We start from the raw sequence: 55,776 nt of genomic DNA, 5'->3' as shown, positions 1-55,776 counted from the left end.
GACACGCTCGACCTGGTCGGGCCGCTCGGCCGGCCGTTCCCGCTGCCGCGCGACCCCGTCCACTGCGTGCTCGTCGGCGACGAGTACGGCGCGGCGGTGCTGTTCCCGGTGGCCGACGCCCTCATGGAGCGCGGCTGCCGGGTCGACTTCCTGCTCGGCGGCGCGAGCGCCGACCGGGTCTTCGGCGCCATGCGGGCCCGCCGCATGGCCGCCACCACCACGCTCACCACCGAGGACGGCTCGCTCGGGCTGCGCGGCAAGGTCACCGACGCGCTGCCGTCGGTGATCGCCGACACCCGCGCCGACGCCGTCTACGCCTGCGGCCCGATGGACACGCTGCGCGCGGTCACGGCCGTGGCGATGGAGTTCGACATCCCGGTGCAGGTGGCGGTGGAGGAGTCGATGGCCTGCGGGATCGGCGTGTGCATGACGTGCGTGCTGCCGGTCATCGGCGACGACGGGGTGACCCGGATGGTCCGCGCCTGCGCCGACGGGCCGGTCTTCCGGGGGGAGCGGGTGCGGTTCGAGGACGTCGGGACGATCCCGTTCGACGCCTTGGGCGCGCCCGGGGGCGGTGCCCGCCATGCCGGCTGACGCCTGTCCCGCGCGGGCGCGGGTGCTGAAACCTGTCCCCGCGCGGGCGCGGGTGAGGTGACATGCCCGTCGACATGCGCACGTTCCTCGCGCACGTGGAGCTCGCCAACCCCGTCACCACCGCCGCCGGCTGCGCCGCCTCGGGCCGCGAGCTGGCCCAGTTCTTCGACCTGCACCGGCTCGGGGCGCTGACCACCCGGTCCGTCACCATGGCGCCGCGCGCGGGCCGTCCCACGCCGCGCATGGCCGAGACCGCCTCCGGCATGCTCAACGCCGTCGGCCTCCAGGGGCCCGGCATCGACGCCTTCCTCGAACGCGAGCTGCCCTGGCTGGCCCAGCGCGGCATCAGGACCATCGTCTCGGTCGGCGGCGGCACCGTCGCGGAGTACTCCGAGCTGGCCCGCAGGCTGGCCGACGCGCCCGGCGTCACCGCGCTGGAGGTCAACCTGTCGTGCCCCAACATCGAGGACCGCGGCCGGGTCTTCGCCCGCGAGGGGGCCGCGGCGGCCGAGGTGATCGCCTCCGTGCGCTCCATCATGCGCTACGACGTCCCGGTGGTGGCCAAGCTGGCCCCGGACGTGGCCGACATCGTGGCCGTCGCCCGCGCCTGCGTGGACGCCGGGGCCGACGCCCTGTCCATGATCAACAATCCGCTCGGCATGGCCATCGACACCGTGGCGCTGCGGCCGTCGCTGGCCGCCGTGACCGGCGGGCTGTCGGGTCCGGCCATCCTGCCGCTCGCCGTACGGTGCGTGTGGCAGGTGCACGCCGCGCTGCCCGGCGTGCCGCTGATCGGCGTCGGCGGCGTGATGACCGGCGACGACGCCTTCCAGCTCATCCTGGCGGGCGCCTGCGCGGTCGGGGTGGGCACGGCGCTGTTCCACGATCCGTACGCGTGCCTGCGCATCGAGCGCGAGCTGGAGGACCTGCTCCAGGCGCGCGGCTTCCAGCGGCTGGCCGACGCCGTCGGCCTGGCCCACCGCCCGCCGGGGAGCGCCCCCCGGCACCTGCTCGTCGACTCTGAGGAGAGCTCCCCGTGACGCCCGCACCCATCGCCGTCGCCCTCGACGCCCCTGACCTGGAGACCGCCGCCCGCTGGGCCGGGCTGGTGACCCCGCACGTCAGCACCGTCAAAATCGGCCTGGAGCTGTACCTGCGCTACGGGCCCGACGTCATCGCCTCCGTACGCGGAGCCAGCGGCGTCCGCGTCTTCCTCGACCTGAAGCTGCACGACATCCCCAACACGGTCGCCGGGGCCGCCAGGGCCGTCTCCCGGCTGCGCCCGGCCATCCTGACCGTCCACGCCGCGGGCGGCCCCAAGATGATCCGGGCGGCCGTGGAGGCCGCCCCGCACACCCAGATCGCCTCCGTGACGGTCCTCACCTCGCTCGGCGAGGCCGACCTGGCCGCCATCGGCCTGGCGGGACCGGCGGACGACGCGGTGCGGCGGCTGGCCGCCATGTCGGTCGAGGCGGGCGCCACGGCGCTGGTGTGCAGCCCCAACGAGGTGGCGGCGGTCCGGGCCGAGGTGGGGCCGGGCATCACCCTCATCACGCCGGGGGTGCGTCCCGCGGGGGCCGACGCGCAGGACCAGGCCCGGGTCGCGACGCCGGAGCAGGCGCTGGCGGACGGGGCGGACCTGCTGGTGATCGGGCGGCCCATCACGGGCGCCCCGGACCCGGGGGCCGCGGCCGCTACGATCGCCGCCGCCCTGCGCCGCACGACGCCCTCCTGAGCCCTCAGGGGCTCCCTCGCGGCTCCCCGGGCATCCAGGCCGGGTGCCGCTCTCCGGGCCCGCCCTCTGGGGACGCGCGCCGCTCTCCGGGCCGCGGCCCCGTGAACCTCATGCCCCGGGGGCCCGTGCCCTTGGGGCGGGGCCTGTGCCGCTCCTGGGGCTGAGCCTCCTGCGGCTTGTATCCGTTCCTGAGGACCTGTGCCTCCTGCGGGCCTGGCGTGTCCTGGGGACCTGGCCTGTCCTGCGGGCCTGTGCCTCTGATGGGCCTGGCCCTGGCAAGGGCCTGCGCCTCCACGGGCCTGTGCCTGTCCGCGGGGCCCAGGGACTCCATGCCGTGTGACTCGTCACACCCCCGCTGACAGCGCCGAGCCTGCCGCCCCCCCAGCCTCGTCCTGACGGCCGCGCCCGGTCCGCCGTCCCGGACTGCCGCCCTGACGGTCGCGCGGCGTCCTGTGGGCCCGTGCGCGCGCCCGTGGGGCCCGAGGCTGCGGTCGCCGGCCGGCGTCGCTCCGTGGGGCGTCCGGCGGACCCCTGGGCGCCCCACGGAGCGAGCCCCGCGCCCGTCGCCGCCCGGACGCCGGGCCGCTCCCGGGAAGCCGATGGCCGCCGCCCCGCCGGCGGCAGACCGCGCCGCGAAGCACGGCCTGCCGGACGCCGCCCGAACGCACGGCCACGAGATCCCGCGCGAAGGCGTGACGAGGCCGCGCGGAGCCGGCGTCCCCTGGGCCGGGGAGCGTCCCCACGAACAAGATCAAATCTTGCCACAAGCCTCGCCGGAACGCGACTCCGCCGGGTTTGGGACGCCGTCCGACGTGGGGTTTCGGACATCGAGATCGCCAATAATGCGATCATCGTCCCTTTTCGCGCCGGAGCTCCCGAGCGTCGGGAGAAGCCGGAAGTGCAAGCGATTTCATCAGCACACCGTAGTGTCACGGCCACACAAAGTGACGAAGTTGACTTTGTCAGGAGAGAAACTGGACTTGGCGTTGCTTAGGGGCTGATGACCAGCTAGTTTCCAGTGCCGTCCGAGTACGTCGACAAGAAATTCGAGGTGACCCGGCGTGGCTCTTCCTCCCCTGACCCCTGAGCAGCGCGCCGCAGCCCTGGAGAAGGCTGCCAAGGCCCGTAAAGAGCGTGCCGAGGTCAAGAACCGGCTCAAGCACGGCGCGGTATCTCTGGCTGAGGTGCTCAAGGATGGGCAGACCGACGACGTCATCGGCAAGATGAAGGTCTCGGCTCTGTTGGAATCGCTCCCCGGCGTGGGCAAGGTCCGCGCCAAGCAGCTCATGGAGCGGCTCGCCATCGCCGAGTCCCGCCGCGTGCGGGGTCTCGGCGCGAACCAGAGGGCTTCCCTCGAGCGCGAGTTCGGTGGCAACGAGAGCTAGTCTCTGTTCCACACGAAAGCGCAGGTTCGACGGGGGGTAGGAAGGTGACCGAGAGGTCCTGGTCCGGCGATGCAAGGGCCCGAGAGGCGGTCCGCGCCGGGACGAAGGTCGACTTCCTCCCCTCCGGTGAAAGGCGTCTGACGGTTCTCTCGGGACCGTCGGGCGTCGGCAAGTCCACGGTCGTCGCCGAGATCCGGCGGGCACACCCCGAGGTGTGGCTGTCGGTCTCGGTGACCACCCGCAGGCCCCGGCCCGGCGAGGTCAACGGGCTGCACTACTTCTTCGTCGACGGTGCCGAGTTCGACCGGCTCGTCGAGGCGGGGGAGCTGCTGGAGTGGGCCGAGTTCGCCGGCAACCGCTACGGCACGCCGCGCGCGGCCGTGCTCGACAAGCTCGCCGCGGGCGTCCCCACCCTGCTGGAGATCGACCTGGAGGGCGCCAGGCAGGTCCGCCGGACCATGCCCGACGCGCTGCTCGTCTTCCTCGCCCCGCCCAGCTGGGAGGAGCTCGAGAAGCGGCTGCGCGGCCGCGGCACCGAGCCCGAGGACGTCATCGCCCGCCGCCTGGAGGCCGGCCGGATCGAGATGGCGGCCGAGAAGGAATTCGACCTCACCCTGGTCAACACGGATGTCGAAGACGTGTGTCATCGGCTGATAGCCTTGATGACCGACCCTCTGGGGGTCACGACAACCACCAACCGAGAGGTCTGACCATCGTGGCAAGCACGGCCCCGGTCGCCGAGGGCATCACCAACCCTCCGATCGACGCGCTGCTCGACATCGTCGACAGCAAGTACTCCCTGGTCATCATGGGCGCCAAGCGCGCTCGCCAGATCAACGCCTACTACTCCCAGCTCGGCGAGGGCCTGCTCGAGTACGTCGGCCCGCTGGTCGAGACGCACGCCCAGGAGAAGCCGCTGTCCATCGCGCTGCGCGAGGTCTCCGAGGGCCTGCTCAACGCCGAGCCCATCGAAGGCGCGGTCTGACCCCTTCGATGAAGGTCGTCCTCGGCGTCAGCGGCGGCATCGCCGCCTACAAGGCGTGTGAGCTCCTGCGGCTCTTCACCGAGTCGGGGCACGAGGTGCGGGTCGTGCCGACCCGTGAGGCGCTGCGGTTCGTGGGCGAGCCCACCTGGGCCGCCCTGTCCGGCCATCCCGTGTCGTCCGAGGTGTGGGACGACGTCCACGAGGTGCCTCACGTCCGCATCGGCCAGGGGGCCGACCTCGTCGTCGTCGCGCCCGCGACCGCCGACGTGCTCGCCAGGGCCGCCCACGGGCTGGCCGGCGACCTGCTCACCAACACCCTGCTGACCGCCCGGTGTCCCGTGGTGTTCGCTCCCGCGATGCACACCGAGATGTGGCAGCACCCCGCGACCCGCGCCAACGTCGAGACGCTGCGCGAGCGGGGCTCGATCGTGATCGACCCGGCCGTGGGCCGGCTCACCGGCGCCGACACCGGGCCCGGCCGCCTGCCCGACCCGGCCGAGATCTTCCAGGTGTGCCTGCGCGTGCTGCGCGGCCGCCCCCGCGACCTGGCGGGACGCAAGGTGGTGATCTCCGCCGGCGGCACCCGCGAGCCCATCGACCCGGTCCGCTACATCGGCAACCGCTCCTCCGGCCTGCAGGGCTACGCCCTGGCCCGCACGGCCGCGGCCAGGGGCGCCGAGGTGACCGTGGTCGCCGCCAACGTCGCCCTGCCCGACCCGGCCGGCGCCACGGTCGTGCGCGTCGAGTCCACGGCCGAGCTGCGCGACGCCGTGCTCGCCGCGGCACCCGCCGCCGACGTGGTGGTCATGGCCGCGGCCGTCGCCGACTTCCGGCCCGCCGTCCGGCACGACTCCAAGATCAAGAAGACGGACGGGGAGCCGGAGGCCATCGCCCTGGTCAAGAACCCCGACGTCCTGGCGGAGCTGGGCGAGCTGCGCCGCACCGCCCTGGGTCCGGAGGTGATCGTCGGGTTCGCGGCCGAGACCGACGACGTGCTCGCCAACGGCCAGGCCAAGCTCGCCCGCAAGGGCTGCGACCTGCTCGTCGTCAACCAGGTCGGCCCGGGCCTCGCCTTCGGCACCCCCGACAACGCCGCCGTCGTGCTCGTCGCCGGGGGAGAGCCCGTCGAGGTGCCGCGCGGCCCCAAGGAGGACGTCGCCGACGCCGTCTGGGACGTCGTCGCCTCCCGTCTCGCCTGAGCCCCGCTGGAGCCCCGCTTCCGGACCGGTCGATTACCGGATCGGCTGTTGCAGCACCCCTTCTGGCTGCGGATACTTGGCAGGAAGGGGGACCCGATGCCGGTGAGTTCCGCTGTCAGGGATCGCTGCAGGACGCTGCTCGGCCAGCAGGAGCAGATCCTCTACGTCTTCCCCGCGCTGTCCATCGGCCCACCCGGAGCCGCCAACTTCCTCATCGTCGTCACGGACAAGGCCATCTCGGTGCTCGCCACCCGCATGCTCAGGACCGACCGTCCCGTCTCCGTCCACGCCGCCTTCCCGCGCCACACCCGGCTCGGGCCGATCATGCAGGCGCCACGCCCCGTGATCGAGCTCGGGTCCATGGCGTTCGAGGTGGACGAGGAGTACGCGGCGGTCGTGGCCGCGGCCGACGCCGAGATCTTCGCCCCTGAGACCCTTCCCCCCGATCCATTGCCCGATCTGTGAAGTCCCTGTTCGCGTGGCGGTTTCGCGACCGGAGTGCGGGTAGGGCTAGACTTTCGCGAGGCCCTGGCCCGTACAGCAGCCGGAGCCGCACATCCGTCAGCAGCCGCTGCATGAGGAGCCACTGAGTTGTCACGCCGCCTGTTCACCTCGGAGTCGGTCACCGAGGGCCACCCGGACAAGATCGCTGACCAGATCAGTGACGCGATTCTCGACACCATGCTCAAGGACGACCCCAAGAGCCGGGTCGCCGTCGAGACGTTGATCACCACCGGCCAGGTCCACGTCGCGGGCGAGGTGACGACCGAGACCTACGTCGACATCCCGGGCGTCATCCGCGAGAAGATCCTGGAGATCGGTTACGACGCCTCCCACAAGGGCTTCGACGGCGCCTCGTGCGGCGTTTCGGTGTCCATCGGCGCGCAGTCGCCCGACATCGCCCAGGGCGTCGACGACGCCTACGAGCACCGCGTCGGCGTCGGCGGCGACGAGCTCGACCGGCAGGGCGCGGGCGACCAGGGCCTCATGTTCGGCTACGCCTGCCGCGAGACCCCCGAGCTGATGCCGCTGCCGATCACGCTGGCCCACCGGCTCGCCAAGCGCCTGGCCGACGTGCGCAAGTCCGGCACCGTGCCCTACCTGCGTCCCGACGGCAAGACCCAGGTCACCATCGAGTACGACGGCGACCAGCCGGTCCGCCTCGACACCGTGGTGGTCTCCACGCAGCACGCGGCCGAGATCGACCTCAAGGAGATGCTGACGCCCGACATCAAGGAGCACGTGGTCGACCCCGTGCTCGCGGGCCTCGACATCGACACCGAGGGTTACCGCCTGCTGGTCAACCCGACCGGCCGTTTCGAGATCGGCGGCCCGATGGGCGACGCCGGCCTCACCGGCCGCAAGATCATCATCGACACCTACGGCGGCATGGCCCGCCACGGTGGCGGCGCCTTCTCCGGCAAGGACCCGTCCAAGGTCGACCGCTCCGCCGCCTACGCGATGCGCTGGGTCGCCAAGAACGTCGTGGCCGCCGGCCTGGCCGACCGCTGCGAGGTCCAGGTCGCCTACGCCATCGGCAAGGCCCAGCCGGTCGGCCTGTTCGTCGAGTGCTTCGGCACCGAGAAGCTCGCGGTGGAGAAGATCCAGGAGGCCGTCCTCCAGGTCTTCGACCTCCGCCCGGCCGCGATCATCCGCGACCTCGACCTGCTGCGCCCGATCTACTCGGAGACGGCCGCCTACGGTCACTTCGGCCGCGAGGGCTTCTCCTGGGAGTCCACGGACCGCGCCGAGGCTCTGCGCGCCGCCGCGGGTCTCTGAGCCGCCGGATCTTCCGCGACGGATGCCGCGTCCCGCTTCGGCGGGACGCGGCATCCGCGTGTCCGGGGCCTTCGGGGGACTGGGCCTTCGGGGGAGTGGCGCGGTCTCCGGGGGGAACGTGCCGGCCTCCACCACGGCTCTCCTGACCGGAGGAGCGCCCGAGGACGTCCGGCTCACGCCCCGAAGGCGGCACACGCGTGCCTCGACCCGCGCACGGTCCACGTGCCGCCGCCGTCGGCCGTGCTCGTCCCCCAGGCGGACAGGAACGCGTAGGCGGACAGGAACGCGGCTCGTGCACGGCGGCGCCGGCACGTGCGCCGTGGACGCGAGCCCGGGTGGGGACGCGGCGGGTCGGCCCACCGAGCCCCGGCGGGGGTGTCGCGGCGCGTCAGACCATGGGGTTGCCGCTCGCCGTCGCCTCGGGAAGCTCCTGGGCGACGTCCCAGTGCTCGGCGATGCGGCCGTCGCGGATCCGTACGACGTCGGCGATCGCCGTGCCCCGGTCGTCGGGCGTCAGCCGCATCAGGGCGTGGGTGACGACCAGGTCGCCCTCGGCGACGACCCGCCTGATGTCGAGGCTGAGGTCCGGGAAGCCGCCCACGAAGCCGGCGAGGAAGTCCGCCGACGCCTCGGCGCCGTCGGGGGCGTGCGGGTTGTGCTGGACGTAGTCGGGGTGGACATGGCGGGAGAACGCCTCGTGGGGCTGCCTGCCGTTGAAGGCGAGGTCGAGGAATGACAGCACGAGCTGCTTGTTCTGCTCAAGATCGGTCATGAGTCGGGTCGCTTCCGAAGGAGGGGATCTGACGGCGTTCACTTCAACAGCCCGACGTCCCGCCCGGAAGGATCAGTCCGGTCTCACGCCATACCCTGACGGTATGGATGGGATGGGCGGGACGGACGGCCTGGACGGCGCGCTGGACGTCAGGGATCTCCGGTACTTCCGGGCCGTCGCCGAGGAACGGAACTTCACCCGCGCCGCCGAGCGCCTCGGCATCGCCCAGCCGCCGCTGTCCCGCGCCGTCCGGCAGCTCGAACGGCGGCTGGGCGCGCGCCTGCTCGACCGGTCCACCCGCCAGGTGACGCCGACGGCCGCCGGGCTGGTGCTGCTGGAGGAGGCCGTACGGGTGCTCGACGCGGTGTCGGCGGCGGCCCACCGCACGCGCCGCGCCGCGCGGGCCACGCCCGCCGTGGTGGTGACGGCCAAGCCGGGCGTGGCCACGGACCTGCTGCGGCGCATGACGCGGGCGTACGCGGCGCAGCCGGACGCGGGCCGGGTCGAGATCCTGGTCAGCGGGTACGGCGAGCAGGGCGGGATGGTGCGCGACGGGCGCGCCGACGTGGCGCTCCTGGGGACGGGGGAGGACGATCACGGGCTGGACCTGGAGCCGCTGACGACCGAGCCCCGGGTGGCGGCGCTCCCGGCCGGTCACGCGCTGGCCGCCCGGTCCGTCCTGTCGTGCCGGGACCTGGCGGGCCTGCCGTTCCCGCACTGCCCCGTCCTGCCGCCGCACGCCGACGACTACTGGTGGGGCCGGGACGCGCGGGAGGAGGCGGCGGCCCAGCCGGGGCCGGTCGTCAGGGACAGCTCGCAGCTCCTGGAGGCGGTGGCGCTCGGTCAGGCCGTGGCGCTCGTCCCGGCGTCGCTCGCCGAGCGGAACCGCCGGGACGACATCGCGTACCGGCCGGTCCGCGACGCCGGCCCGTACACGCTCGCGATCGCCTGGCCGTCGGGGAGCCGCTCGCCGGTGATCGCCCGATTCGTCCGCACCGCGATCGAGGTCGCGAGCCACCACGAGCCGCCCTCACACGCGGCCGGGCCACCCCCGCGTGTGGTGGATCCGCCTCCGGGGGTGGCCGGGCCGCCCGTGCGCCTGGCCGAGGCGTCCGCGCGCCAGGGCTGAGAGCGCCCGCGGCCGGACGGGGAAGACCTGGCGTGGTCTTGCAGGTGGCGGGGTTCTGGTAGACGTAGTCCGTGACCGACTCAGACGACGCCCTGCTGCCGCTCGACGCCGTGCGGCCCGCGGTGGTGCCGTCCAAGGGGGCGCCGGTTCCCGCCCCCGCCCTGCCGGTGGCCAGGGTGGCGGTGGACAACCCGCTGCCCCACCTCGACCGGCCCTTCGACTACCTGGTGCCCGCCTCGATGCACGAGAGCGCGCAGCCCGGGGTGCGGGTGCGGGTGCGGTTCGCCGGCAAGCTGGTCGACGGGTTCCTTCTCGAACGGGCCGGTCAGAGCGAGCACGTCGGGGCGCTCACCGCCCTGGAGCGCGTGGTCTCCGCCGAACGGGTGCTGACGCCGGAGATCGCGGGCCTGGCCAGGGCGGTCGCCGACCGGTACGCGGGCACCCTGGCCGACGTCCTGCGCCTGGCCGTCCCGCCGCGCCACGCCAAGGCCGAGGCGGAGACCCCGGCCCCCGCCCCCGCCACGTCAGGCGCCTCCGAGGCCCCCGCTCCGGCTTCCTCAGGCACCTCCGGGACCCCCGCTCCGGCCCTCTCAGGCACCTCCGAGGCGCCGGCTGCCGTCTCACCGGCCGTCCCCGAGGCGCCTGCCGGCATCTCCTCGGGCGGCTCTGAGGCACCGGCCCCCGCCTCCTCAGGCGTTCCCGAGGCGGAGGCGGGCGAGGCGGGCCCCTGGGACTCGTACCCGGCAGGCGCGTCCTTCCTGGCCGCACTGCGGGACGGCAGGGCGCCCCGCGCCGTCTGGCAGGCCCTGCCCGGCGCCCGAGGGTGGGCGCCGGAGATCGCCCAGGCCGTGCGGGCCACCCTCGACGGCGGCCGGGGCGCCGTCGTCGTCGTCCCCGACGGCCGCGACGTGGCCCTGGCCGACGCCGCCCTGTCCGCGGCGCTGAACCCCGGCGACCACGTCGCGCTCACCGCCGACCTCGGTCCCGCCGAGCGCTACCGCCGCTGGCTGCGCCTCCTCCGCGGCCAGGCGCGGGCGGTGGTGGGCACGCGGGCCGCCATGTTCGCCCCCGTGGCCGACCTCGGGCTGGTGGCCGTCTGGGACGACGGCGACGACCTGCACGCCGAACGGCTCGCCCCGTACCCGCACGCCCGCGAGGTGCTGGCGCTGCGCGCCCACCGCTCGGGCGCGGCCATGCTCATCGGCGGCCACACCCGCACCGCCGAGGCCACCCAGCTCATCGCCGCCCGCTGGGCGCGGCCGATCGTGGCCGCCCGCCAGACCGTGCGGAGCCTCGCGCCCCGCGTACGCCCGGCAGGTGAGGACGCCGAGCTGGCGAAGGACCAGGCGGCACGGGCGGCGCGGCTGCCCAGCCTGGCGTGGCGGGCGCTGCGCCAGGGACTGGAGGAGGGGCCGGTGCTGGTGCAGGTGCCGCGGCGTGGCTACCTGCCCGCCGTGGCGTGCCAGCAGTGCCGCGCGCCGGCCCGCTGCGCCATGCCCCCCACCCGCCTCGCCGACCGTCCCGCCCAGCTCGGCGTCTCCGGCGAGGCGCAGCTCTGTCACGGCCCCCTCGCCCTGCGCGCCGGCCACGCGGCCCCGTTCTGCCGCTGGTGCGGGCGCGTGGACCCCGGCTGGAGGTGTCCTCACTGCGGCGGGGCGCGGCTGCGGGCCGTGGTCGTCGGGGCCCGGCGCACGGCCGAGGAGCTGGGCCGCGCCTTCCCCTCGACGCCGGTGCGCACGTCCGGCCGTGACGGCGTGCTGGCCTCCGTGCCCGCCGCGCGGGCGCTCGTCGTCGCCACCCCCGGCGCGGAGCCGGTCGCCGAGGGCGGGTACGCCGCCGCCGTGCTGCTCGACGCGTGGTCGCTGCTCGGCCGGGCCGACCTGCGGGCCTCGGAGGAGGCGCTGCGCCGCTGGATGAACGCCGCCGCCCTGCTCCGTCCCGCCGCCGAGCTGGTGGTGCTGGCCGACGCGGGGCTGCCGGCCGTCCAGGCGCTGCTGCGGTGGGATCCGATCACGCACGCCGAGCGCGAGCTGGCCGACCGCGCCGAGCTGGGGTTCCCGCCCGCGGTGCGGATGGCGACGCTCACGGGCGCCTCCGCCGCGGTGCGGCAGATGCTCGACGAGGTACGGCTGCCCGCGGAGGCGCAGGTGCTCGGCCCGGTGCCGATCGACGAGGCCGGTCAGGAGCGCGCCATGATCCGCGTGCCACGCCCGGGGGGAGCGGTGCTGGCAGCGGCGCTCAAAGGGGCCAGCGGAGTACGCGCGGCGCGTAAGGCACCGGATGTCGTGAGGGTGAGTGTCGACCCGCTCGACCTGATTTAGGCCGTTTCCCCGATTCGCTCATCCGTAAGTCAGCCGTTAGCGTGCCTTTGTGTCGATCGAATGGGTGAACCAGGCCATCGACGACCTGCGTGCTTGGGGACGGGCGCGGGGAGTCGAGGTGGACGCGGACGAGGTCCGCCTGCTCTGCGACTACGCCAGCGACTACCTCGACGTCAACGAGCCGGGCGATTTCACCGCCGCGACCTTGGACGAGCTGCTGCTGTCCATCTATCCCCGCAAGGTGATCACCCCGCCCGAGAGCGCGCCGCAGACCGTGGCCGCCGCCCGCACCCTGGTCGACTACCTCCAGGACAACGGCGAGGTGGACGCGGCCACCGCCGGAGCCATGCGCGAGCGCATCGACGACATCGCCCCCCGCATGTCCGAGGCGCTGGCCGACGAGTCCAACTTCGGCATGGCCAAGAGCCTGTTCAGCTCCATCGGGCCCGAGTCTCTGGAGCAGTCGATCGCGATCCCGTCCGGCGAGCTGCCCGATCTGGGGGAGGCGCCGTGCGACTGCCCGGGGTGCTCGCCGCTGCCCGGCGTCCGGCTCGCCGCGCCCGGCGAGCTGCTGGAGGCGCTGGCGCGCGTGCCGCTCTGGACGGCGCTGCGCGAGGACGCGCCGGAGGAGCCGTACCGGCACCTCGCGGCCGGCCTGCGACAGCACCTCGACACGTACTACGACGCGGGCCGCTCCGGGGCCGAGACCGGGGACGGGGCGATGCGGCTGTGGGCGGCCGCGGTGGCCTACCTCGTGGACCAGGACACGCGCGGCGCGGTCACCGGCAGCGCGGAGCTGGACGAGGAGCTCTACGACCTGTTCGACATGCTCTACCGGCTGCGCACCCGGGTGCCGGTCGCCGTCATCGGCGACTACCTCCAGGAGGTCGTGGACGACGGCGACGTGGACGTGCCGGCGACCCTCGACCGGCTGGCGTGGTGCGGGCTGATCGAGATGGTGCCCGGCCCGCCCGGGACGCTCCCGCCCCGAGGGCTGCGGGCGGGCGGCGCCGCCGCCACTCCGCCGTCCGGTACGGGCGCAGCTCCGGGAGGCCGTCCGATGGCGCCCGTCGCGGGCCGCATCGGCGTCGCCGTTCCCTCCGGGCCCGACGCCCCGCACGCGGCCGGAGGCCGGCGGGTCGTCGGCATCCAGCGTGGGACGTCCGCCCACCGCGGCCCCGGCCGCCCGGGCAGGACCGGCGGGCAACTGGCCGGACCGGCCGGGCAACCGGCCGAGGGCGGCGCACGGCCGGCCGAGTTCGGCGGGGAAACGCCAGGAGCCGGCGGGCAAGCGCCCGCGTTCGGGCGGAAAGCGCGCGGATTCGGCGGGGAAGCGGCCGGATCAAGCGGACCGGAAGCACCCGCATCGGGTGGACCGGAAGGACCCGCATCGGGCGGATCGGAAGCGCGCGGATCAAGGGGACGGGAAGCGTCCGGATCGGGCGGGCGGGAAGCGGCCGGCTCCGAAGCGGCCGGTTTCGAAGGAGAGGCCGCGGCCGGGAGGCGGCCCGCCGGCGGCCAGGGCCGTGCCGGTGGGCCAGGCGGCGCGACCCGGTGGAGCGGCGGCTCGGCCGGGCTGACGCCGCTCGCCGTGTGGGCGCTGCGCGAGCACTACCTGGCGCTCGGCATCGACGCCCCCCTGGCGCCCGACCTGGCCGAGTCCGACGCCACCGGCCTCGTCGAGGGCCTGCTCGACGGCGTGCCCACCGAGATGGCCGAGGACGACATCGCCCGCTGGCTCAGCCGCCGCACCCCCGGCGAGGCCGCGGCCCAGCTCCTCGCGGCCGCGTCCGGCGCGCCCGCCGTGGCCCGCGGCATCGCCGTCACCATCGTCGACCGCCTCGGCGCCGAGGCCGAGCCCGAGGTGCGCGCCTGCCTCGACGACGCCGAGCTGCGCCCGCACGCCATCCACTGGCTCGCCTCCCGCGGCCTGCCGACGCCCGCGCTCACCCAGGACGAACTGCTCTGGGTCAGCGTCGACATGCTGGCGCTGGCCATGCCTGCGGCCCAGGAGGACCCCGACGTCTTCGCCGAGAACATGGCCGCCTCCGGCCCGCCCGCCCACCTCATCGAGGAGATGTGGCGGGTCGACCACCCCGACGTGGTGGACGTGCTGGAACTTCTAGGCCGCTCCATCCCCGACGGAACGGTCGCCAAGGCGGCCCGCAAGGCCGCCTTCAAGGCCCGTTCCCGGGCCATCAGGTAGAACTCCGGCGAACCCGGCCGGGATCCGCGATGAGTACGTCCCTGTGACTCCTGTGCAGTAAGTTTCGTGGGTGGCCAACAATGTCTTCGACCTCGCCGAGCTGCGCAAGCTGATCGATGAGCAGCCCGCCGTGCCGCCGCGGCCGCCGCAGGAGGCGGCCGAGGAGCACGAGGCCCTGACGTTCCCGCCCGTGACGCTCGTGCCCGACGCCCAGCTCGCCCGTCTGGTGCCCGCCGTGCCGCTCGTGGCCGACGCCATCCGCCTCACCGCGTGGACCGGCACCCGTCCCGTCACCCCCGAAGGGCTGCTCCCCGCGGCCGACGCCGCCGCCGCTGCCGAGACCCTCGGCGTCGACGCGGCGCGGCTGCGCCTCCTCTGGATCGTCGCCGTCAACACCGGCCTGCTGCAGATCGTCCGCGGCCAGGCCCTGCGCGGCCCGCTGCCCGAGATGCTGACCGTCGAGGCGACGCTGGAGTTCTGGGACGGCGTGGTCATGGACGTCCTCGACCGCGCCGACGAGGGACTGACCGGCTCGGCCGTGGTCGACGAGCACCTCGCCGAGATGCTGGCCACCGTCTACTCCGTGCGCTCCGGCGTGGCCGTCGCCAACCTCGCCCGCGGCATCCTGCAGTCCCACGAGGTCGCCTGCGAGCCCGGCACGGTGCAGCTGCGCCGGCTGGCCGCCTCGCTGCCCGCCGAGCTGCTGGAGGCGCTGTCCCTGCTCGCGTACTGCGGCCTGGTCGAGCAGACCGACGCCGGCCGTACGGCGCTCACCCCCCTGGGGGTGTGGGCGATCCGCCGCGACCTGCTGCGCGAGGGCCACGACGCGCCGACGGCCGCCGAGGTGGAGGTGTTCGCCGACCTGTCCGCCGCGGAGCTGGTGGAGGCGCTGGTCAAGGGCACGGCCACGCAGAGCGCCGTGGCGGGCTGGCTGGAGCGGCGCCCGCCCGAGGAGGCCGCCCGCGAGCTCGTCGAGATCGCCGCCGAGGGCACGGCCGGGCAGCGCGGCGCCGTCGGCGCGATCCTGGAGGAGCTCGGGCCCGAGGCCGAGAAGCCCCTGCGCGAGGCCCTGGAGCTGCCGCTGGTGCGCCGCTACGCCGCGTCCTGGCTGCACATCCGCGACCTCGACGCCCCGGCGCTCAGCGCCGACGACCACACCTGGATCGCGGTCGACTCCCTCGCGGCCCTCATGCACCTGTCCGGCCACGCCGCCGGGCGGCTCGACCCGCCCGAGCCCGGCGAGGACCTGATCCGGCTGGTCGGCGAGATGCCCGCCGTCGGCCACCCCGACACGGTCGCCGTCCTCGACATGCTCGCCTCCGCCCACGACGACCCGGCGGTCGTCAAGGCGGCGCGCAAAGCGGCGATGAAGGCGCGATCCGTCGAGCACACTAAACTGGGTTCACCCCATCCAAGCGAAACGGAGTGACCCCTTGGCGATCCAGTCGATCCGGCTGTTCGGAGACCCGGTGCTGCGCACCCCGGCGGCCCCGGTCGTCGACTTCGACAAGGAGCTCCGCAAGCTGGTCAAGGACCTGACCGACACGATGATGGACGCGCCGGGCGCGGGCCTGGCCGCCCCGCAGATCGGCGTCGGGCTGCGCGTGTTCACGTACTACGTGGACGACCAGCTCGGCCACCTGATCAACCCCGACCTCGACCTGTCCTCCGAGCTGGACGAGGAGGGCGAGGAGGGCTGCCTGTCCTTCCCGGGGCTGAGCTACCCGACGCCGCGCGCCGTCCGCGCCGTGGCCAAGGGCTTCGACATGCACGGCGAGCCGGTCGTCCTCGAAGGCACCGACCTGATGGCGCGCTGCTTCCAGCACGAGACCGACCACCTCGACGGCATCCTGTTCATCGACCGCATGGACCCCAAGCAGCGCAAGCTCGCCATGAAGGCCATCCGCGAGGCCGAGTGGAGCGGCCTGTCCGCGCCGACGGTCAAGTTCTCCCCGCACGCCACCGGCGGAAAGGCGCTGTGAGCCGATGCGCCTGGTCTTCGCGGGCACGCCCGACACGGCGCTGCCGTCGCTCCGCGCGCTGATCGACTCGCCGCGGCACGACGTGGTGGCCGTCGTCACCCGCCCCGACGCCCAGTCGGGCCGGGGCCGCAAGGTTCATCCGTCGCCGGTCGCAGAGCTGGCAGAGGAGGCGGGCATCCCGGTGCTGCGCCCCGCCAAGGCCGGCGACCCCGAGTTCCTGAAGCGGCTGGCCGAGCTGGAGCCCGACTGCTGCCCCGTGGTCGCCTACGGCGCGCTGCTGCCCCAGTCCGCGCTCGACGTGCCCCGCCACGGCTGGATCAACCTGCACTTCTCGATCCTGCCCGCCTGGCGCGGAGCCGCCCCGGTGCAGCACGCCATCCTGCACGGCGACGAGATCACCGGCGCCTCGACGTTCCAGATCGTCAAGGAGCTGGACGCCGGACCCGTCTACGGCGTGGTCACCGAGGAGGTGCGGCCCGACGACACCAGCGGCGCCCTCCTCGACCGGCTCGCCCAGTCGGGGGCCGGGCTGCTCGCGGCCACGCTCGACGGCGTCGAGGACGGCACCCTGGAGGCGCGCCCGCAGCCGTCCGACGGGGTGAGCATCGCCCCCAAGATCAACGTCGTCGACGCCGAGATCGACTGGACGGCGCCCGCCATGCGGGTCGACCGGCTCGTCCGGGCCGGCACCCCCAACCCGGGGGCGTGGACCACGTTCCGTGGCCAGCGGCTCAAGGTCGGCCGTGTCACGCCGGCGCCGTCCGCCGAGAGCCTCGCCCCGGGCGCCATCGCCGCGGGCAAGCATTCCGTGCTCGTCGGCACCGCCACCCACCCGGTCGAGCTGGGCGAGGTGCAGCCGCAGGGCAAGCGGGTCATGAGCGCGGGCGAGTGGGCGCGGGGGGCACGTGTGGAGAGCGGCGACCGGTTCGCGTCCGCGTGACCGGGGCGGGCCGCTGAGATCGAAGCCGCCGCCCATCGGAGCGCTGGGCTCGCCGCGCGCGTCGGTCCCTCAGTGGTGACCGGTGCGCGGGGATGACGGTGGTGGGCGTAGCGTTGGCCGACATGTGTCCGGCGGGCGTATGGGCAGTGGGTAGGTGTCCTGCGGGCGTACGGGCGGCGGACAGGGGTCCGGACGGCGTACGGGCGGCGGACACGCGGTGGGCGTACGGGCGGCGGACAAGCCGGTGGGCGTACGTGCGATCGGCACAGATGAGGGAAAGCCGGAGGGGATGAGCACCAGCGGGGGCCGTGGGCCCGAGGATCGCGGCACCGGCCGCGAAGGCAGCGGTGGAGCGGGCCGGGACACGGGGCGCGAAGACAGCCGCGGTTCCGGTCGGGACGCGGGGCGCGGCTTCAACGCGGGCCGCGGCTCCGGCGCGGGGCGCGAGGCTGGTGCGGGGCGAGGAGCCGGCACGGACCGCGGGGCCGGTGCGGGCACGGGTCGCGAGGCTGGTGCGGGCCGAGGAGCTGGCATGGACCGAGGAGCCGGCACGGGCCGTGGGGCTGGTGGGGGCCGAGGAGCCGGTGCAGGTCGTGGGGCCGGTGCGGGTCGCGTGGGCGGTTCCGGGCGCGGTGCGGGCCCTGAGGCCGGTCGCGGGTCGGGTGCGGGTCGTGACGCGGGTCGGGGGCCTGGCATGAGAGCTGGATCGGGCACCGGGCGCGGTTCGGGGCGCGACTCCGGTCATGAGTCAGGTCGTGACGCTGGTCGGAGTTCGTGGCGTGACCAGGGTCGTGGAGCCGGTCGCGATGCGGGTCGCGCGGCGGAGGCGGATCGAGGACCGAGCCGTGAGGCGTCGGCCGGGAACCGGGGAGTCCGTCGCCGGAATGGCGGGCCGAGCGAGCGGGACGATGTGTCCGGCCGTCAGGGTGATCAGCCTGGCCAGCGGAGCGGCTCATCCGGGCAGTCCCGAGGTGCGTCCGGTCAGCAGGCTCGTCCGTCGGGTGGACCGGGTGGTCCGTCCGGTCAGCAGCGTGGTCAGGCGGGTGGACCGGGTGGTCCGTCCGGTCAGCAGCGTGGTCAGGCGGGTGGACCGGGTGGTCCGTCCGGTCAGCAGCGTGGTCAGGCCGGTGGACCGGGTCGTTCTTCCGGTCAGCAGGGGGGTCAGGTCGGGCAGCGGGGTGGCCGGGGCGATGCGGGAAGCGGGCCGGGTGGCGGCGGGCGTGGTCGTGGTGGCGCCGGGCGGGCGCAGCGTGACCCCGCGCGCAACGCCGCGTTCGACGTCATGCGCGCCGTCGACGAGCGCGACGCCTACGCCAACCTCCTCACCCCGCGCCTCCTGCGCGACCGCGGACTGAAGGGCCGCGACGCCGCCCTGGTCACCGAGCTGGCCTACGGCACCCTGCGCGGCCTCGGCACGTACGACGCGATCATCGCGATCTGCAGCGACCGCGCGCCCGACCCCGCCGTGCGCGACGCCCTGCGGCTCGGCGCGCACCAGCTCCTCCGCATGCGCGTCCCGCCGCACGCCGCCGTGGGCACCACGGTCGACCTGGTACGGCAGCGCATCGGACCGGGCGCGGCCAAGTTCGTCAACGCGGTGCTGCGCAAGATCGCCTCTCGCACGCTCGACGAGTGGCTGCCCATCGTGGCGCCCGACCTCGCCGACGACCCGTCCGGGCACCTCGCGGTGGTCCACAGCCACCCGCGCTGGGTGGTCAGCGCCTTCCGCGACGCGCTCGGCAGCGGCATCGAGGAGACCGCCGAACTCCTGGCCGCCGACAACGCCCGTCCCCTGGTCACCCTGGTGGCCCGGCCGGGACGCTCTTCCCGTCGGGAGCTGCTCGACGCGGGCGCCGAGCCCACCCGCTATTCGCCGTACGGGGCGTACCTGGCGGAGGGCGACCCCGGGCAGATCGCGGCGGTCGCCGAGACCCGCGCGGCCGTTCAGGACGAGGCCAGCCAGCTCGTGGCCCTCGCCCTGACCCGCGTCCCCCTCGGCCCGCCGTCTTCTCCCCGGCCAGGCTCTTCCGAGGGTGAACTGTGGCTGGACATGTGCGCCGGTCCGGGCGGCAAGGCGGGCCTGCTGGACGCCGTGGCGGTGTACGGCGACACCGGTCACGACGACACGGGTTACGACGACACGGGTTACGACGACACGGGTTACGACGGCACCGCGAACGACGGCACCGCGCCTGGCGGTCAGTCTGTGGCGGGCCCCGAGGAGGTCGAGGGCGGCGGATCCGGCTCCGAGGCGGCGGCTGAGGGCGGCCGGCCTGTGCCGTTCCGCGAAGGCGCCGAGGACGAGCGGCCCGTGGCGTTCCCCGGTGGGGCGCGGTTGCTCGCCGCCGACGTGCAGCAGCACCGGGCCCGGCTCGTGGCGCAGACCACCGCGCACGCCGGAGTGGTCACCGCCGACGGCACGCGGCCCGCCTGGCGGCCCGGCGCGTTCGACCGCGTCATGCTCGACGCCCCCTGCACCGGTCTCGGCGCGCTGCGGCGCAGGCCCGAGGCGCGGTGGCGGCGCGACCCCGCGAGTGTCGCCGAGCTGGGACGGCTCCAGCGCGCCCTGCTGAACACCGCCCTGGACGCCACCCGTCCCGGCGGCGTGGTCGCGTACGTCACCTGCTCCCCGCACCTCGCGGAGACCCGGGTCGTGGTCGGGGACGTGATCGCGCGCCGCGACGACGTGGAGCAGCTCGACGCCCGCGACTACCTGCCCGAGGTCGACGGCCTGGGCGACGGCCCGCACGCCCAGTTCTGGCCGCACCGGCACGGCACCGACGCGATGTTCCTGGCTCTGCTTCGCAAGCGCGCCTGACACCGCCGTCGCCGACCGGGTGGGGCCGGGGATGAAGGGGGCCGCGCCGCCACCGCGTGCGGCCCTCAGAGGTGACCCTCAGAGGTGAATGGCGGGAGGGCGCGCAAGGCGAAGACTCGGTCCGAGGCGTACGGGAGAGGCGCCGGGGAGGGGCCGCGAGAGGGGCGGGAGAGCGCGGCCCGGAGCGTGGGCGGCGAGGGATGCGGGGATGGAGCGCGTCCTGGGGCGTGGAGAGGGCTAGGGCGGGGGAGCGCGGTCCGCGGCTGTCGAGGAGGAAGGGGAGGAGGGCGCGCTCCGTCGGGGCTGAGAGGGCGGGGGCGCGCGCCGGGGCGGGGTTCAATAGACTCGGCACATCATGGCCGTACAGATCTCGCCCAGCATCCTGTCCGCCGACTTCGCTCGGCTCGCCGACGAGGCCGCGGCGGTGCCCAACGCCGACTGGCTGCACGTCGACGTCATGGACTACCACTTCGTGCCCAACCTCACGCTCGGCCTGCCCGTCGTGGAGTCGCTGCGCAAGGCCACGTCCCTGCCGCTCGACTGCCACCTCATGATCGAGGACCCCGACCGGTGGGCGCCCGCCTACGCCGAGGCGGGCGCGGGCAGCGTCACCATCCACGCCGAGGCCGCCAAGGCGCCCGTGCGCACGCTGCGCCAGATCCGCTCCCTCGGCGCGCGGGCGGCGCTCGCCCTCAACCCGGGCACCGCCGTCGAGCCGTACGAGGGGCTGTTCGGCGAGATCGACATGCTGCTGCTCATGACGGTCGAGCCGGGGTTCGGCGGCCAGGGGTTCCTCGACATGGTGCTGCCGAAGATCCGCACCGCCCGCTCCCTCGTCGAGCGGCACGGCGGCCGGATCTGGATCCAGGTGGACGGCGGGGTCACGACCGAGACCATCGAGCGGGTCGCCGAGGCGGGGGCGGACGTCTTCGTCGCGGGCAGCGCCGTGTACGGAGCCAGCGACCCCTCCGCGGCCGTGGACGCCCTGCGCGCCCAGGCCGAGACCGTCACCGGCTGAGCCGGGCAGCCGGGCTTCCGGGACCAGCACGAGCAGCGTGGGGCCGGCCGCCCCTTCCGTCGTGATCGTGGGGCGCTGACGTGCGGGTGCTCGCGGCGCGACGGCTTCGTGACCCGCCAATGTGACCTACGCCATTGCGTCCGAGGCCGTCCCCCCGGATCATCATGATCTCCGGGTGATCGGCGGCACAGTGGCAGCGGAGGTGCGCGAGTGGAGTACGTGCGGGTCGGGTGCGCCTGGCTGATCGCGGTGGTCTTCGCCATCACGGCGGTGTCCAAGGCGCGGGATCTGGATGGGTTCGCCCGTTCGTTACCGGACCTCGTCCCCGTGAGCCGCGCCCTGAGACGCCCTCTGGCGGTGCTGGTGGCGGCGCTGGAGGGGCTCGTGGCGCTCGTGGTGGCCGTTCCGCTGCTCGCCGGGGTGCCCGATGTCGCGGCGTTCGGTCTGGCGCTGGCCTTCGTGCTGCTGGCGGCGTTCACCGTGGCGATCGCCGTGGCGCTGCGGCGCGGACGGCGGGCCCCCTGTCGCTGCTTCGGCGCGTCCGCCGCCCCGCTCGGGCCTCGCCATCTCGTGCGGAACGGCCTGCTGATCACGGCCACGCTGCTCGGCCTCGCGCTGCCCATGGGGACGCCCGCGCTGGCCGGGGTCGTCGTGGCGGGCGTCGCCGGACTGATCGGGGCCATCCTGGTCGCCGCGTTCGACGATCTCGTCGACCTCTTCGCCGGAGCCTGACAGCGGCCGCCGTCCGCCCCGGAGCGCGGTCCGCCCCAGAGCGCTGTCCCCCCAGAGCAACGTCTGCCCCAGGGCGCCGTCTGACCCGCAGGGCGTCCCAGGGGCATGACGCGAACGCCGTTGTCACCGGATGAAGTGACATAAAGCCATCCAGACCTGGGTAACTGCCCACTTATGGCGGATCATGGCCTTTTCGGCCCCCGTTCGGTGACCTGGCGGGTGATGGGGGAGCCGATCCTGCTCGTCGGCGGCCTGCGCGCGCTCCTCATGCAGGGCCTGCACCCCCGCGCCATGCGCGGCGTCCTCCAGCACTCCTCCCTCATGGACCCGTCCGAGGCGTGGTCGCGGTTCGTGCGCACCACCGAGTTCGTCCGCATCCGTACGTACGGGAGCCACGCCGAGGTCGAACGGGCCGCCCGTCGCGTCCGAAAAATCCACTCCAGCCTGACCGCGCACGACCCGGACACCGGTGAGGAGTACCGCCTCGACGAGCCCGAGGCGCTGCGCTGGGTGCACGTCGGCGAGGTGGACTCCTACCTGTCGGTGGCGCGGCGCGGCGGGGTCCGGCTCACCGACGCCGAGGCCGACACGTTCGTCGCCGAGTGGCGGCGCGCGGCCGAGGTGGTCGGGCTGGCGCCGGACAGCGTTCCCGGCACGGTCGCGGAGATGCGCGACTACATCGAGGCCCAGCGCCCCGGCCTGCGCTTCGTGCCCGAGGCGGCGCATCCCCTGCGCCTGTCGCTGAACGCCCCGCTCCCGCTCATCCTCACACCCCTGCGCCCGGCCCTGCCGGCCCTCACCCTGCTCGCGTTCGCGACCATGCCGCGCTGGGCGCGCCGCCTGTACGGGCTGCCCGCCACCCCGGTCGGCGACCTGTGGGCGACGGCCACGCTGCGAGCCCTGCACACCGGGCTCGGACTCGTCCCGGCCCAGGTCCGGTACTCCCCGGCGGCCCGCGAGGCCCGGCGCATCATGGCCGCGTGAGCCTCCCTCACACATTTGACCAAGCGACCGCTTGGTTGCCATAGTGGGGGGTGGGCGCATGCCGCTTCGGCGGCATGGCAAACTGGTACAAGAACAGAGCTAGCGTGCTCCGGGGTCGGTGAAACTCCGAACCGGCGGTTATAGTCCGCGACCCGGCCGATGCCATCGGCCGGTTGACCCGGTGGAATTCCGGGACCGACGGTCAAAGTCCGGATGGGAGGAAGCGCGCGGGTGTCCGGCGATCGCCGGGCGCCTCTGTGATGCGTACGCGCATCGTCCGATCCCCCGGGGCCCGCCATGGCCGAGAGCCGATGGCGAGGAGGAGACCCGGGGTGGAGACCAGGGACACGGCGCGCACCACCGACCCCGCAAGCGACCCCCATGTCGCCGATCCCACGACACATGCCCATGTCGCCGGGTCCGCGACAGACCCCCACGTCGCCGGGTCCGCGACAGACCCCCACGTTGCCGAGCCCGCGACGCACGCCGACGTTGCCGGTCCCGCGACAGAGGCCGACGGTGCCGGGTCCGCGACGGATGCCCGCCACATGGCGCGCGCCGTCGAGCTCGCCGCGCGCGGCCAAGGCGCCACCAGCCCCAACCCCGTCGTCGGCTGCGTCATCCTCGACGCCGGCGGCCGGGTCGTGGGGGAGGGGTTCCACGCGTACGCCGGCGGCCCGCACGCCGAGGTCGTCGCGCTGCGGCAGGCCGGCGAGCGGGCGCGCGGCGGCACCGCCTACGTGACGCTGGAGCCGTGCGACCACACCGGACGCACCGGGCCGTGCAGTCGGGCGCTGCTCGCCGCCGGGATCGCCCGCGTGGTGGTCGCCGTGCCCGACCCCACCCCGAAGGCGGCCGGAGGGACGGCCCGGCTGCGGGAGCACGGCGTCGCCGTCGAGACGGGACTCCTCGCCGAGGAGGCCGAGCGGGTCAACGCCGAATGGCTGACGTACGCGCGGCTGGGCCGACCGCACGTCACGTGGAAGTTCGCCGCCACCCTCGACGGGCGCTCGGCCGCCGCCGACGGCACCAGCCAGTGGATCACCTCGCCCGAGGCGCGGGCCGACGTCCACCGGCTGCGGGCCCGGGCCGACGCGATCATGGCCGGCATCGGCACCGTCCTCGCCGACGACCCCCGCCTCACCGCCCGCCCGGAACCACCCCGAGACAGCCAGCCGGAACCACCCCGAGACAGCCGCCCGGAACCACCCCACGACAGCCCGGAGGACAGCCCGGGACCACCCCACGACAGCCCAAGACCACCCCACGACAGCCCGCAACCGCCCCGAGGAAGGCCGCCGCTGCGGGTGGTCGTCGACTCCGACGGCCGCACCCCGCCCGCCGCCCGCGTCCTGGACGGCGAGGCACCCACCCTGCTCGCCCTGGCCCCCGACGCCCCCGCCCCCGTGCCGGCCGGCTCCCGGGCCGCCGACCTCGTCCGCGTCCCCCGCCACCCCGGCGGCGGGCTCGACCTCGGCCTGCTGCTGCGCGAGCTGGCCCGGCGCGAGGTCGTCAGCGTGTTCCTCGAAGGCGGCCCCGCCCTGGCCGGCTCCTTCCTGCGCCAGGGCCTCATCGACCGGGTCGTCGCCTACCTCGCGCCCGCCCTGCTCGGCTCCGGCGCCGCCGCCCTCGGCGACGCCGGCGTCACCGGCATCGCCGGAATCCACCGACTCGTGCTGGACGACGTCACCCGCGTCGGCCCCGACCTCCGCCTGACGGCCCGCACCGGGCCCGGCCTCCCCCGCAAGGAGCAGTGATGTTCACCGGAATCATCGAAGAGAAGGGCGAGGTCGCCGCCCTCGTCCAGGCCGGCGGCTCCGCCCGGCTGTCCGTGCGCGGCCCCCTCGTCACCTCCGACGCCTCCCACGGCGACTCCATCGCCGTCAACGGCGTCTGCCTGACGGTGGTCGAGGTCGACGGCGACGTGTTCACCGTGGACGTGATGCGCGAGTCGCTCGACCGCACCTCCCTCGGCGGCCTGGAGGAGGGCGCGGCCGTCAACCTGGAGCGGGCCGTGCGCGCCGACCAGCGCCTCGGCGGCCACATCGTCCAGGGCCACGTGGACGGCACCGCCACCCTCCTGTCGCGCGACCCCGGCGAACGCTGGGACGACCTGCGCTTCTCCCTCCCGGAGCCGCTCGCCCGCTACGTGGCCGAGAAGGGCTCCATCGCGATCGACGGAATCAGCCTGACCGTCACGACGGTTGACGACGACAGCTTCGGCGTGAGCCTCATCCCGACCACGCTGAAGCTGACCACGATGGGCGAGCTCCGGGTCGGCGACCTGGTCAACCTCGAGGTCGACGTGATCGCGAAGTATGTCGAAAGGCTGGTGGGCAGGCAGTGAACTGGGCAGAGGCCGGATTCAACGTGTTCGGCACGCACGTGTTCTTGACGGACCTGGTGGGCAACATCGCCGCCCTGGCCACGGTCGTGCTGGCGATGCGCAAATCCCTGTGGACCTGGCCCGTGCAGCTCACCGGCGCGGTGCTGCTGTTCGTCGCCTCGATCAACGCCCACATCACCGGCAACGCCCTGAAGCAGGCGCTGTTCGGGGTGCTGGCGATCTACGGCTGGTGGGCGTGGCGGCGCGGCACCCAGAACGGCTCCGGCCTGCCGGTGCGGCCCGCGACGGCCCGGGAGCGCGCCGCCATGGTCGTGATCATGCTGGCCGGCACCGCCGTCGTCGGCGTCCTGTTCTACGTGTTCAAGCTGTCGTGGGGCGCGGCCGTGCCGCTGCCCAAGGGCGCCTTCCTGGTGGCCGCCGACGCCTACATCTTCGTCGGCAGCGCGGTCGCCACGTGGGCGCAGGGCAGGGCCCTGGTCGACTTCTGGATCGTGTGGGTGGCCGTCGACCTCGTGGGCGTGCCCCTGGCGTTCAGCTCCGGGCTCGTGGTGTCCGGCGCCGTGTACGGGGTGTTCTTCCTGCTGGTGCTGTGGGGCTTCGTCAAGTGGCTCAGGGAGTACCGGGCCCGCGCGGCGACCGGCGGCGCCGTGGCGGTGGCCTCGTGAGCGGCATCAGGCTCGACCCGATCGAGCGCGCCATCGCCGACATCCGCGACGGCCGTCCGGTCGTGGTGGTGGACGACGAGAACCGCGAGAACGAGGGCGACCTCATCTTCGCCGCCGGCCGGGCCACCCCGGAGCTGTGCACGTTCATGATCCGGCACACCAGCGGCATGATCTGCGTGGCCATGGAGGGCCGCGACCTCGACCGGCTGGGCCTGCCGCTCATGGTGGCGCAGAACAAGGAGCGCATGCGCACCGCGTACACGATCACCGTGGACGCCCGCGACGGCGTCACCACCGGCATCTCCGCCGCCGACCGGGCGCGGACCATCCGCACCCTGGCCGACTCCGCGACCGAGCCGAACGAGCTGGTCCGGCCCGGCCACATCTTCCCGCTGCGCTACCAGGAGGGCGGCGTGCTGGCCCGGCGCGGCCACACCGAGGCGGCCGTGGACCTGGCCCGGCTCGCCGGGCTGTCACCGGCCGGGGCGCTGGCCGAGATCGTCAACGACGACGGCACCATGGCCCGGCTGCCCCGGCTGCGCGCCTTCGCTGACGAGCACGGCCTGGCCCTCGTCAGCATCGAGCAGCTCGTCGACCACCGGCGCCGCGCCGAGAGCATGGTCACCCGGGTCGCCGAGACCAACGTGCCCACCGCGTACGGCATGTGGCGGGTCTACGGCTACGCTAGCGCCCTCGACGGCGGCGAGCACGTCGCCCTCGTCTACGGCGACCTGGACGGCGGCGACGACGTCCTCGTCCGCGCCCACTCCGAGTGCCTGACCGGCGACGTGTTCGGCTCGCTGCGCTGCGACTGCGGCCCGCAGCTCGACCACGCGATGGCCGCGATCGCCGAGGAGGGCCGCGGCGTGGTCGTCTACCTGCGCGGCCACGAGGGCCGCGGCATCGGCCTGCTGGCCAAGCTCAAGGCGTACAGCCTCCAGGACAACGGCAGCGACACCGTGGACGCCAACCTGGAGCTGGGGCTGCCGGTGGACGCCCGCGAGTTCTCCAACGCCGGCCAGATCCTCGCCGACCTCGGCGTCAAGTCGGTCCGGCTGCTCACCAACAACCCGGCCAAGCTCGCCGGCATGGACGGCTACGGCATCGAGGTGCTGGGCCGCGAGCCCATGCCCGTGGCCATGAACCCCTACAACGAGCGGTACCTCAGGGCCAAGCGCGAGCGCCTCGGCCACGACATCTCGGAGGCTTCATGAGCGGCGAGGGACGTCCCACCAGCGCGGCGGCGCCGGACGCGTCCGGACTGACGGTCGGCGTGGTGGCCGCGAGCTGGCACGCCAAGATCACCGACCAGCTCGTGGCGCGGGCCGTGCGGGCATGCGACGACAGCGGCGCCACCGCCACCGTCGTACGGGTGCCGGGGTCCCTGGAGATCCCGGTCGTGGCGCAGGCGCTGGCCCGCCGCTGCGACGCCGTCGTGGCGCTCGGCGCGGTCATCCGCGGCGAGACCGCCCACTTCGACTACGTCTGCGACTCGGTGACGTCCGGGCTGACCCGCGTCTCGCTCGACGAGAGCACCCCGGTCGGCAACGGCGTGCTCACCTGCGAGACGCTCGACCAGGCCCTCGACCGGGCCGGACTTCCCGCCAGCAAGGAGGACAAGGGGTACGAGTCGGTGGTGGCGGCGCTGGAGACGGCACTCCTCCTGCGGGACCTCGCCTGAGCTGTTGTAGGTTCGACGCGTGCCCGAGCCCGTGCCCGCCCCGAGTCTGCCCGTCACCTGGCGTCCGAGCCGGGGAAGGATCGTCCCGTACGCCTTCGCCGTGATCGTCGTCGTGGGGGCCGTGCTGATGGCGCTGTTCATCGCCGAGCCGTTCATGATCGCCGACCGGATCGCGTTCGTGGTGTTCGGGCTGGCGGTGGCGTGGGTGCTGCACCTGCTCGGGCGGGTGCGCGTGCAGGCCGACGACGAGGGCCTGACGATCGTCAACGTCCTGCGCACCCACCGCTACAGCTGGCCCGAGGTCATCGACGTCACACTGCTCGTCGGCGACCCCTGGCCCAAGCTCGACTTCTCCGACGGCCGCACGATCGGCGCGATGGGCATCCAGGGCTCGGAGAAGGCCCGCGCCCGCCGCGCCACGGCGGAGCTCGCCGCGCTCATCCGCGAGCGCGGCGAGGCCGGCGAGGAGTGATCCCTCCTCGCCGGGCTCAGCGCTCGTCGACGAGCCGGCCGTTCAGGGCGGTGGCGTCCTTGGTCAGGGCCATGGTCAGCGGCGCCTCCGGGAAGGCGGGCAGGGCGGCGAACGCCGCGCCCATCTGCTCGCCGCTCTCCCAGTGCCAGGTGTCGCTGTAGGTGCCGTTCTCCAACTGGATCAGCACGGTGTGGGTGAGGCCGGGGTGTCCCTCCCGTACGGTGGCGATCAGGGAGGTGCGGCGGGCCAGGAACTCCTCGAGGTCGGCGTCGGCGACGGAGTAGCGGTGCGAGCGGACGACGGACATGGCGGTTCTCCTTTTTCTCTACGTGGGTGACGGGGGCTTACCAGCTGCCGGCGACCTGCCGGATCGGGGCGTTCAGGCGGTTGAAGAGGTTGGTGACCGCGGTCATCAGCAGGATCGAGGCGAGCTGCTGCTCGTCGAAGTGGTCGGCGGCGTTGTTCCAGACCTCGTCGGAGACGGCGTCGGCGTTGTCGGCCAGCCGGGTCGAGGCCTCGGCCAGCTCCAGCGCGGCCCGCTCGGCGTCGGTGTAGTACGGGGCCTCGCGCCAGGCCGCGACCAGGCCGATGCGCTCGTCGCTCTCGCCGAGCTTGCGCAGGTTCTTCAGGCCGGCGTCGACGCAGAAGCTGCAGGCGTTGATCTGGCTGACCCGCAGGTGGATCATCTCCATGAGCTCCTGGGGGAGCCCCTGCGACTGCGCGGCCTTCATCAGCTCCATGATCGGCTTCATCGCCGTGGGGATGACCGTGGCGGGGTTCTTCATCCGGGCTTCCATGGTGTTCTCCCTGTCTGTCGTGTTCGTGTGGGTCCAGAGTGGCCGCCCGGATTGATACATTCGCGATGCGCGCACGATGCGAAGGTGATGGGGGGACGATGCTGCGCTTCACCCTTCTCGGCCCCGTCCAACTGGTCGCGGACGACGCGCCGCTGACGGGCGTCGCCCCACGTCACCGGGCGGTGCTGGCCTACCTCCTGCTCAACGCCGGCCGGGTGATCAGCATCGAGCGGCTGATCGAGGCGATGTGGGGCCACGACCAGCCCGACACGGCCCGATCGCAGATCCACGCCTCGATCACCGCGATCCGCAAGGTGCTGCGCGGCGCCGGGGCCGGAGAGCTCCTGGAGACGCGGGCCGGCGGCTACGTCGCGCAGCCGCGGCCCGGCCAGGTCGACGCGCACGCGTTCACCGACCTGGTGGCCGCCGGCGAGCTGCGCGAGGCCCTGGCCCTGTGGCGCGGCGAGGCGCTGGAGGACGTGCACGCGCACTACGTCGCCGGCGTCCGCGACCTCTGGAACGACCGGCGGCTCACGGCGTACGAGCGCCTGGTGGAGGGCGAGCTCGCCGCCGGGCGGCACGGCGACCTGCTCGACGAGCTCGCCGCCCAGGTGACCGCCGACCCGCTGCGCGAGAAGCTCAACGGCCACCTCGTGCTGGCCCTGCACCGGGCGGGCCGGCAGGCCGACGCCCTGGCGGCGGCGCGCTCCTACCGGACGGCCCTGGCGGAGGAGCAGGGGCTGGACCCCGGGCACGCCTTCACCGAGCTGGAGCGGGCCGTCCTGGCCGACGACCCGGCCCTGCGCCTGGCCGCCGCGACGGCGGCGCCGGCGCCGGCGGCCTCCGGCCCGCCGCGCCGCTCCACCTACCTGCCGTACGACATCTCCGACTTCTCCGGACGCGCCGCCGAGCTGGAGCGGCTCGTGACCGAGCGGTCGGCGGTCGTCACGATCGACGGCATGGCCGGGATCGGCAAGACCGCGCTCGCCGTCCACGTGGCCCACCGGCTGGCCGAGCGCTACCCGGACGGCCGGCTGTTCATCGACCTGCAGGCCCACACCGCGGGCCGGGAGCCGGTCGACGCCGCCGCCGCGCTGGAGACCCTGCTCCGCCAGCTCGGCGTCCCCGCCGACCGCATCCCGGTCACCCCGGCCGAGCGCGGCGCCCTCTGGCGCGCCGAGCTGGCCGGTCGCCGCGTGCTCGCCGTCCTGGACAACGCCCTCGACGCCGAGCACGTACGCCCCCTGCTGCCCGGGCACTCCGACACCCTCGTCCTGATCACCAGCAGGCGGCGGCTCGTCGACCTCGACGGCGCCCACGCGCTGTCGGTCGACGCGCTGGACGAGGAGGACGGCGTCGAGCTGTTCGAACGGATCGTGGGCGAGCGCGCCCGCCACGAGCCCGACGCCGTACGCGAGGTGCTGCGGCTGTGCGGGCACCTCCCGCTGGCCATCCGCCTGTCGGCTGCCCGCCTCCAGCACCGCCCCCGCTGGAGCGTGTCCTACCTGGCGGAGCGGCTGCACGACCACCGCCGGCTCCTCAACGGCGTCTCGGCGGCCTTCGCCCTGTCCTACGAGCAGCTCGACGAGGCCGAGCAGCGCATGTTCCGCCTGCTCGGGCTGGTGCCCGGGCGCGACATCGACGCGTACGGCGCGGCGGCGCTGGCCGGGCTCCCGGAGGAGGAGGCGGAGGAGCTGCTGGAGGGCCTCCTCGACGCCCACATGCTGCTGCAGCTCGAACCCGGCCGGTACACCTTCCACGACCTGCTCCGCGAGCACGCCCGCTCGATCGCCGAGGACGACGGCGCGGTCCTGCGACTGCTCACGTACTACCTGCACCGCGCCCGCGCGGCGATCGACCGGCTCTACCCGCACAGCGTCGCCCAGCGGGAGGGCATCCCGCAGCCGGCCACCCCGGTCGCGCCCCTCCGCGACGCCGCGCAGGCGCTCGCCTGGCTCGACGCCGAACGCTCCAACATCATCGCCACCGCCGTCCACGGCCCCGAGATCTGCCTGGGCATGCTCGCCCTGGCGATGCGCCCCTACCTCGACCGGCAGGCGCACCACGACGACGCGCTCACGCTGCACACCCTGACGCTGCGGCGCGGCCGCAAGCTCGGCCAGCGCGAGGTCGAGCAGCGGGCCCTGACCGACCTGGCGTGGACGTACTGGCGGCTCGGCGAGTACGAGCGGGCCGAGGAGCACGCGCACCAGGCCCTCGACGCGTGCGAGAGGGCCGACGACCGGGCCCGGGCCCTGCTCGCGCTGGGCAACGTGGCCCTGCGCCGGCGCCAGGACGAGCAGGCGGAGCGGTACCTCGCGCAGGCGCTCGACCTCACCCGGATCGGCTCCGACACCTGGGGCGAGGCCCACGTGCTCGGCATCCTCGCCCTCGCCCTCGACCGGGCCGGCCGTCCGGAGGAGGCCCGGCGCCACCTCGACCTGGCACTCGCGCTGCACCGCAAGGTCGGCAACCCGGCCGGCGAGGCGCTGATCCTCGACCACCTCGGCGTCGTCCTGCGGGGCCAGGGCGAGCTCGCGCGGGCACGCGCCCGGCACGAGCAGGCCGCGGCCCTCTACCGCGGGCTCGGCAGCGCCGGCGACGAGGCGTCCGCGCTCAACGGGATGGCCGAGGCGGCCGGCGACCCGGCCCGGGCGGCCGAGGAGCACACGGCCGCGCTCGCGCTCGCCGGCCTGACGCGCCACCGGCCGGAGCAGGCGCGCGCCCACGACGGGCTGGCCCGCGCCCACCTCGCGCTCGGCGACGAGGAACGGGCCCGCGAGCACGGCCGGGAGGCGCTGCGCCTGTACGAGGAGCTCGGCGTCCCGGAGGCCGGGGAGGTCCGCTCCTTCCTGGAGGACTCTTTGCGTGAGCGATGCCTGTCCGTGAGTAGCCGGGCTCTGTGACCAATATCGCCACGGCGGCTCGGCGCGTAGCCTGAAAGCGTGCTGGGGCGGACGGGTGAGGCGAAGGGCGCGATCGGCGCGGCGGCGGGCATCGAGTCGCCGGACAGGCTCGTCGAGCTGCTCGACCGGCAGGCGTACCTCGCCGACGAGGGGCTGGCCACGGCCGCGTTCCTGGCGCTGCGGATGCGCCGGCCGCTGTTCCTCGAAGGCGAGGCCGGCGTCGGCAAGACCGAACTGGCCAAGGCGCTCGCCGCGCTGCTGGAGGCGCCGCTGATCCGGCTGCAGTGCTACGAGGGCCTCGACGCCGCCCAGGCCCTGTACGACTGGGACTTCGCCCGCCAGCTCCTCCACCTCAAGGCCGCCGAGGCCGCCGGCGTCACCGACGTGGGCCGCCTGGAGGGCGAGATCTACGACCGGCGCTTCCTCATCGCCCGGCCGCTGCTCAAGGCCCTGGAGACGGGGCCGAGCGTGCTGCTGGTGGACGAGATCGACCGGGCCGACGACGAGTTCGAGGCGTTCCTGCTGGAGGTGCTGTCCGACTACACGATCTCCATCCCCGAGCTCGGCACCGTGCGCGCCACGACGCCGCCGGTCGTCGTGGTCACCTCCAACCGCACCCGCGAGGTCCACGACGCGCTCAAGCGCCGCTGCCTCTACCACTGGCTGGAGCACCCCGGCTTCGACCGGGAGGTGGCGATCCTGCTGCGCCGGCTGCCCGACTGCACCGAGACGCTGGCCGCGCAGGTCGCGCGGGCCGCCGCCCGGCTGCGCGGCGCCGGCCTGGTCAAGCCGCCCGGCGTGGCCGAGACGCTCGACTGGACCGAGGCGCTGCTGACCCTCGGCGCCAAGGAGCTGGACCCCGACCGGGCCGCCGCGACCCTGGGGGCCGCGCTGAAGTACCGCGAGGACGTCGAGAGCGTCCTGTCGCGTGGGCTGCTGCGCCATGAGTGAGGACGCCGGCGGGCCGGCCGCCACGGGTGAGGACGCCGGCGGGCTGGCCGCCACCATGACCGGGTTCGCGCGGACGCTGCGGGCGGCCGGGGTCGGCGCCGACCACGAGCGGACCCACGCCCTGCTGGGCGCCCTGCGCCACCTCGACGTGACCCGGCCGGCGGACGTCTACTGGGCCGGCCGCCTCACGCTCTGCGCCGGGCCCGACGACCTGCCCCGCTACGACCGCTGCTTCCAGGCGTACTTCGGCGGACGCGCCGCCTCCCGGCGGCCGGCCGGGGCGGTGACCGTCACCCGCCACACCCTCGCCCTCGGCGACGAGGCCGGCGACGACGCCGGGGAGGGCGAGCAGGAGAGCGCCCCGGGCAGCGCCAGCCGCACGGAGCTGCTGCGCCACCGCGACGTGGCCGCGCTCACCGAGGCCGAACGGGCCGAGGTGCACCGCATGCTGGCGATGCTCAGCGCCGGGCGCGCGGCGCGCCGCTCACGGCGCTTCGAGCCCGCCGCCCGGGGCCGGCTCGACCAGCGGCGCACCATCCGCGAGGCGCTGCGCAAGGGCGACGTGGCCCGCCTGCTGCGCCGCACCCACACGGTACGGCCACGCGGCGTCGTGCTGTTCGTCGACGTCAGCGGGTCGATGGCCCCGTACGCCGAGACGCTGCTGCGCTTCGCGCACGCCCTGGTCAGGAGCGAGCCGCGGGCCACCCGCGTCTACGCGGTCGGCACCCGGCTCACCCCGATCACCGCCGAGCTGCGCCACCGCGACCCCGGCACGGCCCTGGACGCCGCCTCCCGGGCCATCCCCGACTGGAGCGGCGGCACCCGGCTCGGCGAGGAGCTGCAGGAGTTCCTCGGCCGGCGCCACGCCCGCGGCGACATCGTGGTGATCGCCTCGGACGGCTGGGAGCGCGGCGACCCGAGCCTGCTCGGCACGCAGGTGGCCCGGCTGGCCCGCCAGGCGTACCGGGTGATCTGGGTCAACCCGCACAAGGGGTACGACGACTACGAGCCGCTGACCGGGGGCATGCGCGCCGCCCTGCCGTACCTCGACGACCTGGTGGCCGGGCACAGCCTGGCCGCCTACGAGGACCTCAGCGAAAGGCTCGCCCATGCGTGACGTGCTGCCCGAGATCATGCGGTGGTGGAGGTCGGGGCTCAGGTTCGGGCTGGCGACCGTGGTCAGCACGTTCGCCAGCGCGCCCCGGCCGCCCGGCGCCGCGATGGCGGTGCGGGGCGACGAGGTGGTCGGCAGCGTGTCGGGCGGGTGCGTCGAGGGCGCGGTGTTCGAGCTGGCCGCCGAGATCGACGAGCCGGTCCTGCAGCGGTACGGCGTGACCGACGACGACGCGTTCGCCGTGGGCCTGACCTGCGGCGGCATCATCGACATCCTGGTCGAGCCGGTGTCCATCGAGACGTACCCGGAGCTCGGCGACATCGCCCGCTCGGTGGCGGCGCACGAGCCGGTCGCCGTGGCCACCGTCGTGTCCGGGCCCGGCCGGATGGGCGCCCGCCGCGTCGTCTGGCCGGACCGCTCGTCCGGGACGCTCGGGCTCGACCGGCTCGACGAGGCCGTGGACGACGACGCGCGCGGCATGCTGGCCCAGGGCGTCACCGCAATCAGGAGGTACGGCCCGCGGGGCGAGCGGCGGCTGGACGACCTGGCCGTGTTCGTCCACTCGTTCGCGCCGCCGCCCCGCCTGCTGGTGTTCGGCGCGATCGACTTCGCCGCCGCGGTGGCCCGGCTCGGCAAGTTCCTCGGCTACCACGTGACCGTCTGCGACGCCCGGCCCGTCTTCGCCACGCCCAAACGCTTCCCGGAGGCCGACGCGGTGGTGGTCAAGTGGCCGCACGACTACCTCGCCTCGACCACCGTGGACGAGCGCACGGTCATCTGCGTGCTCACCCACGACCCGAAGTTCGACGTGCCGCTGCTGGAGGTGGCGCTGCGCACCCCCGCCGGGTACATCGGGGCGATGGGCTCGCGCCGCACCCACGAGGACCGGCTGGACCGGCTGCGGGAGGCGGGCCTGGCGGAGGAGGAGCTGGCCCGGCTGCGCTCGCCCATCGGCCTCGACCTGGGCGCCCGCACCCCGGAGGAGACGGCCGTGTCGATCGCGGCCGAGCTGATCCAGCTCCGGTGGGGCGGCTCCGGCCGGCCGCTCAGCGACACCGCGGGCCGCATCCACCACGAGGCATCATGAGCGTGCGGCGCTCGCGCGTGGCCGGCCTGCTGCTCGCGGCCGGCGAGGGCTCCCGGCTCGGCACCCCGAAGGCGCTGGTCGAGCACGAGGGGGAGCGGCTGGTCGACCGGGGGGTGCGGCTGCTGGAGGAGGGCGGCTGCCATCCCGTGGTCGTGGTGGTGGGCGCGGCGACCGTCCAGGTGCGTGGCGCGGTCGTGGTGCGCAACCCTGACTGGCGCTCCGGCATGGGCTCGTCGCTGCGGGTCGGGCTGGCGGCGCTGCCCGAGCAGGCCGAGGCGGTCGTGGTGGCGCTGGTGGACCAGCCGTTCATCCGCCCGGAGGCGGTGCGGGCCCTGGTCGCGAGCGGCGCGCGGCTGGCCGTCGCCACGTACGGCGGGCGGCGGCGCAACCCGGTGCTGCTGTCGCGGGGCGACTTCGCCGAGGTGGCCCGGCTGGCGGTGGGCGACGTCGGGGCCCGGCCCTTCATCAAGGCGCACCCGGAGCTGGTGACCGAGGTGCCGTGCGACGGCCTCGGCGACCCCGCCGACATCGACACCCCCGCCGACCTCGGCAGGTTGAGCCGCGAAGGCTAGAGGCGGAAGGACGCCGTCGCCGCGCGGTGGTCGCTGCCCGTCGCCGGGGCCACCCCGGCCTCGGTCGCCGTCATCCCCTTGTACAGGATGTGGTCGGGCCGGGTGATCGGGAACGACGACGGCCAGGTGAAGCCGAACCCCCGCCCGGCCTCCTGCTGCGCGTCCAGCAGCGGCGGCGTCAGCCCCCGCATGCCGCGGTCGGTGGTGGCGGTGTTGAGGTCGCCGAGCAGGAGGATGCGCTTGCTCGTGTCGGCGTCGATCAGCCGGCGCGCCGCGGCCAGCGACTCGTCGCGGGAGGCGGTCTGCCCGGGCCGGGCCGAGGCCAGGTGCATGACGTACACGGTCACGTCGCCCTTCGGGGTGTCGACCACCGCGCGCAGCGCCCGCACCCAGCCCATGCCGACGTCGAGCGGCTTGGACCGGCGGATCGGATAGCGGCTCCACAGCCCGACCGTGCTGACCGTGTAGTGGTCGCGGAACAGGGCGTTCAGCCGTTTGGCGGCCGGTCCGCCGGAGGTCAGCTCCTGGGCGGCCAGCAGGTCGAGGCCCTCGCCGATGGAGCCCACGGCGGTGCCGGAGGAGCCGTTGGCCACGCCGACGTTGACGGTGCCGACCGACAGGTCGGAGCGTCCGCCGGGCGGGGACCGTAAGACGGCCGGGCCGAACATCACCGCCCACACCAGGCCCGGCACCAGCGCCGCCACCGCCGCCAGGCGGGAGCGGGCCAGGGCCGCCGCGGCGAGCAGGAGGGGCACGGCCAGCCCGAGCCAGGGGAGGAGGCTCTCCAGGACGGGGGTGAAGCCGCCCATCGCGGGGACCAGCCGGTGCCCCGCCAGCACCAGAGCCACCACGGCCGCCACCACCACGACGATCCTGTTCAGCATCGGCCCCTCTCCGCGATCTGCCCCAGGCTAGCCGGTCGCCGCGCGACGCGCGGACGCGCTAATCTGTTGTCCTCGCAACGGAATAACATTCGGTATCGGGAGCCCGGCAATGCGCATCGGTATGGCACTCAACTACTCGGGCGGCTTCAAGGAGACGGTCGCCGAGCTGGCCGACTACGAGAAGGCCGGGCTCGACATCGTCTTCGTGGCCGAGGCCTACAGCTTCGACGCGGTCAGCCAGATGGGCTACATAGCGGCGCGGACGGAGCGGCTGGAGATCGCCTCGGGCATCCTGCCGATCTATTCGCGCACGCCCACCCTGCTCGCCATGACGGCCGCCGGCATGGACTTCGTCTCCGACGGGCGGTTCACGCTCGGCATCGGCGCCTCCGGTCCGCAGGTCGTCGAGGGCTTCCACGGCGTGCCGTACACCGCGCCGCTCGGCCGTACCCGGGAGGTCATCGAGATCTGCCGCCAGGTGTGGCGGCGCGAGCGCGTGCGGTACGAGGGCCGCCACTACACGCTGCCCCTCCCGCCGGACAAGGGCACGGGGCTCGGCAAGCCGCTCAAGCTCATCAACCACCCGGTGCGCCCGCGCATCCCGATCGTCGTGGCCGCCATCGGCCCCAAGAACGTCGAGCTGGCCGCCGAGCTCGCCGAGGGGTGGGAGCCGATCTTCTACCTGCCGGAGCGGGCCGGCGCGGTGTGGGGCGAGGCGCTGGCCGCGGGCAAGGCCAGGCGCGATCCCGAGCTGGGCGAGCTCGACGTCATCGCCCAGGCGTCGCTGGCCATCGGCGACGACGTGGCCGGGCTGCTGGAGTTCGGCCGGCCGATGGCGGCCCTCTACATCGGCGGCATGGGCGCCAAGGGCAAGAACTTCTACAACGACCTGGCCCGCCGCTACGGCTTCGAGAAGGAGGCCGAGCAGATCCAGGAGCTGTACCTCGACGGCAAGAAGGACGAGGCCGCCGCGCTCGTGCCGGACGAGCTGCTGCGCGACATCTCGCTGATCGGCGACGAGGGCTTCGTGCGCGACCGGGTCCAGGCGATGAGGGAGTCCGGCGTGACGACGCTCAACGTCGCGCCGCTCGGGCGCACGCACGAGGAGCGGGTCCGGCTCATCGAGCGCATCAAGGACATCGCCGGCTGAGCCGGCACCGGAGCAGCGCCGGCTGAGCCGGCACCGGAGCAGCGCCGGCTGAGCCGGCACCGGAGCAGCGCCGGCTGAGCCGGTATCGGGAGCACGGCCGGCTGACTCCCGTGGAATCGCCCGGCCCGGTGTGACGACGATCACTCCGGGCCGGGGAATGCGGCCGTGGAGGCGGCGTGTTGAACACGCTCGTGAGGTTTTCTGTGGTGATCGTGCGGCTCGTCGAACGCCTGCACATCGACCTGTGCCGGGTTCTGGGGTCTCTCTGTCGCTGATCGCGCTCTGACGCGCTTGATCGCCGATCCCCCTTCGTGGCGCTTCGCGCCACTTCGTGCCACGCCACCCCCGGGCACCACCTCCCTGACCGCCTGAGGCGCGCCCCGCCGTGCCCGCCCGTACCTCCGGAGTCTTCCGTCGTGAAGAGATTCAGCTTCTCCCTCCAGCTTCTGCTGGGCCTCGTGCTCGGCGTCGCGCTGGGCTTCGCCGCCAAGATCTGGGACGTCGCCTGGCTCGCCGAGACCCTGACCAAGGTCGGCCAGATCTTCGTCCAGCTCCTCAAGCTCGCCGTGCCGCCGCTGGTGTTCACCGCCGTGCTGGTCAGCGTGGCCAACCTGCGCAACGTCAACGGCGCCGCCCGGCTGGCCACCAAGACCCTGCTGTGGTTCCTCGCCACCGCCGCCGTGGCCGTCGGCTTCGCCATCGCGCTCGGCCTGGTGATCAACCCCGGCCAGGGCGTCACCCTCGACACCGGCGCCGCCAAGGCCGTCGACACCGAGGGCGCCGGCACCTGGCTCGACTTCGTCACCGGCATCCTGCCCACGAACGTCGTCACCGCCTTCAGCGAGATGAACGTCCTCCAGATCGTCTTCCTGGGGGCCGTCCTCGGCGCCGCCGCCCTCGCGGTCGGCGAGAAGGCCGAGCCGTTCCTCGCGCTCAGCCGCTCCGTCCTGGAGCTGGTGCAGAAGGCGCTGTGGTGGGTGATCCGCCTGGCCCCCATCGGCACCGCCGGCCTCATCGGCAAGGCCGTGTCCACCTACGGCTGGGAGCTGCTCGCGCCGCTCGCCAAGTTCAGCGTCGCCGTCTACGCCGGCTGCTTCATCGTGCTGCTGGCCATCTACCCGGTGCTGCTGTCGGTCTGGGGCAAGGTCAACCCGCTGACCTTCTACCGCAACGCCTGGCCCGCCATCGAGCTGGCCTTCGTCTCCCGTTCCTCGGTCGGCACGCTGCCGCTGACCCAGCGCGTCACCATCGAGCGCAACGGCGTGGACGCCGACTACGCCTCCTTCGCGGTGCCGTTCGGCGCCACCACCAAGATGGACGGCTGCGCCTCGGTCTACCCGGCCCTGGCCGCCATCTTCGTGGCCCAGGTGTTCAACGTGCCGCTGGGCGTGGGCGAGTACCTGCTGATCGCGTTCGTCTCGGTCGTCGGCTCGGCGGCCACGGCCGGCCTCACGGGCGCGACGGTGATGCTCACGCTGACGCTGAGCACGCTCGGCCTGCCGCTGGAGGGCGTCGGCCTGCTCCTGGCGATCGACCCGATCCTCGACATGATCCGCACCGCGACCAACGTCGCGGGGCAGATGGTCGTGCCGGTGCTGGTGGCCCGCTCGGAGGGCCGCCTGGACGAGGCGGTCTTCAACGCGGCGCCGCAGGAGCTGGACGCGCCCCGCTCGGAGCGCTCCGCCGGCGCCCCGGAGCCGGCCGCGGCCTGACGCGCCGCGCCGCATGAAGGGCGGGAAGCCGTGTGCTTCCCGCCCTTCGTGCGTTTCGTGGTGCTACTTGGCCCTTTTGCCCATCGCGTACCCTGCCGCGAAGCCGGCTGCGAAGACCGCTCCAACCACGACGGCGGCACCCACGCAGGCACCACCACCGCGTTCGGGGTTGACCTTCACCACGCCTTCCTGAAGTTCGAACGTCTCCTGCCGGAGCCTTTCGAGTCGCAGGCCGTTGTCGTCGCGGCTTCTCGACCATGCCGCGACCTCGTTGCTGAGTCGTTGCAGGCTCTCCACGCTGAAGGCGGTGGCGAGCAGGCTTTCCGCCGCAGCGAGAAGGTCCATGCCGGTCTCGTCCGGCACATACCCGCCGCGGAGAAGGCCGTCGATGGCCGTCGCGCTCGGCTGGGCTGGGGGCCATGACGGCCTAGGAGGCGGACATATCGGGAGATTGCGGGTCGAGGCCCAGAGGGTCGGGAGGATGAGATCGCTGAGATCCTTTTCCGCGAGCTCGCCGAAGCGCCCTCCCAGGAGGGAGGCTGCCTCTTCGACCTTCGGATTCAGCCTTCTGGAGCGCTCGAGCTCTTCGGCTGCGTCGATGAACAGGGGTACCGGATCGAGCGGGGCGAGGAAGAAGTTCTCGGTCAGCAAGTTGATCACGCGAATCTCCCGAATTTCCGTGAAGGGCGGTCTACTGCATAGACCTGTGAAGTTCGCTGAATAACCCGATAAACGGGTTTTTCAGTCCATCCCACACAATTCCCGGCCCGATGCGGGAGCTATCGTTATTGTCGCTGAAGTATGCATGGATTCTTTCGGGGAATTCTTTTCTGTTTGCTGCGCCGGTCATGTTTGAACGCCTGGCGTCCGGCCACGCAGGTCCTCGCGTCCGGTCCTCGATCTTTCGCCGGCGCCTTGGCGTCAGACATCATCGGACGGTGGACACGATCCAGACGGACACCGGGTTACTCGGGCTCGTGGCCCTGGTCGCGACGATCATCGGAGCGATCGCCGCCGTCATGCAGCTCTTGCAGGGACGCAGTCGTCGGCACGGGGAACAGAGCGCTTCACCCCAAGGCGAAGCGTCGGACGCGGCGTCCGGCGTTCCTGATGACGCGTTCCCGGCCGCCGCGGGATTCTGGTGTGCCTTCGTGCACGCCCTGGCTTGGATGTTCGTCGTGATAGCCGGCATCCGGTCCGCGACGTGGCCCGCGTACATCATCCTGGGCCTGGTCACTGTCGTGACGGTGTGGGCGATGGTGTTGCTGACGATCGACGCCGCCGACGAGGGGAGTCTGAAACGCGGTGATTCCCTGCGCATCGCATTGGCGTGGCTGATGGTGGTCGCCGCTGTGGCCTTCTCCGTGCGTACAGCCGTGGGTTAGCGCCCGCTCGTTCAGTCCCGGGTCAACGGGCCCAGTACGGCGTCGCGGGCCAAGACGATCCAGCCGCGTGCGCTGGAGGTCGCCGACGATCTCGGTGTCGCCGAGCGGGTGCCGGGCGCGGGCGCCGTGCACGTGCCGACGCGGCACTACGACCGCGACCGGGTGGTGTCCGAGGCGGTGGAGGCGGCCGTCGGGATGGCGGCCCCGGGTGTTCCGTACGCGCCGGTGTGGCTGTCGCAGCCGCGTCGAGCGGATCCTGCGCGATCGCCTGGCCGAACTCGGCGGCACGGTCGCGTGGGGGGCCGCGGTGACCGCGCTGGAGCAGGACGGCGACTTCGTCGAGGTGACCGCTCGGACGGCCGCCGGCGAGCAGCGGGTGCGCGCCCGCTACGTCTTGCTGCGCGGCCCGCACTGGACGCTGCTGACCTTCGACCGCGGCCGGACCGCACCGCACGACGCCGTCGGAGACCCCCTGGCCGTCCCCCTGCGCACGGTCCGGATCACCACCGACGCCGCGGCGTCACGGCTGCATCGCCGCCCGCACCCCGGACACGGCCCGGCTGTCGGGGCGGGCCGTGTCAGCGGGCGGAGATCACTCGTCGGAGACGTAGATCTGCAGGTCCCACTTCGGCGTGACCGGCACGCACCTGTAGCGGACTTCGAGGGCCTGTCCCGCGTTGATGCAGTTGCGCTGGGTCGAGAAATAGCCGAAGTGGTGCCAGCCCGCCGCGTGCGCGGGCGTGGCGACGAAACCGAAGGAGAGGGCGGCGCCGGCCGCCGCCGTGGCGATCACCGTACGAATTCTCATGCTGCTGGGCTCCTTTCGAGCGGTTGTCGAATTGCTCGGGTCAGTAGTAGAGATAGAAGTCGTAGCGGGAGCCCGAGGGCTTGCACGAGAAATCCTGCGCCGCGCCGTTGGAAATGGCCTTGACGCCGGCTTTCACGCAGTCGCCGTAATACGCGTAGCTGCCCATCAGGTGCCAGGTCTCGGTGACCTGGGCGGAAGCGGCCGACGCGGGAGCGGCCATGGCGCCGACCGCCAGCCCGCCGGCCACCAACGCGGCCGCGGCCAGACGACGAGGGCTCATCTTCTTCTTTCCTTTCGTGAAGAAGTCCGTGACGACCCTCAGCATGTTTCGGCGTTCTTGGAGATCACTTGGAGATCACTGGGAGCCCGGAGCGGAAAAGGCTCAGGGGGCGGCGGCGCGGAGAAATGCCTCGGCGAACGTGCGCGCGACCTCGTCCACCGGAGGCAGCACGTCGCCCAGCGCGTCCAGCAGCACGGGCCGGAACAGCATGTGCGCCGCCATCGGGCCGAGCATGAGCTGGATGAGCAGCGGCAGGGGGAGAGGCCGCAGCCGGCCGGCCTCGATCTGCGCGGTGAACAGCGTGCCGAGGCTGGCGAACATCCTGGGCAGGCCGGCCTTCAGCATCCCGGCGGCCGTGCCGTCGGGACGGCTGAACAGGTCGCCGAAGATGGCCGGCAGCACCCGGGGCTCGCGGGCGAACGCCTCGGCCAGCGCGCGGTAGACGGCGTGCACGGTGTCCTCGATCCGCTCCGGGGGATCGGCGGCCAGCGCCTCCAGGTCGAGGACGGGGACGTAGCGGTCGAACACGCCGGCGATCAGGCCGTCACGGCCGCCGAAGACGGCGTGCAGGCTGGTCGGCGAGCAGTGGGCGGCGGCCGCGACGGCGTCGAGGGTGACCGCGCCGAGCCCGTCGCGGGCGACCAGCGTCGCCGCCGCCTCGATGGCCCGCTCCCGGACCGGTGGGCGCCCGCCCGGGTCGACCCCGGCCTGCCGCACCGCCTCGTCCAGCGCGGCCCGGGATCCGCCGAGCCGCCGCAGCAGGGTGCTGCGCGAGATGCCGGCGGCCGCCGCGATCGCGCTCAACGGCACCTCGGCCACGTCCTTGCCCTGCCGCTCGGCTGCCGCCAGCGCGGCTTCGACCAGCGCCCTCTCCATGAACCGAGATGGTACCGCTTCCTATCTGAACCTCATATGTGTATCGTCTTCAGTAGGTACTCATCAGGTGATGAATTCTGGTGAGGGATCAGGCGCGACCCGCAGGAGAAGGGACTGTCATGACCGTCGAGAAGACCGGCGTCCTGGTGAGCGGTGGCGGCCCGGCCGGGATGATGCTGGGACTGCTGCTGGCCCGGGCGGGCGTCGAGGTCACCGTGCTGGAGAAGCACGGCGACTTCCTGCGCGACTTCCGGGGCGACACCGTCCACCCCGCCACCATCCGGCTCATGGACGAGCTCGGCCTCGGCGAGGCCTTCCGGGCCCTGCCGCAGAGCCGCCTGGGCAACGTCTCGCTCCCCACCCCCGACGGCGACCTGGTGACGGTGGGCGACTTCACGACGCTGCCGGCGCCCTACGACCACATCGCGATGGTGCCGCAGTGGGACCTGCTCAACCTGCTGGCCAAGGCCGCCGGTGAGGAGCCCGGGTTCACGCTGCGCATGGAGACGGAGGCCACCGGGCTGGTCAGGAACGGCGACAGGGTCGTCGGCGTGCGGTACCGCACCGCCGACGGCCACGAAGGGGAGATCCGCGCCGAGCTGACCGTGGGCTGCGACGGCAGGCACTCCACGCTGCGCCGGGAGGCGCGGCTGACGCCCCGGGAGTTCCGGGTGCCGTTCGACGTCTGGTGGTTCCGCCTGCCCAGGCCGCCCGCCGAACGGGGCGTCCCGGCCGGGGTGACGCCGGTCGCTCGGGGTCCCGAGCTGCTGCTGTGCCTGACCCGCCCGGACTACTACCAGGTGGCGTACCTCACCGCGAAGGGCTCCGACGCCCGGCTGCGCCGGGAGGGGATCGAGCGCTTCCGCGAGCGGATCGCCCGGCTCCGCCCCGACTTCGCCGACCGCGTGGACCAGCTCGCGAGCATGGACGACGTCCACGTGCTCGACGTCAAGCTCAACCGGCTGCGGCGCTGGTACCGCGACGGCCTGCTGCTCATCGGCGACGCCGCGCACGCCATGTCGCCCGCCGGGGGCGTGGGCATCAACCTCGCCATCCAGGACGCGGTGGCCACCGCCGCCCTGCTGGCCGGGCCCCTGCGGCGGCACGCCGTCACCACCGCCGACCTGGCCGCCGTCCAGCGGCGCAGGCAGCCGCCCACGGTGATCGTCCAGGGCGCCCAGCGGCTGCTCCAGCGCGCCATGTTCGACATGGGGGCCACGAACAGGAGGCCCGGCCCGCCCAGGTCCCTGCTCCTCCTCCTGCGCGCGTTCCCCCGGCTGCGCGCGATCCCGGCCCGGTTCCTCGGCTTCGGGCCCCGGCCGGAGCACGCCCCCGCCTTCGCCCGCAGGAGCCCCCGGCTCACTAGCCCTTGATCGCGCCCTGGGTGATGCCGTTGACGAAGCTGCGCTGGAAGACCAGGTGGACGGCCACGATGGGAGCGATGACGATCAGGCAGGCCGCCGCCAGCAGCGGGATGTCGGTCGTGTACTCGCCGACGAAGAGCCCCAGCCCGCTCGGCGCGGTCCGCCGGTCGGGGTCCAGCATCATGACCAGGACCAGCATGAACTGGTTCCACGACCACATGAAGTAGAGGACCGACAGCGTGGTGATCGCCGGCCACGAGATCGGCAGCAGCACCCGCGCCAGCACGACGAGGTCGCGGGCGCCGTCGATGCGGGCGGCCTCCACCAGCTCCTCGGGGACGTTCGAGAAGTGCGTCTGCATCCAGTACACCCCGAACGGCATGAACAGGGCCGCCTCGGCGAGGATGACGCCCACGTAGGAGTTGGTGAGGCCGACCTCGCGCAGGTTGAAGTAGAGCGCGACCACGATGAGCTCGATCGGCAGCGTGAGCCCCAGCACGAACGCGAACGACAGCGACCGGTGACCCCACACCCTGAGGATCGCCAGCCCGTACCCGGCGAGCGTGGCCAGCACCACCGACAGCGGCACCACGAAGACCGCGATCAGCAGGCTCGACCGCATGAGGGCGGTCATGTTGCCCCGCTCCCAGGCGAGCGCGAAGTTCTCCCACGACCACCGCTCGGGGATCGGCGCCGCCGACGCCGCCGCCCTCGACGAGACCTGCGTGGCGGTCGGGATCACGGCCTCCGGCTCCACCCCGTACGTGGCCGGCGCGCTCCGCGCGGCCCGCGCCGCCGGCGCCCTAACCGTGCTGGTCACCTGCAACCCCGAAGCCCCGCTGCGCGAGCTGGCCGACCTCGGCGTGGTCGCCGACACCGGGCCGGAGGCGCTGACCGGCTCCACCCGGCTCAAGGCGGGCACGGCGACCAAGGTGATCCTCAACGCGTTCTCGACGGCGCTCATGATCAAGGCGGGACGCACGTACGGCAACCTCATGGTCGGGCTCGTCGCCAGCAACGCCAAGCTGCGCGAGCGCGCGGTGAGCCTGCTCGCCGACGCGAGCGGCGAGGACGAGGCGCGCTGCCGCGCCGTCCTCGCCGAGGCGGACGGGGACCTGCCGCAGGCGCTCGTGCGGCTGCTCACCGGCTGCACGCCCGAGGAGGCCCGGGAGGCGCTGCGCGGCGCCCCGGGCGTCCGGGCGGCGGTCGCCGCGCTGGGCGGGCGCTAGATGGGTCTGGCGGGAGACGACACGGGGCCCGCGGGCGGCGGCAGGGGGCTCACCGGAGACGACGCGGGTCTCGCCGGAGACGACGCGGGTCTCGCCGGGGCCTGCACGGGGCTTGCGGGAGAGGACGCGGGTCTCGCGGGCGACATGGGCCTGGCCGGTGGCGGCACGGGGCTCGCGGGGGTGGACGTCGGCGGCGGCGGGATCAGGCTGCGGATCGAGGCCGGAGGGACGACCGCGGCGGGGGAGGACCCCGTCCCGGCGCCCCGCCGGGACGGCCGGATGGACCTCCACCGGCTCGCCTCCCGCGTCGCCCGGCTCGTCGAGGAGACCGCCCCCGATCTCGACCGGCTGGCCGGCATGGCGATCGGCACCACCGGCCTGCCTGGCCTGGTGCCGGACCCGGGCGTCCTCTGGCGCGCCCTGGGCGACAGGTTCGGCCTGCGTGCGCTGGTGGTGACCGGTGACATGGTCACCACGCACGTCGGCGCGCTCGGGTTCCGGCCCGGCGTGGTCGTCGCCGCGGGCACCGGCGTCATCGCCCTCGGCACCGACCTGGCCGGCGTCTGGAACCGGTCCGACGGATGGGGACACCTGCTCGGCGACCACGGCGGCGGCGCCTGGATCGGGGCGCGGGGCCTGCAGGCCGGGCTGCGCGCCCGCGACGGCCGGCTCGGCGGGTCGGCCGCCCTGCTCGACCGTCTCACGGCCCGTTTCGGGTCGCCGTCGGAGCTGGTGGCGCTGGCCTACGCGCCCGGCGCGGCCGCCCACCTGCTCGCGTCGTTCGCGCCGTCCGTCGCCGAGGCCGCCCGGGACGGGGACGCCGTGGCCCGGGCGATCTGGGACGAGGCCGGCCGGGAGCTCGGGCGCAGCGCGGCGGCCGCGGCGTCGGGGCTCGAACCGGTGGTCTCGTGGGGCGGCCGGCTCTTCGACGCCGGGGACCTCCTCGTGGAGCCGTTCCGGGACACCGTCACGGCCCTGCTCCCCGGCGTCCGCCTCACGCCGCCGCGCGGCGTCTCGGCCGACGGGGCGCTCGCCCTGGCCCGCGCCGCGGTCGCCGGGTCGGTGCGGTCCCGCCCTCCGTACGTCCACGTCTTCCCCGGGACCGGAGTCTCCGGAACCGGCGTTTCCGGGACCGGCTTCCACGGCGCCGGCTGACGATCTCCGGCGACCCGGCGGGGCGTCCACCTGTGCCGGGGCCGTCGCGAACGAGCACGCGGCACAGGCCCGCGAGGTGCCCGGGAAGCCGTCTCGCGGCGGCACGCCGCGCAATCGGGACTTCGGAAGACGGCTGGGGCCCTATGGTTGGTCGAAAATGCCGTTTCTGGAGTTATTGGCGGGGATATGTCGGACGAAGCGCCGTCCATGGTCGCTGGCCGGTACCGGCTCGACGAGCGCATCGGCCACGGGCCGATGGGAGAGGTGTGGCGGGGGTACGACACGCGTGCCGACTGGACCGTGGCGGTGAAACTGCTCCGGTCCGGAGCCGCCACCCGGGAGGTGCTCCAGCGGCACGCCGAGGCCGTGGCCAGGGTCATCCACCCCAACGTCGCCATGGTGCTCGACGTGGGCGACGAGGACGGCACGCCGTACCTCGTGACGGAGTTCCTCGGCGGGGAGAGCCTGGGCGAGGAGCTGGCCACGCGTGGGCCGCTGCCCGTGACGGAGGTGTGCGACCTCGTCGGGCAGGCCGCCGCCGGGCTGGACGCCGCCCACCGGGTCGGGGTGGTCCACGGGCAGGTGAACCCGGACAGCTTCCGCCGGGCCGGCAGCGGGGTGCTCAAGGTCGTCGGGTTCGGGGTGGCCGGGATCGCCGTCCCGCCGACCCGGTACACCGCTCCCGAGCAGGCCGCCGGACGCCCGGCCGAGACGGCGGCGGACCTGTACGCCCTGGGCTGCGTGTGCTACGAGCTGCTGTGCGGCCGCCCGCCGTTCGAGGACGCCCCGGAGGAGGGACGGACCGCCGAGCCCGTGCCGCCGAGCGGCCACCGCGCCGAGGTGCCCGCCGAGCTGGACCGGCTCGTGCTGTCGATGCTCGCCGCCGACCCCGCCGCGCGGCCCTCCGGCGGCGAGCCGGTGCGGCGGACACTGGCGGCCATCGCCCGGCCCCGCCCCCAGACGCCCCCGCCGCCCGCCGCCGCGCCGGGCGCGCAGCCGGCCGGCGCGGCCACGGCCCCGCACGGAGCGCCCACGCACGGAGCGCCCACGCACGGAGCGCCCCCGCACGCGGCGGGCCCGCTGCCCGCGCCGCCCGGCGGAGGGCCGCACCAGCCGCCGCGCGCCGGCGACACCGCCGTCTACGACGCGCTCCCGTCCGACGGCCGCGGGTCCGGCTCCAACCGGAAGCTCTTCGTGCAGCTCGGCGTCGCGCTCGCGGTGATCGCGGCCGTCACCGTGGCGTTCGTGGTGTGGGGCGGCTCCAAAGAGACGCCCACCGCCGCCCCCACCCCCACCCCGGAGCCCACCGTGGTGATCACCGAGATCCCCACCTTCGAGCCGACCACGTTGCCGTCGAGCACCCCCCAGGTCCCCACCCCGTCGGCCGAGCCCAGCTCCCTCCAGGAGACCGCGCAGCCCAAGGCCACGCTGAGCAGCGGCGCCGTCCCGCAGGGCGGATGGTCGGCGTGGCTGTGGGCCTTCGAGAACTCCGTGACGGCCCAGAAGTCCGTCGGCGACATGAACCCGCGCCTGGCCGACAAGGCCGTCAAGAAGATCAGGAAGGCGGCCAAGAGCTTCGAGCGGAACCACGAGGCCCAGGGCCGCGCGCAGATCAAGGAGGTCATGGCCGAGCTCAGGCAGGCTCAGAGCCGGGGCGAGGTGCCGTCCTCCGGCCCGTTGGACGGCTTCCTGGACGACTGGCGGCTCTGACGTACATTGACGCCATGACGATCCTCTCCGAGCGGCGGGCCAGGCTGGCCGCGGTCCTGCCCGCCCGCGGCGTCGAGACCCTCCTCGTCACCTCCCGCGTCAACGTGCGCTACCTCACCGGCCTCGACAGCTCCAACGCCGCCGTGCTGGTGGGGGCCGACGGCTCGGCGCGGCTGGCCACCGACAACCGGTACGTGGAGCGGGCGCAGGCCCTGGACGTGCCGGTCGTCGAGGCCGTCGACACGGCCGGGGCGCTGGCCGTGCCGGGCGCGGGCATCGAGGCCGCGAGCATGAGCGTCGCCACCTACCGGCGGCTGCTCGACCGCCTGGGCGGCGACGCGCTCGTCCCCCTGGAGCAGGTCGTCGAGGGGCTGCGCGCCGTCAAGGACGAGGACGAGCTGGAGCTGCTGCGCACCGCCTGCGCCATCAGCGACCAGGCGTTCGCCGACGTCTGCGGCGCCATCCGGCCCGGGATGACCGAGCGCGAGGTCGCGCGCGTCCTGGAGGCGCGCATGGTCGAGCTCGGCGCCGCGCGGCCCTCGTTCGAGACCATCGTCGCGGCCGGCGAGAACGGCTCCGTGCCGCACCACGTCCCCACCACCAGGCCGCTCATGGCGGGCGACCTGGTCACCCTCGACTTCGGCGCCGTCTACGAGGGCTACCACGCCGACATGACCCGTACCGTGTCCCTCGGCGAGCCCGCCGCCTGGCAGCGCGAGCTGTACGACCTCGTCGCCGCCGCCCAGCGCGCCGGCCGCGAGGCGCTCGCCCCCGGCGCCGACGTCCGCGAGGTGGACGCGGCGGCGCGCTCCGTCATCGAGCGGGCCGGGCACGGCGGCCACTTCCGGCACGGCCTGGGCCACGGCGTCGGCCTGGAGATCCACGAGGAGCCGTTCCTGGGCCCGTCGCGGACCGGTAGACTAGAGGATCGAGTTCCGATCACCGTCGAGCCGGGGGTCTACCTGCCCGGTCAGGGCGGCGTTCGCATCGAGGACACCCTCGTGACACGTGAGGGCGAGCCGGAACTCCTCACGAAGACGACCAAGGAGCTGCTCGTCCTTTAGAGCGGCCGCACGCGGGAGAAAACGAGTGGCGACGACCAACGACCTCAAGAACGGCATGGTGCTGAAGCTCGACGGCGGAGAGCTGTGGGCCGTTGTGGAGTTCCAGCACGTCAAGCCGGGCAAGGGCGGTGCGTTCGTGCGCACCAAGCTCAAGAACGTCCTGTCCGGCAAGGTCGTGGACAAGACCTTCAACGCCGGCGTGAAGGTCGACGTGGCCAACGTCGACAAGCGCGAGATGCAGTACTCCTACCGGGACGGCGACGACTTCGTGTTCATGGACACCGAGACCTACGACATGGTCAACGTGTCCGCCCGCACGGTCGGCGACGCTGCCAACTACATGCTGGAGAACACCCTGGCCACGGTCGCCTTCAACGAGGGCGCCGCGCTCTACGTCGACCTGCCCGCCGCGGCCGAGCTGACCATCGCCAGCACCGAGCCCGGCCTGCAGGGCGACCGCTCCACCGGCGGCACCAAGCCGGCCACGCTGGAGACCGGCGCCGAGATCAAGGTGCCGCTGTTCATCACCACCGGCGAGAAGGTCAAGGTCGACACCCGCAGCGGCGAATACCTCGGCCGGGCCTGAGGTGTCGGCACGGGGCAAGGCACGCAGGCGCGCGCTGGACATCCTCTTCGAGTCGGAGATCCGCGGCGAGGATCCGCTCAAGATCCTCGCCGAGCGGGTGGAGCGGCAGGAGCCGCCGGTCAACGAGTACACCTCGGCCCTCGTCGAGGGCGTCGCCCGCCACCAGGCGCGCATCGACGAGCTGATCACCACCTACGCCGAGGGCTGGACCCTCGAGCGCATGCCCGCGGTCGACCGCAACCTGCTGCGCGGCGGCACGTACGAGCTGCTCTGGATGCCCGACGTGCCCGAGGGCGTGGTCATCAGCGAGTGGGTCCACCTGGCCGGCGAGCTGTCCACGGACGAGTCGCCGCAGTTCGTCAACGGGCTGCTGGCCCGCTTCAAGCAGCTCAAGTCCAGCCTGACCCTGTAGGGCCCGGTCGCGTGGATTTGACCTTCACGCGACGTCAACGTGTCTCATAGAGGCATGAGGATCGGCGAGCTCGCCGCGCTGGTCGGGGTGTCCACCCGGACCGTGCGCCACTACCACCACATCGGCCTGCTTCCCGAGCCGGCGCGGCAGGCCAACGGCTACCGCGAGTACCGGCTCGCGGACGCGGTGACCCTGGCCCGCGTCCGGCAGCTCGCGCGGTTGGGGCTCTCCCTCGACGAGCTGCGCGACGCGCTGGCCGACGACGACGGCCGCGACCTGCGCGAGGTGCTCCAGGAGCTGGACGCCGACCTGGCCAGGGAGCAGGAGGCGATCGCGGCCAGACGGGCCCGCCTGGCCGTGTTGCTCGCCCGCGTCGAGGAGGGGGCCGGCGCGCTCATGTCGGCCGACATGAGCGACCTGCTGCGCGACCTGTCCCTCGACGGGTCGCGCTTCGCCGAGCTGGACCGCCAGATGCTGACGCTGGCGAGCGCCATGGGCGGCCCGGAGGGCGAGAGCGCGGTGGTCGAGCTGATGCGGCCCCTCACCGAGCCCGACATGCTGGCCCGCGGGCTCGAGCTCTACCGGCGGCTGGACGAGCTCGCCGGCGCCCACCCGGACGACCCCCGGGTGGCCGGGCTCGCCGCCGACCTGGCCGGGCACATCCCGGACGCGATGGCCTCGGCGATGATCGGGAACAGCGATGACGCGGCGGCGGGCGGCTCGCCCGCGACGGACGGCGACCGGTGGCTGGAGACGTTCGCGGGGGAGATGACGCCCGCGCAGGCCGAGGTGCTGCGGCTGTTCATGGAGCGGCTGCGCGGGCGGTCGTCATGCTGAGGCCCCGGGAGTGCGGGCGTCGTGGTGGGGGTCTCGTCGAGATGAGGGCCGGGTCATGCTGAAGTACGCGCGCGCCGCTCTCTACGCGGTCCTGCCCGTCGAGTTCCTGATGGCCGTGCTGCTCGGGGCGGGGATCCGGCTGCCGGTCCCCGTGCTCGTGGGCGCGGAGACGGCCGCCGCGCTGGTGCTCGCGCTGGAGGCGGTCGTCGCCGGCCGGCTGTACCTGGCCGGGCGCCGGGCGGGCGCGAGCCGGCGGGGCGCGCTGTCGGGCACCGTCGACGCCCTGGTGCCGCCGGTGGTGCGCCGGCTGGTGGAGCTGGAGGCGCGGGGCGTGGCCGCCCTCGTCCTGTTCGTGGCGCGGCGCGGCCGTCCCCGGGTGCCGCCGGGCGCCGTCGCCGCCCCGTACGCGGGGGAGCAGGCGGCGCTCCAGCTCGTCCTCACCTTCGCGCTGGCCGTGGAGACCGTCGTGGTGGACCTGCTGCTCGTCTCCTTCGGGGTGCCCGCCGCGATCCGGCTGCCGGTGCTGCTGATCGACGCGTACGGCGTGGTGTTCTGCCTGGCCCTGGCCGCCTCCTGCGCGTTGCGGCCGCACCTGGTGAGCCAGGACGAGCTGCGCGTCCGGTACGGCGAGTACCTCGATCTCCGGGTCCCGCGCGAGCTGATCGCCTCGGCCGTGGTGGCGCGCTCGTACAACGAGAAGGGCATGGTCGCGGTGGAGGACGGGCGGCTGCGGGTCGCGGTCGGGTCCCAGACCAACGTGGCCGTCGAGCTGAGCGCCCCCGTCACCGTCGTGCGCCCGCTCGGCGGCCGGGCCGAGGTCACGTCCGTGCGGTTCTTCGCCGCCGACCCCGCCGCCGTGGTCCGCGCCCTGCGCCCGGCCCGGGTGTCGTGACCCACGGCGTCCGCCCGCGCCGCGCACCCGCTGATCCTCTCCTCCACCCCTCCGCATCGTGACGGTCCGTGTCCGCGGCGCCCGTGGCCGCACGTGGGAGGCGCGGGACGGCGTAGGCTGGGGCGCGTCGGAGGAGCGAGAAGGAGGCGAGCCGAGGTTGCGAGCTGAAGGCGTCACGAGGCCCCCGGCGGTGCGGACCGCCGTCGTCTGGGACGCGCTGCTGGCCGAGCTGGCCCGGCTGGGCGAGACCACCGGGCGCGAGCGGCTCGACATCGTCGACGCCGGCGGCGGCACCGGAGGGTTCGCCGTGCCGCTGGCCGAGCTGGGCCACACCGTCACGGTCGTCGACCCGAGCCCCGACTCGCTGGCCGCGCTGGAGCGCCGGGCCAAGGAGAAGGGCGTCGGCGTGCGCGGCCTCCAGGGCGACCTCGCCGACCTGGCCGACCTGCTCGACCACGGCGGCGCCGACCTGGTGCTGTGTCACAGCGTGCTGGAGTACGTCGACGACCCGATCGGCGCGATGACCGCCGTCGCGGGGCTGCTGCGCCGGGGCGGTGCGGTGAGCGTGCTGGCGGCCAACCCGGTCGCGGCGGCTCTGCACCGCGCGCTGGCCGGTCACTTCGACGAGGCGCGGGCCGCGCTGGCCGACCCCGAGGGCCGCTGGGGCGACCGCGACCCGACCCCGCGCCGCTACACCGCCGAGGCGCTGTCCGAGCTGCTGGCGGTCACGGGTTTCGCGGTGGGGGCCGTGCACGGCGTGCGGGTCTTCGCCGACCTGGTGCCCAGCCGGCTGGTGGACGGCGAGCCCGGCGCGGCGGAGGCGCTGGTGGCGCTGGAGCAGGCCGCGACCGGTCATCCCGTGCTGCGCGACATCGCCACCCAGCTCCACGTCCTCGCCCGCCGCGGCTGACCCGCCGGGCGGGCGCCGCCCGAGCGTTCGTACAGATGTTCGGATAGAATCGAGGACGTGTCCCGCAAGCAGATCACCGGCATCGGCCCCGCTCCGCGGACCGGGGTCGATGACAGCGGCTGCCCGATCCTCCACGTCGACATGGACGCCTTCTTCGCGAGCGTCGAGCTGCTGGAGCGGCCGGAGCTGTGCGGCCGGCCGGTGATCGTCGGCTCGCCCGCCGGCCGCGGCGTGGTGCTCAGCGCCACCTACGAGGCCAGGGCCTACGGCGTGCACTCGGCGATGCCCATGAGCCGGGCCCGCCGGGTGTGCCCGCAGGCCGTGATCATTCCGCCGAGCCACGGCAAGTACTCCGAGGTGTCGCGGGGCGTCATGGAGATCTTCCACGCGATCACCCCGCTGGTCGAGCCGATCGCCTCCGACGAGGCGTTCCTCGACGTGGGCGGCGCCGGGCGCCGGCTGGGGCCGCCCGCGGCGATCGCCGCGATGATCCGCGCGCAGGTGCGCGAGCGCTACGGCATCACCTGTTCGGTGGGGGTGGCGAGCAGCAAGTTCGTCGCCAAGCTCGCCTCCAAGCAGTGCAAGCCCGACGGCCTGCTCGTCGTGCCCGAGGGCGAGGTGGAGGCGTTCCTCCACCCGCTGCCCGTCTCCGCGCTGTGGGGCGTCGGCGAGCGCACCGAGCAGGCCCTCGTACGGCTCGGCATCCGCACGGTCGGCGACCTGGCCCGGGTGCCGCCCGCCACGCTCCGCCGCGAGCTGGGCCAGGCCGTGGGCGGCCATCTGGCGGAGCTTGCCTGGGGCCGCGACGAGCGGCCCGTCACCGCGCACGCGCCCGACAAGAGCATCGGCAACGAGGAGACGTTCGCCGCCGACGTCGACGACCCCGAGGTGATCCGGCGCGAGCTGCTGCGCCTGTCGGAGCGCGTGGCGGCGCGCATGCGCGCGGGCGGCCACGTGGGCCGCACGGTGAGCGTGAAGCTGCGCCGGGCCGACTTCACCACGATCACCCGCTCGCGCACCCTCAAGGAGCCGACCGACGTCGCCCAGGAGATCTACGCCACGGCCTGCGAGCTGTTCGAGGCGGCCGGGCTGGAGCGGGTGCGCCTTCGCCTCGTCGGTGTCAGGATGGAGAACCTCAGGCCCGCCGACTCGACGGCGCGGCAGCTCAGTCTCGGCGAGCGGGAGACGGGATGGCGGGAGGCCGAACGCGCGATGGACAAGGCGATCCGCAGGTTCGGGCCCGACGCGGTGCTCCCGGCGTCGCTTGTGCGCGGAAGACTTGATGAAATGGAAGCATGACGCCGATGTCGTCGCCGATGTCACGAGTCGGGGGGAGTGTGGGGAGTGGTGCCTAGATGACCCACAATGGAGCTATGACGTCACCTCCGGTTTGGTCTGCGTTGGACGTTTGCTTTCGCCTACGTCTACAGCCTCGTATTCTGGGGATAACCGACCGCGAGGTCCGGACACCCCGTGTTCGTTGCCGTCTTCCCCGTCCTGGGGCCGTCCTTGGGAGGCGCCGTGCCGCTCTCTGAGCACGAGCAGCGCTTGCTCGACCAGATCGAGCAGGCACTCTACGCCGAGGATCCGAAGTGGGCCAACACCGTCAGGATCAGTGACCCCCGCAGCCACTACAAGCGCCGCCTGATCAAGGCCTCCATCGGCTTTGCGCTCGGGGTCGTGCTCCTCATGGTCGGTGTGGTGATCAACCTGATCCCGCTCGGCGTCGGCGGCTTCGTGGTCATGCTCGCCGCGTGTCTGTGGGGCCTGTCGAGCTGGAAGCGCATGAACGGCTTCGTCGACACCGCCTCCGGTTCCGCTCCGGCCCCGGGCAAGCAGCCCCGGCGCGGCGGCCGGGGCACGTTCATGGAGCGCATGGAAGAGCGCTGGCGCCGCCGTCACGACGAGCGCTGACCCGGATCCTTCCCGGCACGACCGTGCGGTCATCCCCCAGGAACGACCGCACGGCCACCCGCCGGCCCGGGCTCCTCTCCGCACGATCGTGCGGCCGTCCCTCGCAACGACTTCCGCACGATCGTGCGGCCGTCCCTTCAGGAACGACCGCACGATCACGCGTGTCCCGTCACGACCCCTTCGGGTCCGCCCGGCGCAGCCGCAGGCTCTCCAGCCGGTCGAAGCCGTCCAGCAGCCCCTCGCCCAGCCGGCGGATCCGGCGCAGGGTCGAGGGCGGCAGCAGCACGGCCCGCACCCGCTGCCCCCGCGACACCGTCGCCGCCAGGGCCCGCCGCACCGCGCGCAGGTCCTGCCGCATCGGCCCGATCTCCCCGGGTGAGCGGGCGAACAGCGACCGCTCCACCGCCGACGCGATGGCCGCCAGGGCCGCCGCCGAGTCGGCGTCGAACTCGTACCGCTCGGCCAGCCTGCGCGCCAGCGCGCGCGGCGTCTCGCTGGTGCCGCGCTCCATCCCGTAGTCCAGCAGCAGGTCGTCGAGCTCCGCCCAGACGGCCGCCACGTTCGTCCGCCGCCCGGCCACGGCTCTGACGCCCGTGCCGGAGCCGCCCTGGGGCGCCTGCGGCCCGTCCGGCTCGGACGGCGTGCCCGGTGTCCGTCCCGCGCCGTCGAGGCGGCGTAGCCGCCGCCCGCGCGTGAGCAGCCGTAGCGCGGCCGGCACCAGCAGGAGCAGCAGGAGCACGCCCGCCCCGATGCCTGTGTAGGCGAGCCAGGGCGTCGGCTCCTCGGCCGGCAGCCCGACCGGCTGCAGCGCGGCCTCGCGGTCCAGCTCGCGGGGGTTGATGCGGCCCTGCGGCGACAGCGGCTCGTCGGCCGAGCTGCTCGTCGCGCCGGGCGTCGGCGTCGAACCGTCGCCCGGCTGGTCCGGCGGCGGCACGGTGTACGCGGGGACCCGGGCGCTGCCCTGGCCGAGCGAGCCCGTCGGCGTCGGCTCGAACGGCAGCCAGCCCACGCCCTCGAAGTACAGCTCGGGCCAGGAGTGGGAGTCGTTCGTCCCGACCGTCCAGCGGTCGCCGACCTTCGTGCCGCCGGTGTAGCCGATCGCCACCCGCGCGGGGATGCCCACCAGCCTGGCCAGCACCGCCATCGACGCCGCGAACTGCTCGCAGTACCCGGCACGGCTGCGCAGCAGGAAGTCCTTCAGCGCCGAGTTGCCGCTGCCCTGCGTCTGCAGCGTGTAGGTGAAGTTCCCGGTCCTGGTGAAGAACTCCTGGAGCTTGACCGCCGCGTCGTAGCTGGTGCGGGCGCCCTTGGTGACCCGGTCCGCCAGCGCGCGGATCTCCGGGGGCAGGTCGTCCGGCACCTTCAGGTAGCGGGGGTCGAGGTCGGGCCGGGACTGCGGCAGCGACTTCAGCAGCTCGCTGGTGGGCGCCGGCTCGC

55 protein-coding genes, 3 pseudogenes and 1 riboswitch (2 of these 59 only partly in view) are annotated in these 55,776 nt (G+C 74.0%); of the genes and pseudogenes, 48 read left to right on the top strand and 10 right to left on the bottom strand.

Features of this window, described 5'->3' with window-relative positions; all coding sequences use genetic code 11:
* From HTZ77_RS07675 to metK, 9 genes are all read left to right on the top strand, one after another.
* Positions 1-594, top strand: partial view of a dihydroorotate dehydrogenase electron transfer subunit gene (locus HTZ77_RS07675; RefSeq protein ID WP_175589154.1) — the 3' portion only. The gene continues 273 nt to the left of window position 1, outside the view; only the last 594 of its 867 coding nucleotides appear in the window; its start codon lies beyond the left edge, outside the window; the stop codon is at positions 592-594.
* 62 nt (positions 595-656) lie between these two features.
* Positions 657-1,634 (top strand): dihydroorotate dehydrogenase, encoded by a 978-nt coding sequence (locus tag HTZ77_RS07670; protein WP_175588773.1) that lies wholly within the window; start codon positions 657-659, stop codon positions 1,632-1,634.
* Complete coding sequence (pyrF, locus tag HTZ77_RS07665) at positions 1,631-2,329, top strand: orotidine-5'-phosphate decarboxylase (RefSeq protein ID WP_175588772.1); 699 nt, start codon at positions 1,631-1,633, stop codon at positions 2,327-2,329. Before HTZ77_RS07670 ends, pyrF begins: the two co-directional genes overlap by 4 nt.
* Before the next feature lie 1,061 nt (positions 2,330-3,390).
* On the top strand, positions 3,391-3,714 hold the full coding sequence (gene mihF / locus HTZ77_RS07660) for an integration host factor, actinobacterial type (protein ID WP_020541698.1): 324 nt from the start codon (positions 3,391-3,393) through the stop codon (positions 3,712-3,714).
* A 137-nt stretch (positions 3,715-3,851) separates the two neighbouring features.
* Entirely contained in the window at positions 3,852-4,424 is a 573-nt protein-coding gene (gene gmk / locus HTZ77_RS07655; protein ID WP_205302403.1) for a guanylate kinase, read from the top strand.
* 5 nt (positions 4,425-4,429) lie between these two features.
* Positions 4,430-4,699: a DNA-directed RNA polymerase subunit omega gene (gene rpoZ, locus HTZ77_RS07650; protein ID WP_175588770.1), complete on the top strand. Its 270-nt coding sequence runs from the start codon at positions 4,430-4,432 to the stop codon at positions 4,697-4,699.
* Between the two features lie 8 nt (positions 4,700-4,707).
* Entirely contained in the window at positions 4,708-5,898 is a 1,191-nt protein-coding gene (coaBC, locus tag HTZ77_RS07645) for a bifunctional phosphopantothenoylcysteine decarboxylase/phosphopantothenate--cysteine ligase CoaBC (protein WP_175588769.1), read from the top strand.
* A 96-nt stretch (positions 5,899-5,994) separates the two neighbouring features.
* Positions 5,995-6,363 carry a hypothetical protein gene (locus HTZ77_RS07640; RefSeq protein ID WP_175588768.1) on the top strand — a complete coding sequence of 123 codons (369 nt, stop codon included), beginning with the start codon at positions 5,995-5,997 and terminating at the stop codon, positions 6,361-6,363.
* Between the two features lie 126 nt (positions 6,364-6,489).
* Positions 6,490-7,677, top strand: coding sequence for a methionine adenosyltransferase (metK, locus tag HTZ77_RS07635; RefSeq protein WP_175588767.1), 1,188 nt, complete (start codon positions 6,490-6,492; stop codon positions 7,675-7,677).
* A gap of 388 nt (positions 7,678-8,065) precedes the next feature.
* On the opposite strand, the gene HTZ77_RS07630 is transcribed toward metK, so the two are convergent.
* On the bottom strand, positions 8,066-8,449 hold the full coding sequence (locus HTZ77_RS07630) for a nuclear transport factor 2 family protein (RefSeq protein WP_175588766.1): 384 nt from the start codon (positions 8,447-8,449) through the stop codon (positions 8,066-8,068).
* 103 nt (positions 8,450-8,552) lie between these two features.
* On the opposite strand from HTZ77_RS07630, the gene HTZ77_RS07625 reads away from it, so the two are divergent.
* The 17 genes and pseudogenes from HTZ77_RS07625 (at position 8,553) to HTZ77_RS07545 (ending at position 27,744) form a co-directional block, all read left to right on the top strand.
* Positions 8,553-9,578: a LysR family transcriptional regulator gene (locus HTZ77_RS07625; RefSeq protein ID WP_235994444.1), complete on the top strand. Its 1,026-nt coding sequence runs from the start codon at positions 8,553-8,555 to the stop codon at positions 9,576-9,578.
* Positions 9,579-9,649: 71 nt separating this feature from the next.
* Positions 9,650-11,899 (top strand): primosomal protein N', encoded by a 2,250-nt coding sequence (locus HTZ77_RS07620; protein ID WP_175588765.1) that lies wholly within the window; start codon positions 9,650-9,652, stop codon positions 11,897-11,899.
* A gap of 49 nt (positions 11,900-11,948) precedes the next feature.
* A complete protein-coding gene (locus tag HTZ77_RS45900; protein WP_175588629.1) occupies positions 11,949-14,105 on the top strand; it encodes a hypothetical protein in 2,157 nt (718 codons plus the stop codon).
* Positions 14,106-14,175: 70 nt separating this feature from the next.
* Positions 14,176-15,534 (top strand): hypothetical protein, encoded by a 1,359-nt coding sequence (locus tag HTZ77_RS07610; RefSeq protein ID WP_175588764.1) that lies wholly within the window; start codon positions 14,176-14,178, stop codon positions 15,532-15,534.
* A 4-nt stretch (positions 15,535-15,538) separates the two neighbouring features.
* Positions 15,539-16,087 carry a peptide deformylase gene (gene def / locus HTZ77_RS07605; protein ID WP_175588763.1) on the top strand — a complete coding sequence of 183 codons (549 nt, stop codon included), beginning with the start codon at positions 15,539-15,541 and terminating at the stop codon, positions 16,085-16,087.
* 4 nt (positions 16,088-16,091) lie between these two features.
* The gene (fmt, locus tag HTZ77_RS07600; protein WP_175588762.1) at positions 16,092-17,027 is read left to right on the top strand and encodes a methionyl-tRNA formyltransferase; all 936 of its coding nucleotides are present in this window, start codon (positions 16,092-16,094) and stop codon (positions 17,025-17,027) included.
* A gap of 488 nt (positions 17,028-17,515) precedes the next feature.
* Complete coding sequence (locus HTZ77_RS07595) at positions 17,516-17,725, top strand: hypothetical protein (RefSeq protein WP_175588761.1); 210 nt, start codon at positions 17,516-17,518, stop codon at positions 17,723-17,725.
* Positions 17,726-18,276: 551 nt separating this feature from the next.
* Positions 18,277-19,845 (top strand): annotated as a pseudogene (locus tag HTZ77_RS45895) (RsmB/NOP family class I SAM-dependent RNA methyltransferase); the annotation flags it as partial.
* Between the two features lie 355 nt (positions 19,846-20,200).
* The gene (gene rpe, locus HTZ77_RS07585; RefSeq protein ID WP_175588759.1) at positions 20,201-20,863 is read left to right on the top strand and encodes a ribulose-phosphate 3-epimerase; all 663 of its coding nucleotides are present in this window, start codon (positions 20,201-20,203) and stop codon (positions 20,861-20,863) included.
* 210 nt (positions 20,864-21,073) lie between these two features.
* The gene (locus HTZ77_RS07580; protein WP_175588758.1) at positions 21,074-21,595 is read left to right on the top strand and encodes a MauE/DoxX family redox-associated membrane protein; all 522 of its coding nucleotides are present in this window, start codon (positions 21,074-21,076) and stop codon (positions 21,593-21,595) included.
* A gap of 222 nt (positions 21,596-21,817) precedes the next feature.
* The gene (locus HTZ77_RS07575; protein WP_235994443.1) at positions 21,818-22,579 is read left to right on the top strand and encodes an oxygenase MpaB family protein; all 762 of its coding nucleotides are present in this window, start codon (positions 21,818-21,820) and stop codon (positions 22,577-22,579) included.
* Between the two features lie 100 nt (positions 22,580-22,679).
* A riboswitch (FMN riboswitch) is annotated at positions 22,680-22,810 on the top strand.
* 317 nt (positions 22,811-23,127) lie between these two features.
* On the top strand, positions 23,128-24,336 hold the full coding sequence (ribD, locus tag HTZ77_RS07570; protein ID WP_175588756.1) for a bifunctional diaminohydroxyphosphoribosylaminopyrimidine deaminase/5-amino-6-(5-phosphoribosylamino)uracil reductase RibD: 1,209 nt from the start codon (positions 23,128-23,130) through the stop codon (positions 24,334-24,336).
* On the top strand, positions 24,336-24,926 hold the full coding sequence (locus HTZ77_RS07565) for a riboflavin synthase (RefSeq protein ID WP_175588755.1): 591 nt from the start codon (positions 24,336-24,338) through the stop codon (positions 24,924-24,926). Before ribD ends, HTZ77_RS07565 begins: the two co-directional genes overlap by 1 nt.
* Positions 24,923-25,591 (top strand): nicotinamide mononucleotide transporter family protein, encoded by a 669-nt coding sequence (locus HTZ77_RS07560; RefSeq protein ID WP_175588754.1) that lies wholly within the window; start codon positions 24,923-24,925, stop codon positions 25,589-25,591. The genes HTZ77_RS07565 and HTZ77_RS07560 overlap by 4 nt, the downstream gene beginning before the upstream one ends.
* Entirely contained in the window at positions 25,588-26,805 is a 1,218-nt protein-coding gene (locus HTZ77_RS07555; protein WP_175588753.1) for a bifunctional 3,4-dihydroxy-2-butanone-4-phosphate synthase/GTP cyclohydrolase II, read from the top strand. The genes HTZ77_RS07560 and HTZ77_RS07555 overlap by 4 nt, the downstream gene beginning before the upstream one ends.
* Positions 26,802-27,272, top strand: a complete 471-nt coding sequence (gene ribH / locus HTZ77_RS07550; protein WP_175588752.1) for a 6,7-dimethyl-8-ribityllumazine synthase — start codon at positions 26,802-26,804, stop codon at positions 27,270-27,272. The genes HTZ77_RS07555 and ribH overlap by 4 nt, the downstream gene beginning before the upstream one ends.
* A 19-nt stretch (positions 27,273-27,291) precedes the next feature.
* Entirely contained in the window at positions 27,292-27,744 is a 453-nt protein-coding gene (locus HTZ77_RS07545; RefSeq protein WP_175588751.1) for a PH domain-containing protein, read from the top strand.
* A 16-nt stretch (positions 27,745-27,760) separates the two neighbouring features.
* Here HTZ77_RS07545 and HTZ77_RS07540 read toward each other — a convergent pair whose 3' ends face one another.
* Together HTZ77_RS07540 and HTZ77_RS07535 are read right to left on the bottom strand one after the other, a co-directional pair.
* Entirely contained in the window at positions 27,761-28,051 is a 291-nt protein-coding gene (locus HTZ77_RS07540) for a hypothetical protein (RefSeq protein ID WP_175588750.1), read from the bottom strand.
* A 37-nt stretch (positions 28,052-28,088) separates the two neighbouring features.
* Complete coding sequence (locus HTZ77_RS07535; protein ID WP_175588749.1) at positions 28,089-28,541, bottom strand: carboxymuconolactone decarboxylase family protein; 453 nt, start codon at positions 28,539-28,541, stop codon at positions 28,089-28,091.
* A gap of 98 nt (positions 28,542-28,639) precedes the next feature.
* Between HTZ77_RS07535 and HTZ77_RS07530 the strand changes: the two genes are divergently transcribed.
* From HTZ77_RS07530 to HTZ77_RS07510, 5 genes are read left to right on the top strand one after another with little or no spacing between them, the layout of a single operon-like run.
* Positions 28,640-31,447 (top strand): AfsR/SARP family transcriptional regulator, encoded by a 2,808-nt coding sequence (locus HTZ77_RS07530; protein ID WP_205302293.1) that lies wholly within the window; start codon positions 28,640-28,642, stop codon positions 31,445-31,447.
* Between the two features lie 39 nt (positions 31,448-31,486).
* Complete coding sequence (locus HTZ77_RS07525) at positions 31,487-32,398, top strand: AAA family ATPase (protein WP_407940481.1); 912 nt, start codon at positions 31,487-31,489, stop codon at positions 32,396-32,398.
* A complete protein-coding gene (locus tag HTZ77_RS07520; protein WP_175588748.1) occupies positions 32,391-33,515 on the top strand; it encodes a vWA domain-containing protein in 1,125 nt (374 codons plus the stop codon). The genes HTZ77_RS07525 and HTZ77_RS07520 overlap by 8 nt, the downstream gene beginning before the upstream one ends.
* Positions 33,508-34,599: an XdhC family protein gene (locus HTZ77_RS07515; RefSeq protein WP_175588747.1), complete on the top strand. Its 1,092-nt coding sequence runs from the start codon at positions 33,508-33,510 to the stop codon at positions 34,597-34,599. The genes HTZ77_RS07520 and HTZ77_RS07515 overlap by 8 nt, the downstream gene beginning before the upstream one ends.
* On the top strand, positions 34,596-35,171 hold the full coding sequence (locus HTZ77_RS07510; RefSeq protein ID WP_175588746.1) for a nucleotidyltransferase family protein: 576 nt from the start codon (positions 34,596-34,598) through the stop codon (positions 35,169-35,171). Before HTZ77_RS07515 ends, HTZ77_RS07510 begins: the two co-directional genes overlap by 4 nt.
* Here HTZ77_RS07510 and HTZ77_RS07505 read toward each other — a convergent pair.
* On the bottom strand, positions 35,168-36,055 hold the full coding sequence (locus HTZ77_RS07505; protein ID WP_175588745.1) for an endonuclease/exonuclease/phosphatase family protein: 888 nt from the start codon (positions 36,053-36,055) through the stop codon (positions 35,168-35,170). The two genes, HTZ77_RS07510 and HTZ77_RS07505, sit on opposite strands and share 4 nt — an antisense overlap.
* A 109-nt stretch (positions 36,056-36,164) precedes the next feature.
* Between HTZ77_RS07505 and HTZ77_RS07500 the strand changes: the two genes are divergently transcribed.
* The 3 genes from HTZ77_RS07500 (at position 36,165) to HTZ77_RS07495 (ending at position 38,917) form a co-directional block, all read left to right on the top strand.
* Complete coding sequence (locus HTZ77_RS07500) at positions 36,165-37,205, top strand: LLM class F420-dependent oxidoreductase (protein WP_175588744.1); 1,041 nt, start codon at positions 36,165-36,167, stop codon at positions 37,203-37,205.
* A gap of 176 nt (positions 37,206-37,381) precedes the next feature.
* On the top strand, positions 37,382-37,480 hold the full coding sequence (locus HTZ77_RS48680) for a putative leader peptide (protein ID WP_376768070.1): 99 nt from the start codon (positions 37,382-37,384) through the stop codon (positions 37,478-37,480).
* Between the two features lie 141 nt (positions 37,481-37,621).
* Positions 37,622-38,917, top strand: a complete 1,296-nt coding sequence (locus HTZ77_RS07495) for a dicarboxylate/amino acid:cation symporter (RefSeq protein WP_175588743.1) — start codon at positions 37,622-37,624, stop codon at positions 38,915-38,917.
* 63 nt (positions 38,918-38,980) lie between these two features.
* On the opposite strand, the gene HTZ77_RS07490 is transcribed toward HTZ77_RS07495, so the two are convergent.
* Positions 38,981-39,577, bottom strand: coding sequence for a hypothetical protein (locus tag HTZ77_RS07490; RefSeq protein ID WP_175588742.1), 597 nt, complete (start codon positions 39,575-39,577; stop codon positions 38,981-38,983).
* Between the two features lie 278 nt (positions 39,578-39,855).
* On the opposite strand from HTZ77_RS07490, the gene HTZ77_RS07485 reads away from it, so the two are divergent.
* Positions 39,856-40,302, top strand: coding sequence for a hypothetical protein (locus tag HTZ77_RS07485; RefSeq protein WP_175588741.1), 447 nt, complete (start codon positions 39,856-39,858; stop codon positions 40,300-40,302).
* A gap of 67 nt (positions 40,303-40,369) precedes the next feature.
* Positions 40,370-40,684 (top strand): annotated as a pseudogene (locus HTZ77_RS48675) (hypothetical protein); the annotation flags it as partial.
* A 210-nt stretch (positions 40,685-40,894) separates the two neighbouring features.
* Here the strand turns inward: HTZ77_RS48675 and HTZ77_RS07480 are convergent.
* Genes HTZ77_RS07480 through HTZ77_RS07470 form a run of 3 tightly spaced genes read right to left on the bottom strand, consistent with a single transcriptional unit; the run spans position 40,895 to position 42,266 of the window.
* Entirely contained in the window at positions 40,895-41,110 is a 216-nt protein-coding gene (locus HTZ77_RS07480) for a hypothetical protein (protein ID WP_175588740.1), read from the bottom strand.
* Positions 41,111-41,150: 40 nt separating this feature from the next.
* Entirely contained in the window at positions 41,151-41,435 is a 285-nt protein-coding gene (locus HTZ77_RS07475; protein ID WP_175588739.1) for a hypothetical protein, read from the bottom strand.
* 57 nt (positions 41,436-41,492) lie between these two features.
* A complete protein-coding gene (locus tag HTZ77_RS07470) occupies positions 41,493-42,266 on the bottom strand; it encodes a TetR/AcrR family transcriptional regulator (protein WP_175588738.1) in 774 nt (257 codons plus the stop codon).
* Between the two features lie 119 nt (positions 42,267-42,385).
* Between HTZ77_RS07470 and HTZ77_RS07465 the strand changes: the two genes are divergently transcribed.
* Complete coding sequence (locus HTZ77_RS07465) at positions 42,386-43,639, top strand: FAD-dependent oxidoreductase (RefSeq protein WP_175588737.1); 1,254 nt, start codon at positions 42,386-42,388, stop codon at positions 43,637-43,639.
* Here HTZ77_RS07465 and HTZ77_RS07460 read toward each other — a convergent pair.
* Positions 43,629-44,318: pseudogene (locus tag HTZ77_RS07460) on the bottom strand (carbohydrate ABC transporter permease); the annotation flags it as partial. The gene HTZ77_RS07465 and the pseudogene HTZ77_RS07460 overlap by 11 nt on opposite strands.
* On the opposite strand from HTZ77_RS07460, the gene HTZ77_RS07455 reads away from it, so the two are divergent.
* The 11 genes from HTZ77_RS07455 (at position 44,251) to HTZ77_RS07405 (ending at position 54,339) form a co-directional block, all read left to right on the top strand.
* Entirely contained in the window at positions 44,251-44,859 is a 609-nt protein-coding gene (locus HTZ77_RS07455) for an N-acetylmuramic acid 6-phosphate etherase (protein ID WP_175588735.1), read from the top strand. The pseudogene HTZ77_RS07460 and the gene HTZ77_RS07455 sit on opposite strands and share 68 nt — an antisense overlap.
* Positions 44,860-46,014: a BadF/BadG/BcrA/BcrD ATPase family protein gene (locus HTZ77_RS07450; RefSeq protein ID WP_235994441.1), complete on the top strand. Its 1,155-nt coding sequence runs from the start codon at positions 44,860-44,862 to the stop codon at positions 46,012-46,014.
* Between the two features lie 207 nt (positions 46,015-46,221).
* Positions 46,222-47,724 carry a serine/threonine-protein kinase gene (locus tag HTZ77_RS07445; protein ID WP_175588734.1) on the top strand — a complete coding sequence of 501 codons (1,503 nt, stop codon included), beginning with the start codon at positions 46,222-46,224 and terminating at the stop codon, positions 47,722-47,724.
* 14 nt (positions 47,725-47,738) lie between these two features.
* Positions 47,739-48,788, top strand: a complete 1,050-nt coding sequence (locus tag HTZ77_RS07440; protein WP_175588733.1) for a M24 family metallopeptidase — start codon at positions 47,739-47,741, stop codon at positions 48,786-48,788.
* A 25-nt stretch (positions 48,789-48,813) separates the two neighbouring features.
* The gene (efp, locus tag HTZ77_RS07435) at positions 48,814-49,374 is read left to right on the top strand and encodes an elongation factor P (RefSeq protein WP_175588732.1); all 561 of its coding nucleotides are present in this window, start codon (positions 48,814-48,816) and stop codon (positions 49,372-49,374) included.
* A gap of 1 nt (position 49,375) precedes the next feature.
* Positions 49,376-49,786 carry a transcription antitermination factor NusB gene (gene nusB / locus HTZ77_RS07430; RefSeq protein WP_175588731.1) on the top strand — a complete coding sequence of 137 codons (411 nt, stop codon included), beginning with the start codon at positions 49,376-49,378 and terminating at the stop codon, positions 49,784-49,786.
* A 54-nt stretch (positions 49,787-49,840) separates the two neighbouring features.
* Positions 49,841-50,623, top strand: a complete 783-nt coding sequence (locus HTZ77_RS07425; RefSeq protein WP_175588730.1) for a MerR family transcriptional regulator — start codon at positions 49,841-49,843, stop codon at positions 50,621-50,623.
* A gap of 55 nt (positions 50,624-50,678) precedes the next feature.
* Entirely contained in the window at positions 50,679-51,515 is an 837-nt protein-coding gene (locus HTZ77_RS07420; protein WP_175588729.1) for a hypothetical protein, read from the top strand.
* Between the two features lie 157 nt (positions 51,516-51,672).
* Entirely contained in the window at positions 51,673-52,425 is a 753-nt protein-coding gene (locus HTZ77_RS07415) for a methyltransferase domain-containing protein (RefSeq protein WP_175588728.1), read from the top strand.
* A 57-nt stretch (positions 52,426-52,482) separates the two neighbouring features.
* Complete coding sequence (locus HTZ77_RS07410; protein WP_175588727.1) at positions 52,483-53,724, top strand: DNA polymerase IV; 1,242 nt, start codon at positions 52,483-52,485, stop codon at positions 53,722-53,724.
* Between the two features lie 222 nt (positions 53,725-53,946).
* Entirely contained in the window at positions 53,947-54,339 is a 393-nt protein-coding gene (locus tag HTZ77_RS07405; RefSeq protein WP_175588726.1) for a DUF3040 domain-containing protein, read from the top strand.
* A 169-nt stretch (positions 54,340-54,508) separates the two neighbouring features.
* Here HTZ77_RS07405 and HTZ77_RS07400 read toward each other — a convergent pair whose 3' ends face one another.
* On the bottom strand, positions 54,509-55,776 hold the 3' portion of the coding sequence (locus tag HTZ77_RS07400) for a transglutaminase family protein (protein WP_175588725.1). The gene runs 1,231 nt beyond the window's last position; only the last 1,268 of its 2,499 coding nucleotides appear in the window; the start codon falls outside the window, past its right edge; its stop codon occupies positions 54,509-54,511.

It is taken from the genome of Nonomuraea montanisoli (assembly GCF_013363975.1).
In the GTDB taxonomy this organism is placed as follows: Bacteria; Actinomycetota; Actinomycetes; order Streptosporangiales; family Streptosporangiaceae; genus Nonomuraea; species Nonomuraea montanisoli.
The sequence above is the reverse complement of the archived record's forward strand: the minus strand, read 5'-3'. Positions and strand labels throughout refer to the sequence as shown.

What these genes read in the sequence shown, in the direction of transcription:
- HTZ77_RS07670 (WP_175588773.1), top strand. Translation starts at nt 657, where the DNA reads ATGCCCGTCGACATGCGCACGTTCCTCGCGCACGTGGAGCTCGCCAAC.
- coaBC (WP_175588769.1), top strand. Translation starts at nt 4,708, where the DNA reads ATGAAGGTCGTCCTCGGCGTCAGCGGCGGCATCGCCGCCTACAAGGCG.
- HTZ77_RS07640 (WP_175588768.1), top strand. Translation starts at nt 5,995, where the DNA reads ATGCCGGTGAGTTCCGCTGTCAGGGATCGCTGCAGGACGCTGCTCGGC.
- HTZ77_RS07630 (WP_175588766.1), bottom strand. Translation starts at nt 8,449, where the DNA reads ATGACCGATCTTGAGCAGAACAAGCAGCTCGTGCTGTCATTCCTCGAC.
- HTZ77_RS07625 (WP_235994444.1), top strand. Translation starts at nt 8,553, where the DNA reads ATGGATGGGATGGGCGGGACGGACGGCCTGGACGGCGCGCTGGACGTC.
- fmt (WP_175588762.1), top strand. Translation starts at nt 16,092, where the DNA reads ATGCGCCTGGTCTTCGCGGGCACGCCCGACACGGCGCTGCCGTCGCTC.
- rpe (WP_175588759.1), top strand. Translation starts at nt 20,201, where the DNA reads ATGGCCGTACAGATCTCGCCCAGCATCCTGTCCGCCGACTTCGCTCGG.
- HTZ77_RS07575 (WP_235994443.1), top strand. Translation starts at nt 21,818, where the DNA reads ATGGGGGAGCCGATCCTGCTCGTCGGCGGCCTGCGCGCGCTCCTCATG.
- ribD (WP_175588756.1), top strand. Translation starts at nt 23,128, where the DNA reads ATGGCGCGCGCCGTCGAGCTCGCCGCGCGCGGCCAAGGCGCCACCAGC.
- HTZ77_RS07565 (WP_175588755.1), top strand. Translation starts at nt 24,336, where the DNA reads ATGTTCACCGGAATCATCGAAGAGAAGGGCGAGGTCGCCGCCCTCGTC.
- ribH (WP_175588752.1), top strand. Translation starts at nt 26,802, where the DNA reads ATGAGCGGCGAGGGACGTCCCACCAGCGCGGCGGCGCCGGACGCGTCC.
- HTZ77_RS07540 (WP_175588750.1), bottom strand. Translation starts at nt 28,051, where the DNA reads ATGTCCGTCGTCCGCTCGCACCGCTACTCCGTCGCCGACGCCGACCTC.
- HTZ77_RS07535 (WP_175588749.1), bottom strand. Translation starts at nt 28,541, where the DNA reads ATGGAAGCCCGGATGAAGAACCCCGCCACGGTCATCCCCACGGCGATG.
- HTZ77_RS07530 (WP_205302293.1), top strand. Translation starts at nt 28,640, where the DNA reads ATGCTGCGCTTCACCCTTCTCGGCCCCGTCCAACTGGTCGCGGACGAC.
- HTZ77_RS07520 (WP_175588748.1), top strand. Translation starts at nt 32,391, where the DNA reads ATGAGTGAGGACGCCGGCGGGCCGGCCGCCACGGGTGAGGACGCCGGC.
- HTZ77_RS07515 (WP_175588747.1), top strand. Translation starts at nt 33,508, where the DNA reads ATGCGTGACGTGCTGCCCGAGATCATGCGGTGGTGGAGGTCGGGGCTC.
- HTZ77_RS07510 (WP_175588746.1), top strand. Translation starts at nt 34,596, where the DNA reads ATGAGCGTGCGGCGCTCGCGCGTGGCCGGCCTGCTGCTCGCGGCCGGC.
- HTZ77_RS07505 (WP_175588745.1), bottom strand. Translation starts at nt 36,055, where the DNA reads ATGCTGAACAGGATCGTCGTGGTGGTGGCGGCCGTGGTGGCTCTGGTG.
- HTZ77_RS07500 (WP_175588744.1), top strand. Translation starts at nt 36,165, where the DNA reads ATGCGCATCGGTATGGCACTCAACTACTCGGGCGGCTTCAAGGAGACG.
- HTZ77_RS07480 (WP_175588740.1), bottom strand. Translation starts at nt 41,110, where the DNA reads ATGAGAATTCGTACGGTGATCGCCACGGCGGCGGCCGGCGCCGCCCTC.
- HTZ77_RS07475 (WP_175588739.1), bottom strand. Translation starts at nt 41,435, where the DNA reads ATGCTGAGGGTCGTCACGGACTTCTTCACGAAAGGAAAGAAGAAGATG.
- HTZ77_RS07470 (WP_175588738.1), bottom strand. Translation starts at nt 42,266, where the DNA reads ATGGAGAGGGCGCTGGTCGAAGCCGCGCTGGCGGCAGCCGAGCGGCAG.
- HTZ77_RS07465 (WP_175588737.1), top strand. Translation starts at nt 42,386, where the DNA reads ATGACCGTCGAGAAGACCGGCGTCCTGGTGAGCGGTGGCGGCCCGGCC.
- HTZ77_RS07455 (WP_175588735.1), top strand. Translation starts at nt 44,251, where the DNA reads ATGAGGGCGGTCATGTTGCCCCGCTCCCAGGCGAGCGCGAAGTTCTCC.
- HTZ77_RS07450 (WP_235994441.1), top strand. Translation starts at nt 44,860, where the DNA reads ATGGGTCTGGCGGGAGACGACACGGGGCCCGCGGGCGGCGGCAGGGGG.
- HTZ77_RS07445 (WP_175588734.1), top strand. Translation starts at nt 46,222, where the DNA reads ATGGTCGCTGGCCGGTACCGGCTCGACGAGCGCATCGGCCACGGGCCG.
- HTZ77_RS07440 (WP_175588733.1), top strand. Translation starts at nt 47,739, where the DNA reads ATGACGATCCTCTCCGAGCGGCGGGCCAGGCTGGCCGCGGTCCTGCCC.
- HTZ77_RS07425 (WP_175588730.1), top strand. Translation starts at nt 49,841, where the DNA reads ATGAGGATCGGCGAGCTCGCCGCGCTGGTCGGGGTGTCCACCCGGACC.
- HTZ77_RS07420 (WP_175588729.1), top strand. Translation starts at nt 50,679, where the DNA reads ATGCTGAAGTACGCGCGCGCCGCTCTCTACGCGGTCCTGCCCGTCGAG.